The 56,170-nt window shown below is 60.4% G+C and carries 54 protein-coding genes, 1 tRNA gene and 1 pseudogene (2 of these 56 running past the window's edge); 31 read left to right on the top strand and 25 right to left on the bottom strand.

Annotated features, from left to right (window positions below; translation table 11 throughout):
• A protein-coding gene (gene ppx, locus AC1DUP_RS12500; RefSeq protein WP_113295274.1) for an exopolyphosphatase crosses the window boundary here: on the top strand, positions 1-1,164 show its 3' portion. 357 nt of this gene lie to the left of the window's left edge; 1,164 of the gene's 1,521 nt are visible here — the last part of the coding sequence; the start codon falls outside the window, past its left edge; it ends in the stop codon at positions 1,162-1,164.
• Positions 1,165-1,238: 74 nt separating this feature from the next.
• Here ppx and AC1DUP_RS12495 read toward each other — a convergent pair whose 3' ends face one another.
• From AC1DUP_RS12495 to AC1DUP_RS12480, 4 genes are all read right to left on the bottom strand, one after another.
• Entirely contained in the window at positions 1,239-2,594 is a 1,356-nt protein-coding gene (locus AC1DUP_RS12495; protein WP_477832797.1) for an esterase-like activity of phytase family protein, read from the bottom strand.
• 109 nt (positions 2,595-2,703) lie between these two features.
• Positions 2,704-3,765, bottom strand: coding sequence for an adenylate/guanylate cyclase domain-containing protein (locus AC1DUP_RS12490; RefSeq protein ID WP_113509110.1), 1,062 nt, complete (start codon positions 3,763-3,765; stop codon positions 2,704-2,706).
• A 72-nt stretch (positions 3,766-3,837) separates the two neighbouring features.
• Positions 3,838-4,989 carry a ribonuclease D gene (gene rnd, locus AC1DUP_RS12485; protein ID WP_113295277.1) on the bottom strand — a complete coding sequence of 384 codons (1,152 nt, stop codon included), beginning with the start codon at positions 4,987-4,989 and terminating at the stop codon, positions 3,838-3,840.
• 107 nt (positions 4,990-5,096) lie between these two features.
• The gene (locus AC1DUP_RS12480) at positions 5,097-6,488 is read right to left on the bottom strand and encodes a multicopper oxidase family protein (RefSeq protein WP_477832796.1); all 1,392 of its coding nucleotides are present in this window, start codon (positions 6,486-6,488) and stop codon (positions 5,097-5,099) included.
• A gap of 249 nt (positions 6,489-6,737) precedes the next feature.
• On the opposite strand from AC1DUP_RS12480, the gene aspS reads away from it, so the two are divergent.
• On the top strand, positions 6,738-8,528 hold the full coding sequence (gene aspS, locus AC1DUP_RS12475; protein ID WP_113295280.1) for an aspartate--tRNA ligase: 1,791 nt from the start codon (positions 6,738-6,740) through the stop codon (positions 8,526-8,528).
• Positions 8,529-8,594: 66 nt separating this feature from the next.
• On the opposite strand, the gene AC1DUP_RS12470 is transcribed toward aspS, so the two are convergent.
• On the bottom strand, positions 8,595-9,785 hold the full coding sequence (locus AC1DUP_RS12470) for a hypothetical protein (protein ID WP_477832795.1): 1,191 nt from the start codon (positions 9,783-9,785) through the stop codon (positions 8,595-8,597).
• A 225-nt stretch (positions 9,786-10,010) separates the two neighbouring features.
• Between AC1DUP_RS12470 and parC the strand changes: the two genes are divergently transcribed.
• On the top strand, positions 10,011-12,266 hold the full coding sequence (parC, locus tag AC1DUP_RS12465; protein ID WP_477832794.1) for a DNA topoisomerase IV subunit A: 2,256 nt from the start codon (positions 10,011-10,013) through the stop codon (positions 12,264-12,266).
• Positions 12,267-12,459: 193 nt separating this feature from the next.
• Entirely contained in the window at positions 12,460-12,957 is a 498-nt protein-coding gene (locus tag AC1DUP_RS12460; protein ID WP_477832793.1) for an SRPBCC family protein, read from the top strand.
• A gap of 9 nt (positions 12,958-12,966) precedes the next feature.
• On the opposite strand, the gene AC1DUP_RS12455 is transcribed toward AC1DUP_RS12460, so the two are convergent.
• From AC1DUP_RS12455 to hemB, 4 genes are all read right to left on the bottom strand, one after another.
• Positions 12,967-13,845, bottom strand: a complete 879-nt coding sequence (locus AC1DUP_RS12455; RefSeq protein ID WP_477832792.1) for a DMT family transporter — start codon at positions 13,843-13,845, stop codon at positions 12,967-12,969.
• On the bottom strand, positions 13,845-14,621 hold the full coding sequence (locus tag AC1DUP_RS12450; RefSeq protein ID WP_477832791.1) for an arginyltransferase: 777 nt from the start codon (positions 14,619-14,621) through the stop codon (positions 13,845-13,847). The genes AC1DUP_RS12455 and AC1DUP_RS12450 overlap by 1 nt, the downstream gene beginning before the upstream one ends.
• Positions 14,622-14,819: 198 nt before the next feature.
• Positions 14,820-15,278: an RDD family protein gene (locus AC1DUP_RS12445; protein ID WP_113295286.1), complete on the bottom strand. Its 459-nt coding sequence runs from the start codon at positions 15,276-15,278 to the stop codon at positions 14,820-14,822.
• A 73-nt stretch (positions 15,279-15,351) separates the two neighbouring features.
• The gene (hemB, locus tag AC1DUP_RS12440) at positions 15,352-16,365 is read right to left on the bottom strand and encodes a porphobilinogen synthase (protein WP_477832790.1); all 1,014 of its coding nucleotides are present in this window, start codon (positions 16,363-16,365) and stop codon (positions 15,352-15,354) included.
• A 135-nt stretch (positions 16,366-16,500) separates the two neighbouring features.
• Here hemB and AC1DUP_RS12435 point away from each other — a divergent pair, with 135 nt between their 5' ends.
• From AC1DUP_RS12435 to AC1DUP_RS12405, 7 genes are all read left to right on the top strand, one after another.
• On the top strand, positions 16,501-16,938 hold the full coding sequence (locus tag AC1DUP_RS12435; RefSeq protein ID WP_113308432.1) for a DUF6163 family protein: 438 nt from the start codon (positions 16,501-16,503) through the stop codon (positions 16,936-16,938).
• Between the two features lie 128 nt (positions 16,939-17,066).
• Positions 17,067-17,579: a transcriptional regulator LdtR gene (gene ldtR / locus AC1DUP_RS12430; RefSeq protein ID WP_113295289.1), complete on the top strand. Its 513-nt coding sequence runs from the start codon at positions 17,067-17,069 to the stop codon at positions 17,577-17,579.
• Positions 17,580-18,018: 439 nt separating this feature from the next.
• A complete protein-coding gene (locus AC1DUP_RS12425; protein WP_477832789.1) occupies positions 18,019-19,320 on the top strand; it encodes a L,D-transpeptidase family protein in 1,302 nt (433 codons plus the stop codon).
• A 180-nt stretch (positions 19,321-19,500) separates the two neighbouring features.
• Positions 19,501-20,799, top strand: coding sequence for a serine hydroxymethyltransferase (gene glyA, locus AC1DUP_RS12420; protein WP_113295293.1), 1,299 nt, complete (start codon positions 19,501-19,503; stop codon positions 20,797-20,799).
• A 110-nt stretch (positions 20,800-20,909) separates the two neighbouring features.
• Entirely contained in the window at positions 20,910-21,386 is a 477-nt protein-coding gene (gene nrdR, locus AC1DUP_RS12415) for a transcriptional regulator NrdR (RefSeq protein ID WP_113295294.1), read from the top strand.
• Positions 21,387-21,388: 2 nt separating this feature from the next.
• Positions 21,389-22,708 (top strand): bifunctional diaminohydroxyphosphoribosylaminopyrimidine deaminase/5-amino-6-(5-phosphoribosylamino)uracil reductase RibD, encoded by a 1,320-nt coding sequence (ribD, locus tag AC1DUP_RS12410; RefSeq protein ID WP_477832788.1) that lies wholly within the window; start codon positions 21,389-21,391, stop codon positions 22,706-22,708.
• A complete protein-coding gene (locus AC1DUP_RS12405) occupies positions 22,708-23,328 on the top strand; it encodes a riboflavin synthase (protein ID WP_477832787.1) in 621 nt (206 codons plus the stop codon). The genes ribD and AC1DUP_RS12405 overlap by 1 nt, the downstream gene beginning before the upstream one ends.
• On the opposite strand, the gene AC1DUP_RS12400 is transcribed toward AC1DUP_RS12405, so the two are convergent.
• The 3 genes from AC1DUP_RS12400 to AC1DUP_RS12390 form a co-directional block, all read right to left on the bottom strand.
• Positions 23,309-23,824 carry a GNAT family N-acetyltransferase gene (locus AC1DUP_RS12400; protein WP_113295297.1) on the bottom strand — a complete coding sequence of 172 codons (516 nt, stop codon included), beginning with the start codon at positions 23,822-23,824 and terminating at the stop codon, positions 23,309-23,311. The two genes, AC1DUP_RS12405 and AC1DUP_RS12400, sit on opposite strands and share 20 nt — an antisense overlap.
• Before the next feature lie 42 nt (positions 23,825-23,866).
• On the bottom strand, positions 23,867-24,361 hold the full coding sequence (locus tag AC1DUP_RS12395; RefSeq protein ID WP_113295298.1) for a cupin domain-containing protein: 495 nt from the start codon (positions 24,359-24,361) through the stop codon (positions 23,867-23,869).
• Positions 24,362-24,482: 121 nt separating this feature from the next.
• The gene (locus AC1DUP_RS12390) at positions 24,483-24,842 is read right to left on the bottom strand and encodes a hypothetical protein (RefSeq protein WP_113295299.1); all 360 of its coding nucleotides are present in this window, start codon (positions 24,840-24,842) and stop codon (positions 24,483-24,485) included.
• A 345-nt stretch (positions 24,843-25,187) separates the two neighbouring features.
• On the opposite strand from AC1DUP_RS12390, the gene ribH reads away from it, so the two are divergent.
• The 3 genes from ribH (at position 25,188) to AC1DUP_RS12375 (ending at position 28,463) form a co-directional block, all read left to right on the top strand.
• Positions 25,188-25,643, top strand: coding sequence for a 6,7-dimethyl-8-ribityllumazine synthase (gene ribH, locus AC1DUP_RS12385; RefSeq protein ID WP_113295300.1), 456 nt, complete (start codon positions 25,188-25,190; stop codon positions 25,641-25,643).
• Between the two features lie 3 nt (positions 25,644-25,646).
• The gene (gene nusB, locus AC1DUP_RS12380) at positions 25,647-26,129 is read left to right on the top strand and encodes a transcription antitermination factor NusB (RefSeq protein ID WP_113509124.1); all 483 of its coding nucleotides are present in this window, start codon (positions 25,647-25,649) and stop codon (positions 26,127-26,129) included.
• A gap of 195 nt (positions 26,130-26,324) precedes the next feature.
• A complete protein-coding gene (locus AC1DUP_RS12375) occupies positions 26,325-28,463 on the top strand; it encodes a sodium-translocating pyrophosphatase (protein WP_477832786.1) in 2,139 nt (712 codons plus the stop codon).
• A 73-nt stretch (positions 28,464-28,536) separates the two neighbouring features.
• Here the strand turns inward: AC1DUP_RS12375 and AC1DUP_RS12370 are convergent, their stop codons facing one another.
• Positions 28,537-29,070: an outer membrane protein assembly factor BamE gene (locus AC1DUP_RS12370; RefSeq protein ID WP_113295303.1), complete on the bottom strand. Its 534-nt coding sequence runs from the start codon at positions 29,068-29,070 to the stop codon at positions 28,537-28,539.
• 188 nt (positions 29,071-29,258) lie between these two features.
• Between AC1DUP_RS12370 and AC1DUP_RS12365 the strand changes: the two are divergent.
• The 6 genes and pseudogenes from AC1DUP_RS12365 (at position 29,259) to AC1DUP_RS12340 (ending at position 33,689) form a co-directional block, all read left to right on the top strand.
• Positions 29,259-29,850 (top strand): annotated as a pseudogene (locus AC1DUP_RS12365) (ubiquinol-cytochrome C chaperone family protein).
• An 11-nt stretch (positions 29,851-29,861) separates the two neighbouring features.
• Positions 29,862-30,416: a DUF177 domain-containing protein gene (locus tag AC1DUP_RS12360; protein WP_115035359.1), complete on the top strand. Its 555-nt coding sequence runs from the start codon at positions 29,862-29,864 to the stop codon at positions 30,414-30,416.
• Positions 30,417-30,517: 101 nt separating this feature from the next.
• Complete coding sequence (gene plsX, locus AC1DUP_RS12355) at positions 30,518-31,564, top strand: phosphate acyltransferase PlsX (protein ID WP_113295306.1); 1,047 nt, start codon at positions 30,518-30,520, stop codon at positions 31,562-31,564.
• A gap of 19 nt (positions 31,565-31,583) precedes the next feature.
• Complete coding sequence (locus AC1DUP_RS12350; RefSeq protein WP_477832785.1) at positions 31,584-32,555, top strand: beta-ketoacyl-ACP synthase III; 972 nt, start codon at positions 31,584-31,586, stop codon at positions 32,553-32,555.
• A gap of 106 nt (positions 32,556-32,661) precedes the next feature.
• Positions 32,662-33,000: an integration host factor subunit alpha gene (locus AC1DUP_RS12345; protein WP_007819963.1), complete on the top strand. Its 339-nt coding sequence runs from the start codon at positions 32,662-32,664 to the stop codon at positions 32,998-33,000.
• A gap of 146 nt (positions 33,001-33,146) precedes the next feature.
• Positions 33,147-33,689, top strand: a complete 543-nt coding sequence (locus AC1DUP_RS12340) for a MerR family transcriptional regulator (RefSeq protein WP_113295308.1) — start codon at positions 33,147-33,149, stop codon at positions 33,687-33,689.
• On the opposite strand, the gene AC1DUP_RS12335 is transcribed toward AC1DUP_RS12340, so the two are convergent.
• Positions 33,686-34,066 (bottom strand): response regulator, encoded by a 381-nt coding sequence (locus tag AC1DUP_RS12335; RefSeq protein ID WP_477832784.1) that lies wholly within the window; start codon positions 34,064-34,066, stop codon positions 33,686-33,688. The genes AC1DUP_RS12340 and AC1DUP_RS12335 overlap by 4 nt on opposite strands.
• A 193-nt stretch (positions 34,067-34,259) precedes the next feature.
• On the opposite strand from AC1DUP_RS12335, the gene AC1DUP_RS12330 reads away from it, so the two are divergent.
• Positions 34,260-35,897: a response regulator gene (locus AC1DUP_RS12330; protein WP_477832783.1), complete on the top strand. Its 1,638-nt coding sequence runs from the start codon at positions 34,260-34,262 to the stop codon at positions 35,895-35,897.
• A 33-nt stretch (positions 35,898-35,930) separates the two neighbouring features.
• Here the strand turns inward: AC1DUP_RS12330 and AC1DUP_RS12325 are convergent, their stop codons facing one another.
• The gene (locus AC1DUP_RS12325) at positions 35,931-36,251 is read right to left on the bottom strand and encodes a DUF1236 domain-containing protein (protein WP_113509128.1); all 321 of its coding nucleotides are present in this window, start codon (positions 36,249-36,251) and stop codon (positions 35,931-35,933) included.
• Between the two features lie 274 nt (positions 36,252-36,525).
• Between AC1DUP_RS12325 and bcsN the strand changes: the two genes are divergently transcribed.
• From bcsN to AC1DUP_RS12295, 6 genes are all read left to right on the top strand, one after another.
• Positions 36,526-37,509 carry a cellulose biosynthesis protein BcsN gene (bcsN, locus tag AC1DUP_RS12320; RefSeq protein ID WP_477832782.1) on the top strand — a complete coding sequence of 328 codons (984 nt, stop codon included), beginning with the start codon at positions 36,526-36,528 and terminating at the stop codon, positions 37,507-37,509.
• A 54-nt stretch (positions 37,510-37,563) separates the two neighbouring features.
• Positions 37,564-39,762, top strand: a complete 2,199-nt coding sequence (gene bcsA, locus AC1DUP_RS12315; protein ID WP_113295313.1) for a UDP-forming cellulose synthase catalytic subunit — start codon at positions 37,564-37,566, stop codon at positions 39,760-39,762.
• On the top strand, positions 39,759-42,179 hold the full coding sequence (locus AC1DUP_RS12310) for a cellulose biosynthesis cyclic di-GMP-binding regulatory protein BcsB (RefSeq protein WP_477832781.1): 2,421 nt from the start codon (positions 39,759-39,761) through the stop codon (positions 42,177-42,179). The genes bcsA and AC1DUP_RS12310 overlap by 4 nt, the downstream gene beginning before the upstream one ends.
• On the top strand, positions 42,176-43,222 hold the full coding sequence (locus tag AC1DUP_RS12305; protein ID WP_477832780.1) for a family 8 glycosyl hydrolase: 1,047 nt from the start codon (positions 42,176-42,178) through the stop codon (positions 43,220-43,222). The genes AC1DUP_RS12310 and AC1DUP_RS12305 overlap by 4 nt, the downstream gene beginning before the upstream one ends.
• Positions 43,219-45,585, top strand: a complete 2,367-nt coding sequence (locus AC1DUP_RS12300) for a cellulose synthase (protein WP_477832887.1) — start codon at positions 43,219-43,221, stop codon at positions 45,583-45,585. The genes AC1DUP_RS12305 and AC1DUP_RS12300 overlap by 4 nt, the downstream gene beginning before the upstream one ends.
• 175 nt (positions 45,586-45,760) lie before the next feature.
• Complete coding sequence (locus AC1DUP_RS12295; protein WP_477832779.1) at positions 45,761-46,429, top strand: HAD family hydrolase; 669 nt, start codon at positions 45,761-45,763, stop codon at positions 46,427-46,429.
• A gap of 35 nt (positions 46,430-46,464) precedes the next feature.
• Here AC1DUP_RS12295 and AC1DUP_RS12290 read toward each other — a convergent pair whose 3' ends face one another.
• Positions 46,465-47,109: an outer membrane protein gene (locus AC1DUP_RS12290; protein WP_477832778.1), complete on the bottom strand. Its 645-nt coding sequence runs from the start codon at positions 47,107-47,109 to the stop codon at positions 46,465-46,467.
• 215 nt (positions 47,110-47,324) lie between these two features.
• On the bottom strand, positions 47,325-47,636 hold the full coding sequence (locus AC1DUP_RS12285; protein WP_113295318.1) for a hypothetical protein: 312 nt from the start codon (positions 47,634-47,636) through the stop codon (positions 47,325-47,327).
• 46 nt (positions 47,637-47,682) lie between these two features.
• Here AC1DUP_RS12285 and AC1DUP_RS12280 point away from each other — a divergent pair, with 46 nt between their 5' ends.
• Positions 47,683-47,925, top strand: coding sequence for a hypothetical protein (locus AC1DUP_RS12280; protein ID WP_477832777.1), 243 nt, complete (start codon positions 47,683-47,685; stop codon positions 47,923-47,925).
• Between the two features lie 163 nt (positions 47,926-48,088).
• On the opposite strand, the gene AC1DUP_RS12275 is transcribed toward AC1DUP_RS12280, so the two are convergent.
• Positions 48,089-48,165, bottom strand: a tRNA-Pro gene (locus AC1DUP_RS12275).
• Positions 48,166-48,685: 520 nt separating this feature from the next.
• Here AC1DUP_RS12275 and AC1DUP_RS12270 point away from each other — a divergent pair.
• Positions 48,686-48,907: a hypothetical protein gene (locus AC1DUP_RS12270; protein ID WP_477832776.1), complete on the top strand. Its 222-nt coding sequence runs from the start codon at positions 48,686-48,688 to the stop codon at positions 48,905-48,907.
• Positions 48,908-48,935: 28 nt separating this feature from the next.
• Here AC1DUP_RS12270 and AC1DUP_RS12265 read toward each other — a convergent pair whose 3' ends face one another.
• Positions 48,936-49,169 (bottom strand): DUF982 domain-containing protein, encoded by a 234-nt coding sequence (locus tag AC1DUP_RS12265; RefSeq protein WP_477832775.1) that lies wholly within the window; start codon positions 49,167-49,169, stop codon positions 48,936-48,938.
• A gap of 182 nt (positions 49,170-49,351) precedes the next feature.
• Between AC1DUP_RS12265 and AC1DUP_RS12260 the strand changes: the two genes are divergently transcribed.
• Positions 49,352-49,564 (top strand): hypothetical protein, encoded by a 213-nt coding sequence (locus tag AC1DUP_RS12260; RefSeq protein ID WP_113301191.1) that lies wholly within the window; start codon positions 49,352-49,354, stop codon positions 49,562-49,564.
• A 3-nt stretch (positions 49,565-49,567) separates the two neighbouring features.
• Here the strand turns inward: AC1DUP_RS12260 and AC1DUP_RS12255 are convergent, their stop codons facing one another.
• The 6 genes from AC1DUP_RS12255 to AC1DUP_RS12230 all read right to left on the bottom strand — a co-directional run bounded on the left by AC1DUP_RS12255 (position 49,568) and on the right by AC1DUP_RS12230 (position 54,706).
• The gene (locus AC1DUP_RS12255) at positions 49,568-49,717 is read right to left on the bottom strand and encodes a hypothetical protein (protein ID WP_477832774.1); all 150 of its coding nucleotides are present in this window, start codon (positions 49,715-49,717) and stop codon (positions 49,568-49,570) included.
• Positions 49,718-49,778: 61 nt separating this feature from the next.
• Positions 49,779-50,072, bottom strand: a complete 294-nt coding sequence (locus AC1DUP_RS12250; protein ID WP_113301192.1) for a DNA-binding protein — start codon at positions 50,070-50,072, stop codon at positions 49,779-49,781.
• On the bottom strand, positions 50,069-51,343 hold the full coding sequence (locus tag AC1DUP_RS12245; protein ID WP_113301193.1) for an O-antigen ligase family protein: 1,275 nt from the start codon (positions 51,341-51,343) through the stop codon (positions 50,069-50,071). The genes AC1DUP_RS12250 and AC1DUP_RS12245 overlap by 4 nt, the downstream gene beginning before the upstream one ends.
• Complete coding sequence (locus AC1DUP_RS12240; protein WP_113301194.1) at positions 51,340-52,902, bottom strand: undecaprenyl-phosphate glucose phosphotransferase; 1,563 nt, start codon at positions 52,900-52,902, stop codon at positions 51,340-51,342. Before AC1DUP_RS12240 ends, AC1DUP_RS12245 begins: the two co-directional genes overlap by 4 nt.
• A 55-nt stretch (positions 52,903-52,957) precedes the next feature.
• Positions 52,958-54,127: a glycosyltransferase family 4 protein gene (locus tag AC1DUP_RS12235; RefSeq protein ID WP_113301195.1), complete on the bottom strand. Its 1,170-nt coding sequence runs from the start codon at positions 54,125-54,127 to the stop codon at positions 52,958-52,960.
• A gap of 3 nt (positions 54,128-54,130) precedes the next feature.
• On the bottom strand, positions 54,131-54,706 hold the full coding sequence (locus AC1DUP_RS12230) for a polysaccharide biosynthesis/export family protein (protein WP_113308452.1): 576 nt from the start codon (positions 54,704-54,706) through the stop codon (positions 54,131-54,133).
• A gap of 187 nt (positions 54,707-54,893) precedes the next feature.
• Between AC1DUP_RS12230 and AC1DUP_RS12225 the strand changes: the two genes are divergently transcribed.
• Positions 54,894-56,170, top strand: the 5' portion of a protein-coding gene (locus AC1DUP_RS12225) for an exopolysaccharide transport family protein (RefSeq protein WP_113335268.1). The gene runs 901 nt beyond the window's last position; only the first 1,277 of its 2,178 coding nucleotides appear in the window; it begins with the start codon at positions 54,894-54,896; its stop codon lies beyond the right edge, outside the window.

Raw genomic sequence — 56,170 nt, 5'->3', positions numbered from 1 at the left:
TCCGGCGAGGAAGAAGCACGTTTCGCTTCGCTCGGCATTATCAGCGGTTTCTACAAAGCCGATGGCATTGCTGGCGACCTCGGCGGCGGCTCTCTGGAACTGATCGATATCAGGGGCAAGGATGTCAGCGGCGGTATTACCCTGCCGCTTGGCGGCCTGCGCCTGTCCGAATATGCCGGTGGCTCGCTCGCCAAGGCGCGCGCTTTTGCCCGCAAGCAGGTCAAGACTGCCAAGCTTCTCTCCAAGGGGGAAGGGCGAACCTTCTATGCTGTCGGCGGCACCTGGCGAAATATCGCCAAGCTGCACATGGAGATTACCCGTTATCCACTGCACATGATGCAGGGCTACGAGGTCTCCCTCGAGGGCATGACGCAATTCCTGGATCAGGTCGTCATGGCCAAGGATTCCAAGGAACCGGCTCTGCAGGCCGTTTCCAAGCACCGCCGTTCGCTGCTGCCCTTCGGCGCCATCGCCATGAAGGAAGTGCTGAATGCCATGAAGCCTTCGGTGATCTCCTTCTCCGCGCAGGGTGTGCGCGAAGGTTATCTCTATTCGTTGCTGTCCGAATCCGAACGCCGCACCGATCCGCTGCTGGCCGCTGCCGGCGAGCTTGCCATCCTGCGCGCCCGCTCTCCGGAACATGCCCGCGAGCTGGCCGATTGGACCGGCCGTATGATGCCGTTCTTCGGCGTTCAGGAAACCGACGAGGAAAGCCGCTACCGTCAGGCAGCCTGCCTGCTTGCCGATATCAGCTGGCGCGCCCATCCCGACTATCGCGGCGCTCAGGCGCTCAACGTCATTGCCCACTCGTCCTTCGTCGGCATCAGCCACCCCGGCCGTGCCTTCATTGCCCTGACCAATTACTATCGCTTCGAAGGCCTGCACGATGATGGCTCCACGGCGCCGCTCGCTTCGATCGCCGGTCCGCAATTCGTCGACCGCGCCAAACTGCTCGGCGGCATACTGCGCGTCGTCTACCTGTTCTCGGCCTCCATGCCGGGCATCGTGCGCAACCTGACCTTCCGCAAGGCTTTGTCATCTGATCTCGATCTGGAATTCGTGGTGCCGCACGAGTACCACGACTTCGCCGGCGAGCGGCTGGATGGCCGCCTGCAGCAATTGTCGAAGCTGACCAACAAGCGGCTGGCGTTCCGGTTCGAATAGGCCTTCTCTGGCATCGGGAAACAAAAAAGGGCGGCGCTTTCGCACCACCCTCTCAATCTCACACCAAAACCGAATTACTTCGCGTTCAGGAACTCGCCAACTTCGAGGATGCTGAACTCGTTGTTGTCGGCCTTGTTGACAGCGCGGCCGGCCGAGAACGGCAGGTTGTTGTCGTTGCCGATGATGATGTGGGTGGCGTCGACGCGGTCGACGTTTTCGATCGTCACGAACGGCATGTTGTAAACGCCAGCGATATCGCCGGCCTTTTTCTTGTTGTCCGGATCCTGGATGTTCAGGAGGTCGATATAGCCGATCTTGCGGACTGCCTTGCCGACGTTGGCGTCGTTGAACTCGATCTTGTAGACGCGCTTCAGCTCGGCCGGAGCTTCGAAGCAATCCGGCTTCGGCTGCTTGGGATCGGCGCAAGCCTTGTCCTTCGTACCGGCGCCGTTGTCGCGCTCGATGACGAGAGCGGTGGATTCGTCGAGCATATTGAAGTCGCCGATCGAAGCACCCTTGTCTTCAAACGGATAGAGCCAGCTGCGGCCCGTCCACTTCTTGGAGGCGACGTCGAATTCGATGACGCGGATGGCAGTGTGGCCGTCAACCGATTCCACCTGACCATCAACGTAGATGGCGCCTTCGAGCAGGCCGTAGAGCTTGGAGCCGTCCTTCGACATGGCCAGGCCCTCGAAGCCGCCGGAGCGCTTCAGGTTGAAGACCGGGTTCTTGGCGGCCGGATTGCCCGGGAGCTGGATCAGCGGATTGTCGGGGGACAGGACCGGCTTGCCATCGAGCGTGGTGGGGATCACGTCGGTCAGGCGGCCTTCGGTATCGATCTTCAGCAAATAGGGACCGAATTCGTCGCCGAGCCAGAAGCCGTCGGCAACCGGCTGTACGGATTCGATGTCGAAGTCAGCGCCGGTGAGATAACGGGTGTCGGAGGCTTCCGTGACGATCGGGAACGGAGCGATCTTGTTTGGGTCGGACAGGAAGATGTTCTTGACGACGTCAACCTTGTTGGCGTTCCAGTCGAACTTCAGCTGATGCAGGAACAGCATGGAGTCGGAGGAAGTGAACTTCGAGCCGAAGCCGTTGTCGGAGAGCGTCCAGAAGGTGCCATCGGGCATGGTCTTGATGCCGGAAAAGCCCTGGATCGGCTGACCGTCGAGCGGCAGCTTGACGTCGGTGACGCGGGCGCCGTCCTTGCCGTCGACAGTGCCAAGCTTTTCGGTGCGCTTGCGGTCCGGAGTGGTGAACTTGCCGGAGGTCTTCAGGAAGGCCGGTGCATCGGCCGGAGCCGGGGTCAGCGTGTTGGCAGGCAGGATGGCCTGGCCGGCGAGCTTCGCCGGGAAAAGCTGCTGGTCGGCGGAGGCAGAGCCTGTGACGAGCATGAAAAGTGATACGGAAGCAAAAAGAACGTTCTTCATGATGTCCCCATAGAACGGAGTGCAAAAGCGCCATCCGCTTAGCAGGGCATTCATGTCGGCACATTGACGATTGGGTGAAGCTTTGGTGACGGGTGCATAAAGCCCCGGCTCAACCGCGCCTGAGGCTGGCAGGCTGCTTGAGAACGGTCACTGCGCGAGAGGAAAGTGCGACGACATCCAGCCCCTGGCCGCGGCCGCGCACGGCGTGATTGCCGAGGTTTTCGCCGACGATCTCCTCAGGCAGCGTCATGCGCTGGGCAAGCTCGGCGGAGATCAGCACCGGCCGGTTCAGCGTCCGGCAGAGCGACTCCAGCCGCGAGGTAGTGTTCACCGTATCGCCGAAGAAGCTGATCTTGTGATGATCGACGCCGACTTCGGCTGTAATGATGAAGCCGCCGTGAAGTGCCGCCCTCAGTTTGGGCACATGGCCATAGCTCTTCTTCCAGCTGGCCGCATTGGCTTCGATGTCGGCGAGAATATCGAAGAGGCAGCGTACGCAGCGCGCATCCTTGACGCCGCGCGCTAAAGGCCAGGTGATAATCGCGGCATCGCCGACATAGTCGTTGATCAGGCCCTTGTGACGCCGCACCGGCTCGGCGAAGGCGGCAAACAGCGAACTCAGAAGCTGCTGCGCGCGCAGGTCACCATACTTTTCCGCAAAGGCGGTGGACTCGGCGAGATCGATGAACAGGAAGACGCGTTCTTCCTTCACCGGTCTGCGGTAGCGGCTGATCAGCATGCTGACGAAGACTTCGCGCCCCAGCAATTCGCGCACCCTGAGCAGGAAGATCAGCGTGGCGCAGACGGCAAGTGCGTAGAGGAAAACATCGAACGGCATGATCAGCACGTCGATCATTTTCGGCGGCTTCAGCACGCCGAGCACTGCGAGGAGGAAACCGGCCGCCGCAAAGCCGATGCTCATCAGGATTTCGTAGATCACAAGCTCGGAGATGATGAAGAGAAGGGTCGGCAGCCTCTGAATGCGCCGATAGAGGCCGCGTAGAAACACCTTACGCTCGAAGGTGAGGATCGGCATGCCGATGAAAAGCGCGAAGATCGCTCCGATAACGGGTGTCTGCCCCGTAAAGAAGTACAAATCATAGACCACGCCGCTGAGTGCCAGGACGAGTGTAATCAGGATCCAGTTCTGCGCCGAGGATATCTCTCTCATTCCGCCCTTTCGCAGAAGCACTTCATTCGGCTATTGTTTCCGGCGCGGGGCGGTGGTCAAGAGATTTCGGATTCACTCCTGCAGAGCGACGGTCTCGACCTTGCGGCCGGCAAAGCGCAGGGCGATCTCGCCGCGGATGAGCTGCAGCGCCGGCTCGCCGAAAAGATCGCGCCGCCAACCGTTCATGGCCGCGACATCGGCCGTTTCGCCCTCAGCCGCAATCCTGTCCAGGTCGTCGCTGTTGGCGATCACCTTGGGCGCTACGCCGTGCTTTTCGGAAATCAGCTTGAGCAGCACCTTGAGAAGCTCGACGGCCGCCGCAGCGCCTTCCGGTGGCTGCGCCTGGCGCGGCACATGCGGCATTTCGGAGCGTGGCAGGGCAAGCGCGGTATTAACCGCTTCGAGCACCGCCCCTCCGGTAGCCGAACGCTCCCAGCCCTTCGGGATCGTGCGCAGGCGACCGAGCGCCTCGGTATCCTTCGGCTGCTGCTGGGCGATCTCGTAGATCGCATCGTCCTTCAGCACCCGCGAGCGCGGCACGTTGCGCGACCGCGCCTCGCGCTCCCTCCAGGCGGCGACATATTTGAGGATCGCCAGTTCCTGGGGCTTGCGCAGCCGCAGCTTCAGCCGCTGCCAGGCGTCGTCTGGATGGATGTCGTAGGTCTCGCGCGATTCCAGAACGTCCATTTCCTCGCGCAGCCAGGAAGCGCGGCCTTCGCGCTCCAGCTCCGCCTTGAGGTAGAGGTAGGCGTCGCGCAGATGGGTGACGTCGGCCAGCGCATATTCGAGCTGCTTGTCGGACAGCGGCCGGCGGCTCCAGTCGGTAAAGCGCGAGGACTTGTCGATATGGACGTTCTTGGTGCGGCTGATCAGCTGGTCGTAGGAAACGCTGTCGCCGAAACCGCAGACCATGGCGGCGACCTGCGTATCGAAGATCGGGTGAGGGATCAGGTTTCCGCGATTGAAGATGATTTCAATGTCCTGTCGCGCAGCATGAAATACCTTCAGCACATCAGGATTGGCCATCAGCTCGAAGAAGGGCGCAAGATCGATATCCTTCGCCAGCGGATCGACCAGCACCTCCACCGTCGGGCTCGCCATCTGGATCAGGCACAGCTCCGGCCAGAAGGTCGTCTCACGCAGGAATTCCGTATCGATGGTAATGAAATCGGACTTGGCCAGCTCTTTGCAGGCGGCCGCCAGATCGGCGGTGGTTTCGATCATATCAATTCATTCGCAAGGAAGAGGTCGGTTAGTCTTCCTTCCCCTTTCGAACGGAGATGTCAATACGGCGAGCGAGCTTAGCCTTCGTCAAGCTTGCTCATGCGGCGTCAAACTACTCGCACATAACTCGTCATGCCCGTCTTCTGGTGCTCGATGATATGGCAATGCAGCATCCAGTCGCCGGGATTGTCGGCGACGAAGGCAAGCTGCACCTTTTCGTCCGGCTGGATGAGGTAGGTGTCCGAAACGAGCGGCATCACCTCGCGCGTCGAGGATGAAATGACGGTGAAGCTCATGCCGTGCAGATGGATCGGGTGCGTGTGAGGTGTGACGTTTTCCAGGTTGAAGACGTAGCTCTTGCCGAGCTTCAATTCGGCGAGCGGCGCCGTCGGGTCGGGCGTATCGCCCGGCCACGGCACCTTGTTGATGGCCCAGAAACTGTAGCCGAGCGTGCCGCAGATACTTTCGACCGCCGCGTTCTCTGCGGTGGCGGACAGTACGAGCGGGATTGTTTCCGCAGAAGAGAGATCGGCCTTGGGCACCGGATTTTCCGTGAGCGCGCCGAGATCGCCGATATTGCGCTTCAACGATTGCCCGGTGGCACGGAGACGCGCGACCACTTTCGGCGTCGTGCCGCGAATGTCTTCCAGCGTTGCAACCGCGCCTTCGCTGTTCGGCATTCGAACGGCGAGGTCGAGCCGCTGCCCCGGTCCAATCTGCAGGAGATCCAGCGGGAAGCGCTTCGGCACCGGATTGCCGTCGATGGCGATGACTGTCGCATCGGCGCCTTCCATCTTCAGCTGGAGGATGCGGGTCACATCGGTGACGGCGATGCGCAGGCGGATCAGCCCGCCCGCAGGCGCATCATATTTCGGCTCCTGATGCCAGTTTGCCGTGCGCACCGTGCCATATGTGCCGGCCTTTGCCGCATCGCGTGGCCGGAAGGGAGCAATGAACTGCCCGTCACCGCCGAGCCGCCAGTCGCGCAGGTTGAGCACGACTTCCGCATCGAAGACGGGATCGGACGGATCTTCGACGACAAGCACACCCGTCATGCCGTGGCCCATCTGGGTCAGCGTGTTGCAGTGCGGGTGATACCAGAAGGTGCCGGCATCCGGTGGCGTGAAGAGATAGTCGAAGCTGTCATTGGTATAGACGTAGGGCTGCGTCATGAAGGGCACGCCGTCCATCTTGTTGTCGATGCGCAGCCCGTGCCAGTGGATTGTCGTCGGCTCATCGAGGCTGTTGGTCAACCGCGCCGCATAGGGCTTGCCGCGCGGCATGTGCAGCACCGGCGGCAGGCCGTCATCGCCCCATGTCATGATGTCCCGCGTTGGCGCGCCATCAATGATCTGCGCCTCGGTCTTCCGCGCCGTCAGCACACGCAGCTCCGGTGCTGCTTCCGCCAGTCCGAACCGCCCGGCAATCGCCATGCCCGCGCCATAGGCACCGGCGACGGCGGAAGCTTTGAGCAGATTGCGGCGTGTGAGGAGGGGCATCGGCAGGCTCCGTCTTGGATGATATCCCCTTTTAAAGTTGACTATCGTCTTCATCAATATGCCGCGTTCGGCCAAACTGCCGCAGCGGGAGCCCCCAACTCCTTCGGAAACGAGGGAGCAAACGGCCCGTAGGCTGCGCCAAGTCTTGACAAATCAGAGCGTCCATGCGCTTTTCCGCCCGATTTTCTTGTCGGCGCCGCAGGTCTCGGCCATGCCGCCGTCTTAAGCCAAATGCCAGGAATTGAGATCATGCACCGCTACCGCAGCCACACATGCGCCGCTCTTCGCAAGTCGGACGTCGGCTCGAATGTCCGTATTTCCGGCTGGGTCCATCGTGTTCGAGATCATGGCGGCTTGCTGTTCATCGACCTTCGCGACCACTACGGCACGACGCAGATCGTTGCCGACCCGGATTCGCCTGCCTTCAAACAGGCAGAGACCGTTCGCGGCGAATGGGTCATCCGCATCGACGGCCTGGTGAAGGCCCGCACAGAAGATACCGTCAACAAGAACATGCCGACCGGCGAAATCGAGCTATACGCGCAGGAGATCGAAGTCCTCTCCGCCGCCAAGGAACTGCCGCTGCCGGTCTTCGGCGAGCCGGACTATCCGGAAGACGTTCGCCTCAAGTACCGCTTCCTCGATCTTCGCCGCGAAACGCTGCACAAGAACATCGTCAAGCGCACGCAGGTGATTTCCGCCATGCGCCGCGAAATGGGCAATGTCGGCTTCACCGAATATACGACGCCGATCCTGACGGCGTCTTCGCCGGAAGGCGCGCGCGACTTCCTCGTGCCGAGCCGTATCCATCCCGGCACTTTCTACGCGCTGCCGCAGGCCCCGCAGCAGTACAAGCAGCTGCTGATGGTCGCCGGTTTCGACCGCTACTTCCAGATCGCGCCCTGCTTCCGCGACGAAGACCCGCGCGCAGACCGCCTGCCGGGCGAATTCTACCAGCTCGACCTGGAAATGAGCTTCGTAGAGCAGGAGGACGTCTGGGACACGATGGGTCCGCTGATGACCTCGATCTTTGAGGAATTCGCGGAAGGCAAGCCGGTCACCAAGGAATGGCCGCGTATCCCCTATGACGAAGCGATCCGCAAGTATGGCTCCGATAAGCCGGACCTGCGCAACCCGATCGTCATGCAGGCCGTGACCGAGCATTTCGCCGGCTCCGGCTTCAAGGTTTTCGCAGGTATGATCGCCTCCAACCCGAAGGTCGAGATCTGGGCTATTCCGGCCAAGACCGGCGGCTCCAGAGCCTTCTGCGACCGTATGAACGCCTGGGCGCAATCGACGGGCCAGCCAGGCCTCGGCTATATCTTCTGGCGCAAGGAAGGTGACAAGCTCGAGGGCGCAGGTCCGCTTGCCAAGAACATCGGCGAGGAGCGTACCGACGCGATCCGCACGCAGCTCGGCCTCGATGATGGCGACGCCTGCTTCTTCGTTGCCGGCGATCCCGCCAAATTCTACAAGTTTGCCGGTGAAGCACGCACCAAGGCTGGCGAGGAGCTTAACCTTGTCGACCGCGACCGCTTCGAACTGTGCTGGATTGTCGACTTCCCGTTCTTCGAATGGAGCGAGGAAGAGAAGAAGGTCGATTTCGCCCACAACCCGTTCTCGATGCCGCAGGGCGGCCTCGATGCGCTCACGAACCAGGATCCGTTGACGATCAAGGCGTTCCAGTACGATGCCGTCTGCAACGGTTTCGAAATCGCCTCGGGCTCGATCCGTAACCAGTCGCCGGAAACCATGGTTGCCGCCTTCGAAAAGGTCGGTCTCAGCCAGCAGGACGTCGAGGACCGTTTCGGTGGCCTCTACCGCGCCTTCCAGTATGGAGCGCCTCCGCATGGCGGTGCAGCCTTCGGTATCGACCGTATCGTCATGCTGCTCGTCGGCGCGAAGAACCTGCGCGAGATTTCGCTCTTCCCGATGAACCAGCAGGCTCAGGACCTCTTGATGGGCGCGCCGACCCCGGCAACGCCCGCTCAGCTGCGCGAACTGGCGATCCGCCCGATCCCGCCGCAGAAGAAAGACTGAAGCGGTCGCTCAACAAAAAAAGCCCGGCGATATTTCGCCGGGCTTTTTTGTTGGCTGGAACCGAATTTAGTCGTTCGCCGAAACTTTCACGCCGAGCATCTGCGGCACCGTGTTCGGTGCGCCCATGGCCGCGCCGACGATCATCGGGAAGGCGACTGGCTTGTCGGGTGTGGCCTTCACGGTCAGGCTCTTCGGATTGTCGAGGAAGCTGCTGACGGCAGCTGCGATCGCATTCTGCAGTTCCGGAATGTTGAGCTGCGCGAGCATGATCGGCGCCATGGCCTTCAGCGAATCCGCCATCTGCTGTCCGGAGACGTTCTGCTTCGAGCCGGCATAATCCAGCGCGCGCTTGGTAATCGATGCATCCTCGAAACGGATCTGGGCGGAATCGAAGGTTAGCTGCTGGGCAAGACCGAGCATTGCGAGGCCGAGCGCCTGCTGTGCTTCTTCCTTGTTCGGGTTGGCCTCGGACTGTGTAATTGCGTCTTGCATCGACTTCACGAACGCCATCGTATAACCGGAGATTTTGAAGCCAAAATTCAGCTTGCCGATATTGGTGAAGTCGAACGAAAGTTCGGAGAGATCGATCGTGCCGGGCTCGAGATCCCAGCCGCCCTTGATGGAGACGTCACCCTGGACATGCTGCAGGGCGAGCTTCTCGATAGCTTCCTTGCTCGCCGGATCATCGCCGGCCTGGCTGAGATCGGCCTTCAGGCTCTTGAACGCGCCGTCGAAATCGAAGCCGGATTCATCTTCTCGCAGAACAGCGTTCATGTCGCTTTCGAGCACGGAGAACACTTCTGTGCCATCCTTGACCACCTTGATCGCGCCGGTATGGCCGCTCTCGGCAAACAGCATCGAATCGATGGTATCGCCGGGCTGGGCGGGAACGGAAATGCCGCCAAGCGTCAGTTCCACGGCGCTCACCGTTACGCCGTCCTTGGACGAGTTGATGTCGGGGAATGCTGCCTCTTCGATATAGTAGCTGCCGTCATCCTGCTCTTCCACGCCTGACAGCGTGACCTCGCCGATGGAGACCGCTTCGCCGCCGGCCGGCTTGACGCTGAAGTTCTTGAGCGTGACGGTCGTGCCGTCGATATCGACGCCGTCTGCGGCGATGACCATCCCGCCCTGTTGGCTATAGGCAGCATTGATCTTCTTCAGGAGGTCGTCGCCGTCGAGCGCGAAAGCGGAGCTCGCGAATGAAAGGATGGCTGCGCTCGACAGCATCAGCCGCGTTGTGCGGTAAAAAGTCATGAGAAGGCCCCCTGATGGCGTGCGCCGTTGAATATTGCAATGAAGCTACTGCGTAACGGTCGGCTTATATTTGCAGACCCCTAAATTTCTGTTGAAAGGATCAGCAAACAAAGTCCAAATTCAGGCGATACTTTTGTTGCTTTTCATGTCAGCAGGACGACGTCATCCACAGCCGGAATGCCCGGATTCCTTGCCCCTCAAGGGTTTCTGAGCTAGTCAGGACCTATGGGACAAGAGATTTTACCGCCTTCTGGCGGAGACGGCGACAATATTCAACCAGTCGACCTGAAGGCGGCGCTCGAAGAGCGCTACCTTCGCTATGCGTTGTCGACTATCATGCATCGTGCGCTGCCGGACGTGCGTGACGGCCTGAAGCCGGTTCATCGCCGCATCGTCTATGCGATGCACGACATGGGTCTGCGGCCGAATGCGGCCTTCAGGAAATGCGCAAAGATCGTCGGCGAAGTGATGGGTAATTACCACCCGCACGGCGACCAGTCGATTTATGATGCGCTGGCACGCCTGGCGCAGGATTTTTCGCAGCGCTACACGCTGGTGAACGGGCAGGGCAACTTCGGCAATATCGACGGCGATAGTCCCGCCGCCATGCGATACACCGAATCGAAGATGACCGCGGTCTCCGAGTTGCTGCTCGAAGGTATCGACCAGGATGCCGTCGATTTCCGTGATACCTACGACGAATCCAATTCCGAGCCGATCGTTCTTCCCGGCGCCTTCCCGAACCTTCTGGCGAACGGTTCCTCGGGCATCGCAGTCGGCATGGCGACATCCATTCCCTCGCACAATGTGCATGAGATCTGCGATGCCGCACTGCACCTGATCAAGCATCCCGATGCCACGATCGAGAAGCTCGTCGAATTCATCCCCGGCCCGGATTTCCCGACGGGCGGCATCATCATCGATAATAAAGAAAGCATCATCGAGAGCTACCGCACCGGCCGCGGCGGTTTTCGCGTGCGTGCGAAATGGGAGACGGAAGATCTCGGCCGCGGTGGCTACCAGATCATCGTCACCGAAATTCCTTTCCAGGTGCAGAAGTCACGCCTGATCGAAAAGATCGCCGAGCTGTTGATCGCCCGCAAGCTGCCGCTGCTGGAAGATATCAGGGACGAATCGGCCGAGGATATCCGCGTCGTGCTGGTGCCGAAGAGCCGCACCGTCGATCCGACCATTCTCATGGAATCCATGTTCAAGCTGACGGAGCTTGAAAGCCGTTTCCCGCTGAACATGAACGTCCTGTCGATGGGCGTGATCCCGCGCGTCATGGCGCTGAACGAAGTGCTCAAGGAATGGCTGGCACACCGTCGCGACGTTCTGCAGCGCCGCTCGCGTTTCCGTCTTGCCGCCATCGACAGGCGCCTCGAAATCCTCGGTGGCTTGCTGGTTGCCTACCTCAACATCGATGAGGTGATCCGCATCATCCGCGAGGAGGATGAGCCCAAGCCGGTGATGATGGCCCGCTGGGACCTGACGGACAACCAGGTCGAGGCGATCCTCAACATGCGGCTGCGTGCCCTGCGCAAGCTCGAAGAATTCGAGATCCGCAAGGAACACGACGAACTCACCAGGGAAAAGACCGATATCGAAGCGCTGCTCGCCTCCGACGAGAAGCAGTGGCAGACGGTCGCCTGGGAAATCGGTGAGGTGAAGAAGAAATTCGCCAAGGCCACAGAGGTCGGCCGTCGCCGCACGCAGTTTGCCGAAGCCCCTGATGCTGACGAGGAAGCCATTCAGCACGCGATGATCGAGAAGGAACCGATCACCGTCGTCGTCTCGGACAAGGGCTGGATCCGCGCTCTGAAAGGCCACATCTCCGATACTTCGACCCTGACCTTCAAGGAAAGTGACGGCCTGAAGGTGGCCTTCCCGGCACAGACGACGGACAAGATCCTGATCGTCACGACCGGTGGCAAGGTCTTCACGCTCGGCGGCGACAAGCTGCCCGGCGGCCGCGGCCACGGCGAACCTTTGCGTATCATGATCGACATGGAAAACGATCAGGATGTTCTGACCGCCTTCGTCCACGATCAGACGCGCAAGATGCTGATCGTCTCCACGGAAGGAAATGGTTTCGTGGTTCCGGAAACGGAAATGGTCGCCAATACCCGCAAGGGCAAGCAGATCATGAACGTCTCGATGCCGCACGAGACCAAGCTTCTCGTTCCGGTGAGCGGCGATCATGTCGCGGTCGTCGGCGAAAACCGCAAGATGCTGGTCTTCCCGCTGAGCCAAGTGCCGGAAATGACGCGTGGCAAGGGCGTGCGCCTGCAGCGCTACAAGGACGGCGGCATTTCTGACGTTCGCTGCTTTGCCATCGCCGATGGCCTGAACTGGGAAGATAGCGCAGGCCGCACTTTCACGAAGAACAAGGACGAGCTTGCCGAATGGCTGGCCGACCGCGCCACCGCCGGCCGCACCGTGCCGAAGGGCTTCCCACGCAGCGGTAAATTCGCCGGCTGATCCCGGAATTTTGATGCTCCGCCCTTGGCAGGCGGAGCAATTCCGCTATCTCAGTCCTGTCACCAAAAAGAAGGGCCAACAAGAAGGGCAACGTCGTTCCGCGGGCGGGCGGGATGGCCATAGCCGTACGCTTGTGAGCGCGCGCGAACAATGGAGGCCCCGACAACGGAGGCCCACCACCGGAGGAACGCCGATGCCTGCCGCCAATACCATCAAACTGCACGTAGCCCACAGTTACAGGGCGCCGCCTGCCACGGTCTATGATGCCTGGCTCAATCCCGAAATCGCCCGCCGCTTTTTATTTGCGACCGATGACGGCCACGTCATTCGCGCCGATATCGATCCGCGCGTCGGCGGCCGGTTCTTCATCGTCGACCGCCGCCCGACCGGCGACGCCTTTCATCACGGCGTATTCCTGGAATTGAAGCGCCCCAGACACATCGTCTTCTGCTTTTCGGTCGAGGAGCACGACCACAATTGCGATCGCGTCGAAATCGATATCGAACCGCTCGGCAGCGGCAGTCGCCTGACCCTCACGCATGAAATGTGCGCCGAATGGGCGGAATATGAGGAAAAGACCCGCCAGGGCTGGACGCATATTGTCGAAGGGCTGGATCGAGAACTGGAGCTTTCCACTGGTCCGAAGCGATCGAACTCCGAGGCAGGTCAGTCCGCCGGTGCTATGGTGTGAGCGGGCCGATCAAGCGGACTGAACGCTCTTGCCTTTCGCCATCCAGACGGAATGGGCGGCAATCGCTGCAACCAGTATCGCGCCGCCGATGAGCGTCATGGTAGCGGGCGTTTCGGCGAAGATCATCCAGACCCAGATCGGCGCAAGCACTGTCTCCAAGAGATAAAACATGCCGACCTCGGGCGCGGAGAGGTAACGCGGTCCCGTCGCCAGGCACCAGAAGGCGACTGGCATCAGGATGGCACCATTGAAGAGGATCCAGCCGGGATGGGCGATTGACAGCCCGGATGGCAGGATCTGTGTTAGGCCGAGTGCTGCCGGCAGGATGGCGGCAAGCAGTGGCACGAAGCCCATCTCCCGGCGCGAGGCACGCCCAACTGTGATGGCTGCGGCGAGGATAAGCGCGCTGAGCAGCGCCATGGCGTCCCCGAAGACGTGGCCGCTCAAAAGTCCTTCGTTCACGATCAGTCCGACGCCGAAGATCATGAACAGCATGGCGATTAGCGTCGCCGGCTGTGGCCTCTCCTTTAGGAACAGCCAGGAAAGTAATGCCCCGAACATCGGGTTGAAAGCGACGATGAAGACAACATTGGCCGTGGCCGTATTGAAGACCGCCAGCACGAAGGTGAGGGAGGAGATGCCGTAGAGCAGACCGGCCACCACACCGGGCCGTCCCGGAATGAGCACCGGCCACTTGCCGGAGAAAAGGCGGATACCGATCAGGATGATGAGCGCGGCGAGAACCGTGGCCACGCTTCGCATGCCGAGGATCGACCATATATCGCCCTCGGCAAGACGGACGAGCGGAATGTCCATGGAAAGTGCCAGACCGCCGATTGCCGTCAGCAGCAGGCCTTTCCGGTGATCGGAAAGGTGGGCAAGGGGCATCAGTCCTGCGGATCGTCCTGGAGAGAAGAGGGATCGAATCGTTCCCAACCGCGCGGGGTCAGATGCTCCTGCGGCTGGAAGCGTGTCTTGTAATCCATCTTCCGCGACCCTTGAACCCAGTAGCCGAGATAGACATGCGGCAGGCCGAGCGCTCTCGTGCGGCGCACATGATCGAGGATCATGAAGGTTCCGAGCGAGCGCCGGTCGAGATCCGGATTGAAGTAGGAATAGACCATCGAAAGGCCGTCGCTCATCGTATCGGTCAGGGCGGCGGCGAGCAGTTCACCCTTCGGTCGCGTCTCCAGCCCTGAACCTTCCTCGCGTCGGCGATACTCGATGATCTTGGTGTTTACATGCGTGTCTTCCACCATGATCGCATARTCGAGCACGGTCATGTCGGACATGCCGCCCTGCTGGTGGCGAAAATCGAGATAACGGCGGAACAGGGAATATTGCTCGCTCGACGGCTGGGCCGGAAATTCCGTGGCGATTATATCGGAATTGCTCGTCAGTACCCGCTTCATTGATTTGGTGGGCTCGAATTCCTGCGCCAGGATGCGTACGGACACGCATGCGCGGCAAGCCTCGCAGGCGGGACGATAAGCGATGTTCTGCGAGCGGCGGAAACCGCCCTGGGTCAGGATATCGTTCATCTCCGCCGCACGGGGGCCGACGAGATGAGTGAAGACCTTGCGCTCCATCTCATGCGGCAGATACGGACAGGTAGCCGGAGCCGTCAGATAAAACTGAGGGGATGGCGTGGTCTGCGTATTCATCTCTCGCGGAGATTTCCTTTCGGGGCGCCTGTCGATGCGGACAGCATGACGCAAGAATAAAAAACGTCAACAGCACGGCATTCAGTGCCGCGCAATCGAATATTCGATTTCTTGGATATGGCGTCCTTTTATGGCCGGCAAAGGGCGGGCGGAGACTTTATTTCGTCCCCGCCGGGACTGAATCAGTTGGTACGGACATCAGTTGGTACGGACAGTCGCCGTGCCGACGAGGAAATCGTGCAGCAGGCGCGAGCGCTCCGTGAACAGGCCGACCAGCAGAATGAGAGGCGTCAGCACCGAGTTCAGGATCCAGAATAGCGCCAGGTGAACAATCGCCGTCAGGAAGTCCATCTGCCGCCCGTCGACGCGCACGATCGCGATGCCCATCGCGCGCATGCCGAGGGAGGCCTGTAACGGACCGCCGACACTCAGGCCGAAGTAGATGCCCGCGACGATGACGAACAGCGCCGGATAAAGAAAGAAGCCGAGCCCCAGTGTCACGATTCCCAGGAAGAACACCACGATCGCCGCCGGAATGCAGAGCAGGGCGACGATGACATAGTCGAGGATGAAAGCGAGGACGCGACGGCTCAGCACACCGCTATAGGCGCGCCAGTCCTCCGGTGCGGCATAAAGCGGGTTGGGATCGTAGCTCATCCATATCTCCCTTCGAAAAACGATGCCGCTGATATGGTATCGTCAGGGGGAAATACAATAATTCGCCCCAAAATCACCTTTTGGCGAGGATTTTCGCCACTTCCGGCGCAAAATAAGTGAGGATGCCGTCGCAGCCGGCGCGCTTGAAGGCGAGCAGCGTCTCCATCATGATCCGCTCGCCATCGATCCAGCCGTTCATCGCCGCGGCCTTGATCTGCGAATATTCGCCCGAGACCTGATAGGCGAAAGTCGGCAGGCCGAAGGCCTCCTTCACGCGCCAGCAGATGTCGATATAGGCGAGCCCTGGCTTGACCATCAGCATGTCGGCGCCTTCCTCGACATCGAGGGCGGCATCGCGGATCGCTTCGGTGCCGTTGGCTGGATTGATATAGTAGCTGTTCTTGTCGCCCTTCAGCAGACCCTTGGTGTTGATCGCCTCGCGATAGGGACCGTAGAAGCCGGAGGAGAACTTCGTCGCATAGGACATGATGCCGACGCTCTGATGCCCGGCGGCATCGAGCCCGCGGCGGATCGCGCCGATACGTCCGTCCATCATTTCCGAGGGAGCGATGATGTCGGCGCCGGCCTCGGCCTGCAGGATCGCGGCCCGGACGACCTGATCGACCGTCTCGTCATTGACGATCTCGCCGTCGCGCAGGATGCCGTCATGCCCGTGGCTGGTGAATGGGTCGAGCGCCACATCGGTAATAATGCCAATATTAGGCACCGCCTTTTTGATGGCCGCCGTCGTCTGATTGATGAGGTTATTGGCAACCAGGCTGTTGGAGCCCGTTTCGTCGCGCAATTCCATCTCGATATCAGGGAAGGTGGCAAGCGCCGGGATGCCGAGATCGGCCGCTTCCCTGGCCGCCTCGACCGCCTTGTCGACGCTCATGCGGTTGACACCGGGCATGGCAGCTATCGGATCGACGATGCCGGTTCCCGGAACGATGAAGATCGGCCAGATCAGATCGTCAACCGTCAGGCGGTTTTCCTGCACCAGCCGGCGCGTCCAGTCCGCCTTGCGGTTGCGCCGCATGCGGCGGTGACCGGTGATTTCATCGACGAGATGCGTCTTGTCCTGCATGATATCTGTCCCTGGGCCATTCCATTTATCGGAGCGGTCATTATCATGCGCCCCGGGAAATCCAAACCGGACGATTGGCCGCGGCGGATGAAACCCGAAAAATCGAAGCCGCGACTTGGAACGTGAGGTCTCGCCATGGAAACCGATTCTCCGACGATACCGAAACGGACGCTGACGGATATCCTCTTTATCTTCTTCCTGCGGCTCGTCGCCGTTTCCTGTTTCTGGTTCGGCCTGCAATATTGGGCGATGCTCGTCGGCTACTCGCTGGTCGGCGCCGGCCGCTTCGATCTGTTGAGCCTGCCATGGAAGGTCGCCAGCACCTGCCTTGCCGTTCTTTTCCCTGTCGCCTCGCTCGGCCTCTGGCTTACAGTTTCCTGGGGACCGGTGATCTGGGTGCTTGCCGCCGGCGGCCAGATCCTCATGTACGGCCTGCTTCCGCAGACCTTCGGGGCCAACCAGCTGATCATCCTGCTCCATGTGATCGTGGCGGTCATCTACTGGATTTTCAGGCTTTCCCTGTGGCTGGAGCGACGCCGCCAGCGTCGCCAGGTAAGCGTTGATTTACCCTGATACAGCAAGAGGTTTTCGTAAGCCTCTGTTAAGCCTGCGGTTTAAGTCGAATTTTATATGTATTCGATAGGGTCTCACTCAAGGCGGGAAGAAAACGACACCGCCAAACAAAACAGTGAGGCAGTCAAATGAACACGAAAATCAAGCCGCAGGCGGTATCGACTTTCCATGCACACGAACAGGGCATCCGTGATCTTTACATGGAATCCCTTCACCTTGTTGAACGTCTTCATCGTCGTCTTCTCGACGTGATCAAGGACGAGTTCGACCGTCAGGGCCGCAGTGACGTCAACGCCATCCAGGCGCTCCTGCTTTTCAACATCGGCAATTCCGAGCTGACCGCCGGCGAACTGCGTTCGCGCGGCTACTATCTCGGCTCGAACGTCTCCTACAACGTCAAGAAGCTGGTCGACCTCGGCTTCATCAACCACCAACGCTCGCGCATCGACCGCCGCTCGGTCCGCATCAGCCTGACCGAAACCGGCCAGGACATCGCCGAAACGGTCGCCAAACTCTACGAACGCCACATCGCCTCGATCGATAAGGTCGGCGGCATCGGCACGGATGAGTTTACCCAGATGAACAAGCTCCTGCAGCGGCTGGATCGCTTCTGGAACGATCAGATCCTGTATCGCCTCTGAGACCCGAGACCTCCTTTCAGGGTTGACGAAAACCGGATGCGTTCCCTGCGCGTCCGGTTTTGCCGTTCGCCTTTGCGTGGCATCTTTGCAACGCATGCCACCCAAGCGCAAAGCCCGGTATTCAAGCCGTTTTTTAGTCGTTATTAACCGGCACGGTTTACCCGTCATATGGTTCGTGGCATGCGGTTCCCGGCAACCGGCAGTCTGTCTTCCGGCCCGGCAACACGAATTGGCCATATTGATGTGACAGCGGAATATTCGATAGCCGGCGTCCTCGATGAACCATTGGCACCATCCAGGTTGCTCGCAATCTTGTGATGGGACTGGCGGAATTTCCTGCTGCGCCGGAAGAACGAACGGATAGGGATCTGCGTTAAAGCGCGGTGATATCGCAAATGGCTGCGGCTTCCTCCACCGCGGCATTGAGTGGTTGGGACGAATGTCTAAGAAGAACGGAATTGAAGCTCTCTCCCGCCGCGCCTTCCTGGCGTCGGCGGCAACGGTTGGTGCCAGCGCGCTTGCCGGACCCGCATTCGCGCAATCGGCGCTTGATGGGCTCCTGAATGCCCCCAAACGCGGTAACTGGGATGACCAGTTCGATGCCAAGGCCGCCTCGCGCACGGCGACTGCCGTTCTCTCCAATACTCCGATCCTCAGCCCGCAGTCGGTGCCGAGCACCCAGCAGGCGATCATGCAGTATCAGCAGATCGCTTCCGCCGGCGGCTGGCCTGAGGTCAATCCTGGCGATCAGCGCCTGCAGCTCGGCGTTAGCTCCCCCACCGTCCAGGCGCTGCGCCAGCGTCTCGCGATCACCGGCGATCTGCCGCGCGAAGCCGGCCTGTCCAACGCTTTCGATTCCTATGTCGACGGCGCCGTCAAGCGCTTCCAGGCCCGTCACGGCTTGCCCGCCGATGGTGTGCTCGGCGAATTCACGCTGAAGGCGATGAACATTCCCGCCGATGTGCGCCTGCAGCAGTTGAACACCAACCTCATTCGCCTGCAGACCTTCCCGGAAGACCTGGGCCGCCGCCACCTGATGGTCAACATTCCGGCTGCCTATGTGGAAGCCGTTGAAGACGGCAGTGTCGCGACGCGCCATACCGCGGTTGTCGGCCGTCTGAGCCGCCCGACGCATCTCGTCAACTCGAAGGTCTACGAGGTCATCCTCAACCCGTACTGGACCGCGCCGCGCTCGATCGTCGAGAAGGACATCGTGCCGCTGATGCGCAAGGATCCGACCTATCTCGAAAAGAACGCCATCCGCCTGATCGACGGCAAGGGCAACGAAGTTCCCCCCGAGACCGTCGACTGGAACGGCGAGGCGCCGAACCTGATGTTCCGTCAGGACCCCGGCAAGATCAACGCCATGGCGTCCACGAAAATCAACTTCTACAACAAGAACGGCGAGTACATGCACGACACGCCGCAGCAGGGCCTGTTCAACAAGCTCATGCGCTTTGAATCGTCGGGCTGCGTGCGCGTCCAGAACGTGCGCGACCTGTCGAACTGGCTGCTGCGTGAAACGCCCGGCTGGAACCGCCAGCAGATGGAGCAGGTGATCGCCAGCGGCACCAACACGCCGATCAAGCTCGCGACCGAAGTTCCTGTTTATTTCGTCTACATCTCGGCCTGGGGCATGCCCGACGGCGTCGTTCAGTTCCGCGACGACATCTACGAGATGGACGGCAATGCCGAACTGGCCCTCGACACCACCTCGGGCATGGAGCAGCCGGTACAGTAAGTCCGGACATCAAACGATCCTCGAAAGCCGCGCCATTTGCGCGGCTTTTTTGTTTCTGCGGCCCGCACTTCAATCAAAGTGATCGCCTCGCGCGCTTAGCCCAGCAAATGTCGTTCTTCGTATTGCCCTCGCATCGGCGGAAGGCTAATACCTTGCCGCATTCCACCGTAGGAGCCCGCCATGACCAATGCTTCCACCGAATCCTTCTTCAATCGCTCGCTTGCGGACGTCGATCCGGAAATCTTTGGCGCGATCGGAAAGGAACTCGGTCGTCAACGGCATGAGATCGAACTGATCGCATCCGAGAACATCGTTTCCCGCGCCGTTCTGGAAGCCCAGGGCTCCATCATGACCAACAAATATGCCGAGGGTTATCCGGGCAAGCGCTACTACGGTGGCTGCCAGTTCGTCGATATCGCCGAGGAATTGGCCATCGAGCGCGCGAAGAAGCTCTTCGGCGTCAATTTTGCCAACGTTCAGCCGAACTCCGGTTCGCAGATGAACCAGGCGGTATTCCTGGCGCTGCTGCAGCCGGGCGATACCTTCATGGGCCTCGACCTGAACTCCGGCGGTCACCTGACGCACGGATCGCCGGTCAACATGTCCGGCAAGTGGTTCAACGTCGTGTCTTACGGTGTGCGCGAAGGCGACAACCTGCTCGATATGGACGAAGTCGAGCGCAAGGCCAAGGAAACCAAGCCGAAGCTGATCATCGCCGGTGGCACCGCCTATTCGCGTATCTGGGACTGGAAGCGCTTCCGCGAGATCGCTGATTCTGTCGGCGCCTACCTGATGGTCGACATGGCCCACATCGCCGGTCTCGTTGCAGGCGGCGTACATCCGTCGCCGTTCCCGCACTGCCATGTTGCGACGACGACGACCCACAAGTCTCTGCGTGGTCCGCGCGGCGGCGTCATCCTGACGAATGACGAGGATTTGGCCAAGAAGTTCAACTCGGCGGTCTTCCCCGGTCTCCAGGGTGGCCCGCTGATGCACATCATCGCCGCCAAGGCTGTCGCATTCGGCGAAGCCCTGCAGCCGGAATTCAAGGATTATGCTGCGCAGATCGTCAAGAACGCCAAGGCGCTCGCCGAAACGCTCATCGCTGGCGGCCTCGATGTCGTCTCCGGCGGCACGGACAACCACCTGATGCTGGTTGACCTGCGCAAGAAGAACGCCACCGGCAAGCGCGCCGAAGCAGCGCTCGGCCGCGCCTACGTCACCTGCAACAAGAATGGGATTCCCTTCGATCCTGAAAAGCCCTTTGTCACCTCGGGTGTGCGCCTCGGCGCTCCGGCCGGCACGACGCGCGGCTTCAAGGAAGCGGAATTCCGCGAAATCGGTAACCTCATCGTCGAGGTTCTCGATGGCCTGAAGGTTGCTAATTCCGACGAGGGCAATGCCGCCGTCGAGGCTGCCGTCCGCGGCAAGGTGGTGAACCTGACCGATCGCTTCCCCATGTATGATTACATGGGCTAGAGCGCCGTGCGCCCGTTCGGGCGCACGAAGGACGCTCTAACTCTTTGAATCTACGCATCAGGCTTTCCGAAAATCGATTTCGATTTTCGGGCCGATGCTAAGGAGAAGGCATGCGCTGCCCCTATTGCGGTTCGGAAGACACTCAGGTCAAGGATTCACGCCCGGCGGAGGATAACACCTCCATCCGCCGGCGCCGCATCTGCCCGGATTGCGGCGGCCGCTTCACGACCTTCGAGCGCGTGCAGTTGCGCGAACTGATGGTCACCAAGAAGACCGGCAGGAAAGTTCCCTTCGACCGTGATAAGCTGGTCAGGTCCTTCGATGTGGCATTGCGCAAGCGTCCGGTCGATCGCGATCGCATCGAGCGCGCTGTCTCCGGCATCGTGCGCCGGCTGGAAAGCTCGGGCGAGACGGAAATCTCCTCCGAACAGATCGGCCTGCAGGTTCTCGAAGCCATGAAGAGCCTCGATGATGTCGGCTTCGTCCGCTACGCTTCGGTCTATCGCGATTTCTCGCATGCCGAGGATTTCGAAAAACTGATCGCCGAGATCAACGCCAAGATCGGCCGCGATCCGCTGGACGTCTGACCATGGGCGAGGGGATCGCGCAGCCTGAGGATGAACGCTTCATGGCAGCCGCGATCCGCCTGTCGCGCTGGCATACGGGGCAGACTTCCACGAACCCATCCGTCGGCTGCGTCATCGTTCGCGATGGCGTGATCGTCGGCCGTGCCGTGACCGCGCTCGGCGGCCGCCCGCATGCCGAGCCGCAGGCGCTGGCCGAAGCCGGCGAACTCGCCCGCGGTGCGACGGCCTATGTCACGCTTGAACCGTGCTCGCATCACGGCAAGACACCGCCCTGCGCCGAGGCCCTGATCGCCTATGGCGTCGGCCGCGTCGTCATCAGTGTCACCGATCCTGATGTCAGAGTGTCCGGCCGCGGCATTGCCATGCTGCGCGATGCCGGCATCGAGGTGACGTCGGGCGTGCTGGAGGAAGAGAGCAGGCAGTCCCTGTCAGGCTATCTCACCCGCCAGACGAAGAACCGCCCCTATGTGACTCTCAAACTTGCCGTTTCAGCCGATGGCATGATCGGCCGCGAGGGGGTAGGGCAGGTGGCGATCACTGGCCCGGAAGCCCGCGCCCAGGTGCAGGCGCTGCGCGCCGAAACCGATGCGATCCTCGTTGGCATCGGCACCGCGATTGCTGACGATCCGTTGCTGACGGTGCGTGCGCCCGGGCTTGAAACGCAATCGCCTGTTCGTATCGTGCTTGATCCCACTCTTTCGCTGCCGCTGACGAGCAAGCTTGTCGAGACGGCGCGGGAGGTGCCGGTCATCGTTGTGGCGAGTGAAGAGGTTTCACCGCTAGGGTCGGAGGCGGATGGGACACCTCCCTCTGTCCTGCCGGACATCTCCCCCACTAACGGGGAGATCGGCAAGGCGCTTGCTCCGAATTCCCAAGATGGTCGCTCGTCACCCGCAACGGAAAATGTGGGGCAGGGAGCCAGCCCCCAGCCAATCTCCCCCCTTGTGGGGGAGATGTCCGGCAGGATAGAGGGGGGTAACACACCCACCGACCCCACCGAGATGGACTCCCGCCGCGCAGCACTCGAAGCAGCCGGCGTCGAGATCCTCTACTGCAATCCCTATCACCCGGAAGTCCTGCTGCCGGCGCTTGCCACACGCGGCATCTCCTCGCTCTTGGTCGAAGGCGGCGCGAAAACCGCGAGGCTTTTCCTGGAAGCCGGTCTCGTCGATCGTATCCAGCTTTATCAGGCGCCTCTCGTCATCGGCGAGGGCGGTATTGAATCTCCGTTGCAGGCAACCGACATACCATCCGGCTTCGCCCACAGGGGCACTTATATATTCGGCGCGGATCGCCTGGACGAATACGAAAGAGAGAATTGATGTTCACCGGAATTGTTACCGATATCGGCACGATCGAATCCGTTTCGTCGTTGAAGGAAGGCATCAAGCTTCGCGTCGCGACGAATTACGATCCGGCGACCATCGATATGGGCGCTTCCATTTCCCATTCCGGCATCTGCCTTACGGTGACCGGCCTGCCGCAGGACGGCAGCAACGGCCGCTGGTTCGAGGTCGAAGCGTGGGAGGAGGCACTGCGGCTCACCACTGTTTCCACCTGGCAGGCGGGCAGCCATATCAATCTCGAACGTTCGCTGAAGATCGGCGACGAGCTGGGCGGCCACATCGTCTCCGGCCATGTCGATGGCAAGGCCGAGATCCTGTCGGTCACGGAGGAAGGCGATGCCACCCGCTTCCGTCTGCGCGCGCCTTTCCATCTCGCGAAATTCGTGGCACCCAAGGGTTCGATTGCGCTCGACGGCACGTCGCTAACCGTGAATGCCGTCGATGGTACGGATTTCGACGTGCTGTTGATCCGCCACACGCTTGAGGTCACCACCTGGGGCGAACGCAGGGCAGGCGACTTCGTCAACTTCGAGGTCGACACGATGGCGCGTTATGCCGCCCGTCTTGCCGAATTCCCTAGCGCAAAAACTGAATGACCGGACCGCTATAGTCCGTCCGCGCTGTTTCCCTGAAGCCGAGCTTCTCGGCTACTTTCAGGGAAGGGGAATTGTCCGGGCTGATGATGCAGCTCATCGGTCGTCCCGGAAACTGCTTCTCGCCCCAGCCGATGATTGCCTTCAGCGCTTCTGTGGCATAACCCTTGCCGTGCGCGGAAGGCAGCAACGCCCAACCCACCTCCATCGTGCCTTCGATCGACGGCTGCATGTCCCGTTTGGCTTCGAGAAAACCCGCTTCGCCGATGAAACGGCCGCTTTCTTTCGCCTCGATCGCGAAGAAGCCGAAGCCCATATAGTGCCACATGCCGGCAAGGCGCAGCATGCGCGACCAGCTCTGCTCGCGGGTGGAAGGAACGCCGCTGATGAAACGCACGACGTCCTCGTTTCGCCAAAGATCGTAATGAGCATCGAAATCATCGATGTGGTGAGGGCGTAACACGAGCCGCTCGGTCTCCAAGGTCGGAATATCGATCATGATGAGAATGCTTTGAACAAATTGTCGAGAGGTGGCCGAGGTTCAGAGGCCGGGTTCGCCGTCCCAGTAATCGAGCGCATTTTCTCCCCGGCCGATATGGTCGAAGGAGCTTCCTTCGCGGTTGGTCTTGGCGAGAAACTTGCCGGAATCGGGATATTCGCAGATCTCGGTCTTCGCCTTGGTCGACAGGCCGAAATAGATGAGCGGCGTTGATCCGGTATTGATTATCTGATGCGCCGTTTCCGGCCCGCCTGCGGGCGCGCCCAGCACGTCGCCCTTCTTGATCGCATAGCGCTGGTCGCCGAAACGATATTCGCCCGTGCCCTCGATGATATAGAAGAGCTCGTCCTCGACATGATGATTATGGAAGGGGCAACCGGATTTGCCGGGCGGCACTTCGCTGTAGCTGATGCCGAGATTGGTGAGACCCAGGTGTTTTCCGAACGAAGTGTCGCGGCTTTCGAAAAGCCGTCCTCTCGTCCAATGCTCAAGGGGTAGGTCGGCCGTATTGATGACCGGCTTTGCATTCGTCGCCATAGGGTCCTCCGCTTTGGCGAGAAGACAACCCTATCCGGCGGAAAATGCAACAGAGATTTCCGGAAAAGGCGGCATGGGCGGTGAGGAGATCAGCCGCCCATGCCCGCCTTCCGTGGCAGCCTCAGCGAACGTAGAACGTAATGCTGCCGTCGGCTGCCTGTTCGGCGTTCACGACATTGCGGATATTGACACCATCACTGTTCAGCCTGTGTGCTAGCGACCTATTGGCGTCGATGGAGGCCTGTATGGCGTGGACAGCACTCTGGGAGCGCTGGAGGACGGAGCGCGGACCGGTGCTTTCGTCGTCGAGGTTGTGCCAGTCGTAGACGGGCTGGATGTCGAAGTCGTTGCCCTGGAAGGTGCGAAGGGTCTGTTCGATACCTTGGGCAGTATTCATGCCGAGGCTTTCAGCCCGGCTGACGCCGGCAAATGCAAGGGAGGAGAAAGCGGCGGCAATAGCGATTTTAGCAACGCGGTTCATGATAGTATCCTTTCGTCAGCTGGGACGGTCGGCTGTCGTTGCAGGGGATCGTCGGTGTTACGACAGGGATTTGGCGCTGCAGCATCGGCGTTTCAATGGCCTAAGCCACTGAAAACCAATTACAAATTGTTCATGAAATCCGCCTTGGAATTGCCGTTATTGCGGCACCCGGCTAAGCATGTTTTTTGCGTCGTTGCGCCTGACAATGTCTGCCTCTGCTATCCCATTGCAGATATTTCGTCTTTCCTTTAGAGCGCCACCCGAATTTGCTTGCCATTCGGACGAAGGCATGTTTTGACCGCGGCCTGCCCGAGTGGAAAATGCCCCTCCAAACGAAGGTGAACCATGCCGAAAGAGACCGCTCCCCATATTTTGATCGTCGAAGCACGCTTCTATGACGACATGGCTGATGCTCTTCTGGAAGGCGCGACCTTCGCGCTGGAAGAGGCGGGCGCTACTTGCGACGTCGTCACCGTGCCCGGCGCGCTGGAAATTCCGGCGGCGATTGCCATGGCGCTCGATGGCGCGGATAATGACGGCACGCAGTATGATGGTTTCGTTGCCCTCGGCATGGTCATCCGCGGCGAGACCTATCATTTCGACATCGTGTCGAACGAGTCCTCGCGCGCTCTTATGGATCTCGCTGTCAGCGAGTCCCTTGCCATTGGCAACGGTATCCTGACCGTCGAGAATGATGAACAGGCCTGGGTGCGCGTGCGCCGCTCGGAAAAGGACAAGGGCGGTTTCGCTGCCCGTGCAGCTCTCACCATGATCGAGCTGAAGAAGAAGTTGGGTGCATAAAGAATGACTGACGAAAATACCGAACGACCGGTCAAGGCTGCCAATCAGCGGGGCGCTGCGCGTCTTGCGGCTGTGCAGGCGCTTTATCAGATGGATATCGGCGGCACCGGCGTTCTGGAAATCGTGGCGGAATACGAGGCCCACCGCCTTGGACAGGAAATCGACGGCGCAACCTATCTGAAGGCTGACGCCGGCTGGTTCCGCTCGATCGTTTCTGGCGTCGTGCGCGACCAGCTTCGTCTGGATCCGCTGATCGCCTCCGCCTTGCAGGACGACTGGGCGCTATCGCGTCTGGACAGCACCGTCCGCGCCATCCTGCGCGCCGGCGTCTTCGAACTCGTCGAGCGCAAGGACGTGCCCGTCGCCGTTATCGTTACCGAATATGTCGAGATCGCCCGGGCCTTCTTCGACGATGATGAGCCGAAGCTCGTCAATGCTGTTCTGGACCGCATCGCCAAGCAGGTGCGCGGCGACCAGAAGAAATAGGCACTTAGCCGCCAAACGATCCCTCCCTTTGTTTCTGCGGAACTGCAAGGCTTTTGAAGTTTTGCAGTCTTGACGCGACGTTATCGACCACGCAATCTCCGCTCGCCTGCTGGGCGTTTCTATGGAGAGGAGTCGATTCAGCAGCATTCGTCGCCGGAGAAGGAGTGAGCTCCGGCTTATGGGAGGAAAGAGCGAATGACCATTCTTTTATTGGTAATCGCATGTGGCCTGCTCTCGGTGGTCTATGCCATCTGGGCAACCCGGTCGGTACTTGCTGCCGACCAGGGCAACAGCCGCATGCAGGAGATCGCGGGCTATATCCGCGAGGGCGCACAGGCTTATCTGACGCGTCAGTATAGAACCATTGCCATCGTAGGCATTGTTGTTTTCATTGCAGCATGGCTGCTTCTTTCCGCCACGGCCGCGATCGGGTTCCTGATCGGCGCCGTCCTCTCGGGTGCTGCCGGCTTCATCGGCATGCACGTTTCCGTCCGCGCCAATGTGCGCACCGCCCAGGCAGCATCCGCGAGCCTCAAGGCTGGCCTGGACATTGCCTTCAAGTCGGGCGCGATCACCGGCATGCTGGTGGCCGGCCTCGCACTGCTCGGCGTCTCCATCTATTATTACGTGCTGACCATCGTACTCGGACACGAGGCTGGCTCGCGTGAGGTCATTGACTCCCTCGTGGCGCTCGGCTTCGGCGCATCGCTGATTTCGATCTTCGCCCGTCTCGGCGGCGGCATCTTCACCAAGGGTGCAGATGTCGGCGGCGACCTCGTCGGCAAGGTAGAGGCCGGCATTCCGGAAGACGATCCGCGCAACCCGGCAACCATTGCCGATAACGTCGGTGACAACGTCGGCGATTGCGCCGGCATGGCGGCCGACCTTTTCGAGACCTACGCGGTGTCCGTCGTCGCCACGATGGTTCTTGCGTCAATCTTCTTTGCCGGCGCACCTATCCTGCAGTCGGCTATGATCTATCCGCTGGCAATCTGCGGCGCCTGCATCATCACCTCGATCATCGGCACCTTCTTCGTCAAGCTCGGCCCCAACGGTTCGATCATGGGCGCCCTCTACAAGGGGCTCATCGTCACTGGCCTTCTGTCGATCATCGGTCTTGGCGCAGCAACCTCGCTGACGGTTGGTTGGGGGTCGCTCGGTCAGGTCGCCGGCTTCGATGTCACCGGCACGAAGCTGTTCTTCTGCGGTCTCGTTGGCCTCGTCGTTACAGCGCTGATCGTCGTAATCACCGAATATTATACCGGCACCGGCAAGCGCCCGGTCGTCTCGATCGCCCAGGCATCGGTCACCGGCCACGGCACCAACGTCATCCAGGGCCTTGCAGTATCCCTGGAATCGACGGCACTTCCGGCAATCGTCATCGTCGGCGGCATTCTTGCCACCTATCAGCTCGGCGGTCTGTTCGGTACCGGTATTGCGGTCACAGCCATGCTTGGCATCGCCGGCATGATCGTAGCACTCGACGCTTTCGGACCGGTCACGGACAATGCCGGCGGCATCGCCGAAATGGCCCATCTACCACCAGAGGTACGCAAGTCCACTGATGCGCTTGATGCTGTCGGCAACACGACAAAGGCTGTTACCAAGGGCTACGCCATCGGTTCTGCTGGTCTCGGTGCGTTGGTTCTCTTCGCGGCCTATTCCTATGACCTCAAATATTTTGCGGCGAATGGCGACAAGTTTCCTTATTTTGCCGGCATCGGCGAAATTTCCTTCGATCTTTCCAACCCCTATGTGGTGGCGGGATTGATCTTCGGAGGTCTCATTCCCTACCTCTTCGGCGGGATCGCAATGACTGCCGTCGGCCGTGCCGCCGGTGCGATCGTCGAAGAAGTGCGCCGGCAATTCAAAGAAAAGCCAGGCATCATGCAGGGCACGGAAAAGCCTGATTACGGCAAGGCCGTCGATCTTCTGACCAAGGCTGCGATCCGCGAAATGATCATTCCGTCGCTGCTGCCGGTGCTGGCGCCCGTCGTGGTCTATTTCGGCGTGCTCGTCATCTCCGGCTCCAAGGCGTCGGCCTTTGCRGCACTTGGCGCATCGCTGCTCGGCGTCATCATCAACGGTCTCTTCGTCGCGATCTCGATGACCTCGGGCGGCGGCGCATGGGACAATGCCAAGAAGAGCTTCGAAGACGGCTTCGTCGACAAGGATGGTGTGCGCCACATGAAGGGTTCTGACGCGCACAAGGCGTCGGTGACGGGCGATACCGTCGGCGATCCCTACAAGGATACGGCCGGTCCCGCCGTCAACCCGGCGATCAAGATCACCAACATCGTGGCGTTGCTGCTGCTGGCGATTCTTGCGCATTAAGGCGCGTAAGCCAACAAAACAAGAAACCCGCCGGAGCGATCCGGCGGGTTTTCCGTGTGAGAAACAGCTTGCCTTAACGCAGGCTGGACGGGTTCTGCGGCGTGCCGCCGGCACCGCCACCGAACAGGCTCTTGGCCGCATTCGCCGCGCTGCCGCCGGACAGCATCTGCTGCAGGAAGGTGAGTTCGCGGCCACCGGTCGGCGTGACGCGGGCAATCGTGTCGAATACCTTGCCGTCCTGCAGGGTATAGTTGGCGCGGCGGGTCACGACGCCGTCCTTGTCGAAATAGATGGCGAGAATGCTCTGCTCAGTGACGCGCAGCTTCTGGTAGGCCATCGAGCGCTGTCGGCGCTGCGAGATGTAATAGAAGACTTCGCCGTCGAAGGTTGCCGTCGTGGATGGCGTACCGAGCGACAGCAGCACCTGCTCGCGGCTAGAACCCTCGGGCACCAGCGCCAGCGACTGCTCATCGACGATATACCCCCCGTTCAGCACGGTGCTCGTCTGGCAGCTTGAGAGGGCGGTGGCGGAGGCGATTACGATGGCAATGGCCGCATTGCTGAAGAATTTCACGTCTGACTTGAAATACCGTTTCTTCAACGACATCTACTCCCTTGAGTATCGATAGCAGCCATTCCAAACACTGCGTGCTTCCTCCTGCAAAACCATTGTGGCCATTCCGGGGTCGAATTTTCCCGATCCGCCTCTTTGTCCACCGAAGCGCAGCTGTCCCGAAACCAGCCACGAACAGCATTGCAATTCGCGCCTGCTTCGGTAAACCAGCTTTCGAAATCATGCAACAAGGCCCGGTGCCGCTCGGCGCCAAGAATGCGGCATTTCCGGAAAAAACAAATGATCTTCGGGCTCTTCGGTAAGAGAAACAGCAACCAGGCCATCGTCGAGCGGCAATACGCGGCACTGACGGCCGCTGCCCGCATGCCGGAGCTCTATGAACGCCTTGACGTGCCCGATACCGTCATGGGCCGCTTCGAGATGCTGTCGATTGCCATGATCCTGTTTTTCCGCCGCACCCGCGCATCGGGGACGAGCGGCCAGGAGATCGCCCAGGAAATCGTCGATGCATTCTTTCAGGATATCGACTATTCGATTCGCGAACTCGGTATCGGCGACAATAGCGTGCCGAAGCGCATGAAGAAGCTCGCGGGCATGTTCTATGGCCGGCTTGAAGCCTATTCGAAGGCGATGGATGCCGGTGATGTGGCGGCTCTTTCCGCGGCACTCCAGCGCAATATCTATCCCGAAACCGCCGGGGCTGCCGACATGAGCGGGCTGGCGCATTGGATGATGGCGGCGGAAGCCCACCTGTCGGCCATTCCCGAAGAGGCGATCTCCACCGGCTCGGCGACGATTCCGCAGGTCGCCTGAGGAGCAAGACCATGAAGAACGATCACAACGAGATTCCTTTTTCCTATCCTGTAAAGGTCGGCCACATTTCCGCTAACCCGGTTGAGGTCCGCGTGAGCGCCGACAAGGACGAGCTGAAGGCCTTGGCCGAAAGCTGGAACGTCGTGTCGGTGGACGATCTCCACGCGGATCTGCAGATCAACAGGTGGAAGCGCGACGGCATACGCGTCAAGGGACGCGTGCAGGCGAAGATCGTTCAGTCCTGCATCGTTACCCTCGAGCCTGTCGAATCCAGGATCGATGAGACGTTTGAGCAGATCTTCGTTCCGGAAAATTCCAAGCTCGCGCGCCATCCGGCCAATGATGCCGGTGAAATGATACTGGATCCTGACGGTCCGGATCTTCCGCAGACCTTCGTCGGCGATACGATCGATGCCGGCGAGATCGTTGCGGAATTCGCCGCACTCGCCATCGATCCTTATCCGCGCAAGGAAGGCGTGGAGTTCGAGGGTCATATCGAGGACACCGGTGAAAATGACCGGAAGCCTTCCGCATTTGCCGCGCTTAAGGACTGGAAAAAGGACTGAAGCATCCCCGGCATTTGCCACAATTCAGTTGTAAGCGACGCCAAAACCGGTATTTTGGCCGAAATTTCGTCCTGGAGGCGAAAGAGAAGGATCAGGGACGCGTGATCAGAATATCTCTCGACCTCATGGGTGGCGACTTTGGTCCCCAGGTTGTCATCCCTGGCGCCGCCAAGGCGCTGGACAGGCACCCGGATATTTCCTTCGTCTTCTACGGTATCAAGGAACAGTGCGAGCCGGTTCTGGCGAAGTTTCCCAAGCTCAGGGAAAAGTCGACTTTTCATGATTGCGAACTTGCCGTCAGCATGGAGGAGAAGCCCAGCCAGGCGCTTCGCCGCGGCCGCTATATCTCCAGCATGTGGCGCACTATCGAAGCGGTGAAGTCGGGCGAGGCCGATGTCGCCGTTTCCGCCGGCAACACCGGCGCGCTCATGGCCATGGCAAAGTTTTGTCTTCGCACGATGGCCAATATAGAACGCCCGGCGATCGCCGCCATCTGGCCGACGATGAAGGGCGAAAGCATCGTGCTCGACGTTGGCGCCACGATCGGCGCCGATTCGCAGCAGTTGATGGATTTCGCGCTCATGGGCGGCGCGATGGCACGCGCGCTCTTCGAGTTGGAGCGCCCGACCGTCGGCCTGCTGAATGTCGGCGTCGAGGAAATCAAGGGCCAGGAAGAGGTCAAGGAGGCCGGTCGCCTGCTGCGCGAAGCCAATCTCGATTCGCTCGAATATTCCGGCTTCGTCGAAGGTGACGATCTTGGCAAGGGCACAGTCGACGTCGTGGTGGTGGAAGGCTTTTCGGGCAATATCGCGCTGAAGGCCGCCGAAGGCACAGCCCGGCAGATCGGCGCCTATCTGCGTGCTGCAATGTCGCGCACGCTGCTTGCTCGCATCGGCTATCTCTTCGCCAAGAGCGCTTTCGACATGCTGCGCGAGAAGCTTGATCCGAGCAAGGTCAACGGCGGCGTCTTCCTTGGCCTGAACGGTATCGTCATCAAGAGCCATGGCGGAGCGAATGCCGAAGGCATAGCCGCGGCCATCGAAGTCGGCTATGACATGGCCAAGAATGGCCTGACCCAGAAAATAGAAAACGATCTCAAAAAATATCATGCCAAGCGGCTGCCCCCTATGGGGCCGGAAGCCGCGTGAGCGACGGGGTTCAAGCAATATGATCCGATCAGTGGTTCGTGGCTTCGGAGCTGCACTGCCGAAACGCGTGATGACCAATCGCGAAATGGAAGGTGTCGTCGACACGTCGGACGAATGGATCGTCCAGCGTACCGGCATCCGGCAGCGTTACATTGCCGGCGATGACGAAACGACGGCGTCGCTCGGCGAGGCGGCAGCGCGTGCCGCGCTCGCAAATGGCGGGCTGACGCCTGGTGATATCGATATGATCATCTGTGCCACCTCGACGCCTGATAACACCTTCCCGGCGACATCAGTCAACATCCAGAATCGTCTCGGCATGGCGCATGGCTTTGCCTTCGACGTTCAGGCCGTCTGCACGGGTTTCGTCTATGCGGTGACGACGGCCGACGCCTATATCCGTGGCGGTCTTGCCAAGCGCGTACTCGTCATCGGTGCTGAGACCTTCTCCCGCATCCTCGACTGGAATGACCGCACGACATGCGTGCTTTTCGGAGACGGCGCAGGCGCGATCGTGCTGGAAGCAGCCGAAGGCGAGGGGACGACGGCAGACCGTGGCGTGCTGACCGCGCATCTGCGCTCCGACGGTTCGCATAAGGAAAAACTCTACGTCGATGGCGGTCCGTCCTCGACGGGTACGGTCGGCAAGCTGCGCATGGAGGGCCGCGAGGTCTTCAAATATGCCGTGGGCATGATTACCGACGTCATCAAGGCGGCCTTCGATTCGACCGGAACGACCTCTGATGATCTCGACTGGCTGGTCCCCCACCAAGCCAATCGCCGCATCATCGACGGTTCGGCGAAGAAGCTGAACATTGCCCCGGAAAAGGTTGTCATTACCGTCGATCTTCACGGCAATACGTCCGCTGCCTCCATTCCGCTGGCGCTTGCGACGGCTGCAGGCGACGGACGCATCAAGAAGGGCGACCTCGTGATGCTGGAAGCCATGGGCGGCGGCTTCACCTGGGGCGCCGTTTTGCTGCGCTGGTAGGCACAAATCCTAAAAAACTGGCGGCGAACAAGAGCTTGACCGTAAGGCGCAAGACAAATACTCTTTGCTCGCTTTCACAAAATAATTTCTATTGGGCGGGGAAACCATGACCGGAAAGACAGTGACGCGAGCAGACCTGGCGGAATCCGTTTTTCGCAAGGTCGGTCTCTCCCGGACAGAATCTGCTGAGCTGGTCGAAACGGTTATCGACGAGATTTGCAACGCCATCGTGCGCGGCGAAACCGTCAAACTTTCCTCCTTCGCGACCTTCCAGGTGCGTGACAAGAACGAGCGTATCGGGCGCAACCCGAAGACCGGCGAGGAAGTTCCGATTTCGCCCCGCCGCGTCATGACCTTCAAGGCTTCGAATGTGCTTAAGACGCGCATTCTCAAGTCCCATGTTGCCCGGAAGGGCAAAACCAAGCCGCAGAACCCGGCTGCCTGATCATTTTTCCCGCTGAACGGAACTTTTTTTGCCGCGTAGCTCCTCCTGCTGTGCGCAACGCGAAGACGTGACTTGAATTCTCGGCTCCAAACCGTTGAAATGTGATGAGTCGCCGTTTGGATCGATCCGCGAGGTCGCGTAGCAGTATGACGTTGGACAAGAGCCCGGATGCCTTTCGCACCATCAGCGAAGTTGCTGATGATCTCGACTTGCCGCAGCATGTGCTGCGCTTTTGGGAAACCCGCTTTCCACAGATAAAGCCGATGAAGCGTGGCGGTGGCCGGCGTTATTACCGGCCGGAGGATGTCGATCTTTTGAAAGGCATCCGCCATCTGCTCTACGATCACGGTTATACGATCAAGGGCGTACAGAAGCTCTTGAAGACCAACGGCAACAAGTTTGTCGTCGCGGTCGGTCACGGCGATCTTGCAAGCGTCGAATCACTCTCGGCCGGCGTGAACGATACCGCCGCAGGGGAACCGCGCATCGCCATGGCGGAAGAGGACCAGATCGTTGGCCGCGCCAAGCCGCCGATCACGCGCCGCTTCTTCAATTTCGTCAGCGGCGAGGACGATCAGCCGGAAATCTCGGTCGGCAAGTCGAGTGTCGGCAAGGAGGATCGTGCGCTTCTCCAGGAGGCGCTTTACGATCTTCTGGAATGCAAGCGTCTGCTCGATCAGGTGCGTTAGAGCCTTTCCTGGTCAGAATGCTTGAGGCTGGCTCTGGCAGCCGCTAGGCCTTTCAGCGCTTTTTCGAGATCGGAGAGCCGGAACGGTTTTTGCAGGACAGGCTGGCTTGAATTGCTGCCTTCGGGCGCGCTGCCATATCCCGTCGCAAAGACATAGGGCTTGCCGAGCGCCTCAAGCAGCTTTGCGATCGGTAGCGAGCTCTTTCCGGCCAACGAGACGTCGAGGATAGCCGCGTCGAATTCCTTGTTCTGGACCGCATCGAGCGCGTGCTCCAGATCCGGAACGCTGGCGCTGACGCTGTAGCCGAGATCCTCCAGCATCTCCTCAAGCAGCATGGCGATCAGCGCGTCGTCTTCGACGATGAATATGTCTTTCATGGTCCCGTCCACCCTTTACCCTTGCGTAGGCCCGTGTCAGGCCCCTTGCGGGGGATCACGGCTTATCTGTCCCGAGCCGGCTGCTCGTCAAGGCTGGGGAGCCAGCGATGCGAGAAACAGCGTATTGCCCGGCCGGATTCGATATGCAAAAGCTGGGGTACCGTTTTCGTAACGGATGGGAAGAGGCTGGAAAATGGATTTGTTGAGCGCCACGGACTGGCTGCGTCAAAGGCCGGGCTTGACCTATCCGCTCGCCGTCGCCGTTGTCGCGCTCACCTTTCTGACGCGTCTTGCCGCCGGCGATTATCTCTCAGGGTTTCCCTTTCTGAGCTTCCTGCCGGCCGTCCTGATCGCAAGCTTCATCGGCGGCGCCGGGCCAGGTGCGGTTGCTGCTGTCCTGGCGGGCTTCCTTGTCCAGCAGTTCTTCGTCGTGCCGCATAACGTCTTCTGGCCCGTCACCTTTGGCCAATGGATCGGTCTGTCGACCTTCATCGTCAACGCATTCATCATCGTCGGACTGATGCAGGCGATCATCGTCTCGCATGGCCGGCAGGGGCATCTGCGGGAAGCGCTCAACGATTTCAATACAAGGCTGGAAGAGACAGTCACTCAGCGCACCGCCGAACTCAAGCGCGAGATGGAGGAGCATGCCGCTGCCCAGGCGCAAGTGCGTCAGTTGCAGAAGATGGAAACTATCGGCCAGCTGACCGGCGGCGTTGCCCACGATTTCAACAACATGCTGGCGATCATCATCGGCAGCCTCGATCTTGCTCAGCGCCGGTTGAACGGCAAGGAGGATCCACGCCTCCTGAATTCGATCCAGAGTGCCAGGGACGGCGCGCAGCGGGCGGCGGTGTTGACCGCGCGCCTGCTCGCCTTTTCGCGCCGGCAGCCGCTGGCACCCGAGGTGACAGACGCCAATAAGCTGGTCGGTGGCATGTCGGAACTGCTGCGCCGGACGCTGGGCGAGCAGATCAGGATTGAGACGGTTCTAGCCGGTGGCCTCTGGCCGACATTTGCGGATTTGAGCCAGCTCGAAAACGCCATCCTCAATCTCTCGGTCAATGCCCGCGACGCCATGTCTGATGGCGGACATCTGACGATCGAAACGGCTAATACCGAACTGGACGACCGCTACGCCCGTACGCACCACGAGGTCGAGGCCGGCCAATATGTGATGATCAGCATCACCGATACCGGCACCGGCATGTCGCCCGAGGTTCTGGAACGCGCCTTCGATCCCTTCTACACCACGAAAGGTCCGGGAAAAGGGACTGGCCTCGGCCTCAGCCAAGTCTATGGCTACGTCAAGCAGAGCAAGGGACACATCAAGATCTATTCCGAGATCGACCGCGGCACGACGGTGAAGATCTATCTCCCGCGCTATGTCGGTTCCGGTGACGCACGTTTTGCGGCGACATCGATGGCGCCGATCCCGCAGGGAAGCGTCGAGGATACCGTCCTTGTCGTGGAGGATGACGAGAGCGTGCGGGAGATGACGGCCGAAAGCCTGCGCGAGCTCGGTTATAGCGTGCTGCAGGCTGCCGGCGGCCCCGAGGCGTTGGAGATTCTGGAGACCGAGCGCGTCGATCTCATCTTCACCGATATCGTGATGCCGCAGATGAACGGCCGCCAGCTTGCCGATACCGTCATGGAAAAGTGGCCGGATATCCGGATACTCTACACGACCGGCTATACCCGCAACGCCATTGTTCATAATGGTGTACTGGACCATGGCGTCTCGCTGCTTGCCAAACCCTTCAGCCTGGAGCAGCTCGCGCACAAGGTACGCGAGGTGCTGAACAGCAAGCCTCCCGCAGAACAGGCGTGAGGCCCGGGAAGAACCTCACGCCTTGCAGACAGCCTATTCCAGAACCTGAATGATACGGTGTGTCTGCGGCTCGACGATCACCCGGCGTTCATTGATGACGGTATAGCCATAGCCGTCGATATTCGGCACCGTATGGACTTCCACGGTATTGGGAAGCGTCGCGCCGACGGCTATATCGCCGTCATAGACGACGGAGGGAGCGCTCTGTTCCATCACATAGGTGCGTACTTCGCCCGGAAGAACGACGGTCGAACCGGTCGGCGCCGGATCGGTTACGATGACGGTGCTCTGCGCGAAGGCGGCAGAGCTTAGGGTCAGCATGAGGGCGGCCGCGGCCAGCATGGTTTTGCGCATGGATATTCTCCTTTTCCTACCCAGACATCGGAGAGAACGCCTGCCATGCTTCATGGTTCCGACCGCGAAACGCGGCGCAAGGTCGAAAGTTACGCTCGCAGAGGTAGAGTTTTTGTAAGCTCTACCCGATAAAACTGTTGGCGAGCTATTGACCATTTGTTAACCATAAGCATCGTTTATTCCTAATGAACGACATAGGGGTTGTTGATTCGCAAATTCGTCGCGCTTTGTCCCTTCAGACAAAGATTAAAAATACGATAGCAACGGCCAGGACATGCATTTTCCGAAGACGATATCGGTGGTGGCCATTGCGGCCATGATAGCCGGCTGCACGTCGACAGGTGGAGTGCGTCGGCCGGTCGGGCCTGAGGCCGTAGAGCCGGAAAAGGCACTTGTCCTGCCGCCTCCGGGCGGTCCGTCGATCGTCAGCGTCGTTGAGCGAAAGCGCGGAAATGGCGTGGAGCAGACGATATCGCTCTTCACCTCCTCGTCGGTTCAGGGCCAGAATTTCCTGAAAGCGCAGTTTCTCGGCGCGTCCGGCGCCAATCCCGGCGTCAGCAGCGATTCCTACCGGATGATCCGGGAGGGGGATATTGCCCGTGAGATGGCGCGCTCGGTTCCCGGCGTTCCGATGGCAACGTCAGCCACCTTCCTGCAGAACAGCTACGGTCCCTTCGGTTACGCCTCTGGTCAGAGTCGCGGCGGCGATACCTGCATTTACGCCTGGCAGCAGATCCGCTCCAGCCAGGCGGCGCACACGCAGGCACGCAACTTCGGCATGATCCAGCTCCGCCTGCGACTTTGTGATGCCCGCGCCACCGAGCGCCAGCTTCTCGCAATCGTCTACGGCTACACCGTTACCGGCACTTTCGATGGTGATATCTGGAATCCCTATGGCGCTCCGCCGCCGGCCAATCCGGCACTCGGTCAGACCGGCGCGCCGATCTATCCGGACGAGGGTGGTTATCGCCCGAACTCCATGCCGATCGGCTACGAGCCCGCTCCGGCCGCGATCCGCCAGCCACGAGCCGTAACCGTACGCCGCGTGCAGGGCCAGCCATCACATGCCGCCCCGGTTCTGCAGCCGCCCGTTGGTCCCCGCGTGCCGCTGCCGACTGACGACACGCAAACGAATGCGATAGAGCCGCCGGCAGAGGCGCCGGCACCGATCGAACAAACGGCAAGGCCGATCGGTGTGACCGTGCCTTCGCCTGATTGTATAGGCGATGCGGCCATGACGGTCGCCTGCCGGAAATAGCAACATGCCCGATGCGCCGATGCGCAGCGGTCGTGTCATTTCGAAGGAACGTCCATGCGTAAGGCTGGCAGTATTGTCATATGGGCTGTGGTGTCGCTTTGTGTGATCGCCTTGGTCACATTGCCCGTCAATCTGCAGACCCAGCTCATCGCCAGCATCACCGTCGTCACGGTCATGGCCCTCATCAAGGTGTTGAAGGGGGAGGGCACATGGCGCCTCGTGGCGCTTGCCTTCGGTACGTCCATCGTGCTGCGCTATGTCTACTGGCGCACGACCAATACGCTGCCGCCGGTCAACCAGCTCGCAAACTTCATTCCCGGTCTGCTGCTCTATCTCGCCGAAATGTACAGCGTGATGATGTTGGCGCTGTCGCTCTTCATTGTCGCGACCCCGCTGCCGTCGCGTCCCTCGCGCGCCGGCAAGCTCGAGCGCTTCCCCCATGTCGATGTCTTCGTACCGTCCTATAACGAGGATGCCGGCCTGCTTGCCAATACACTTGCCGCCGCCAAGGCGATGGATTATCCGGCCGATAAGCTGCACGTCTGGTTGCTGGACGACGGCGGCACATTGCAGAAGCGCAATTCCGGCAAGCTGATCGAAGCCCAGGCCGCTGCGGCCCGCCATTCCGAGCTCAAGCAGCTCTGCATCGATCTCGACGTCAATTACCTGACGCGCGACCGCAACGAACACGCCAAGGCCGGCAACCTCAACAACGGCATGCAGCATTCGAACGGCGAACTGATCGCCGTTTTCGACGCCGACCATGCGCCGGCGCGCGACTTCCTGCTGGAGACGGTCGGCTATTTCGACGACGACCCGAAGCTTTTCCTCGTCCAGACGCCGCACTTCTTCATCAATCCGGACCCGCTGGAACGCAATCTGCGCACCTTCGACAAGATGCCGAGCGAGAATGAGATGTTCTACGGCATCATCCAGCGCGGCCTCGACAAATGGAACGCCGCCTTCTTCTGCGGCTCGGCAGCGGTATTGAGCCGCCGCGCACTGCAATCCACCAACGGCTTCAGCGGCATCAGCATCACCGAGGATTGCGAAACAGCACTTGCCCTTCACGGCGCCGGCTGGAACAGCATCTATCTCGACAAGCCGCTGATCGCCGGCCTGCAGCCGGCAACCTTCGCAAGCTTCATCGGCCAGCGCAGCCGCTGGGCGCAGGGCATGATGCAGATCCTGCGCTTCCGCTTCCCGCTGCTCAAGCGCGGTCTCACCCTGCCGCAGCGCTTCTGCTACATGTCCTCGTCGCTGTTCTGGCTCTTCCCGTTCCCGCGCACGATCTTCCTCTTCGCGCCGCTCTTCTATCTCTTCTTCGACCTGGAAATCTTCACGGCCTCCGGTGGCGAGTTCCTGGCCTATACGCTCGCTTACATGATCGTGAACCTGATGATGCAGAACTATCTCTATGGATCGTTCCGCTGGCCGTGGATTTCCGAACTCTACGAATATGTGCAGACGGTGCACCTGTTGCCGGCCGTCGTCTCGGTCATGCTCAATCCGCGCAAGCCGACCTTCAAGGTTACCGCCAAGGACGAATCCATCGCCGTCAGCCGCCTGTCGGAAATCAGCAGGCCCTTCTTCGTCATCTTTGCAGTGCAGATCATCGCTGTCGCGATCACCATCTACAAGATCTATGCCGAGCCCTATAAGGCGGACGTCACCCTCGTCGTCGGCGGCTGGAACATCATCAACCTCATCCTTGCCGGCTGCGCGCTCGGTGTGGTCTCGGAGCGCGGGGAGAGGGCATCTTCCCGCCGCGTGCGCGTCAATCGCCGCTGCGAATTCGGCGTCAACGACCAGTGGTACCCGGCCTCCATCGAGGACGTCTCTGTCCATGGCGCGCGCCTGCACATCTTCAACAAGCATTTCGATGCGGTGCAGGTCGGTGCGCTTGGCGAGATCCGCTTCCGGCCCTATAGCGGTGCCGACCTCGAAACCCTGCCGCTCATCGTGCGCAACATCGAACCGTCGGGCGATATCACCAATCTCGGCTGTCAGTACCAGCCGAAGAGCGCGCTGGATCACCGCCTGATCGCAGACCTGATCTTCGCCAACTCCGATCAGTGGACGCAGTTCCAGGCTTCTCGCCGTCGCAATCCCGGCCTCATCAGGGGCACCATCTGGTTCCTCGGCCTCTCGCTCTACCAGACGAGCCGTGGTCTGGTTTATTTCTTCCGAAGCATGCGGCCGGAGCGTGAAGAGCATCGACAGCAGCAGGCGGCAAAGGTGAACGCCGGATGAGAAAGCTCCTTGCTGCTTCCTTTCTTCTGGTCGGCACGTCGGTTCTCGCCTATGCGCAGACCGCGCCCTTCGATATGTCCGGCGAGCGTCCGGCGGGCACGGCGCCGGTCGTTCCGCGCCTGACCCTGCCTGCTCATCCTGTTCAACCGGCGCCGCCTCCCGCGCAGATCCAGGCACCCGCGCCGGCAACGCCTTCCGTCCCGGCGCAGGCCCAGCCGCAACCCTCCACGCCGCCTGCCGTCCGTCCCGTCGCAGCGGCTCCGCAGACCAGCGATTTCAAGCGCTATATCGTGCCCTTCTCCGAACTCGGCCTGAGTGGGGAATACGACCGCAGATCGTGGTCGATCTATCTGACGACGGAGGAGGCGGCGGCGAAAGCGCGGTTCACCTTCACCTATCAGAATGCCATCGTCGTCGCTCCCGAGGCGTCGCAGCTGACCGTGTTCATCAATAATCGTGCCATCGGCCAGCAGCAGGTTGGTTCGCCCGATAGCCCGTCGGCCGTCAGCTTCGAGGTTCCTGCGGACCTGCTGCAGCCCGGCGCCAACCTTATCACCTTCGAGGCCAACCAGCGCCACCGCACGGATTGCAGCGTCGATTCCACCTATGAACTCTGGTCGAACATCGATCCGGCCGGCACCTATCTGAGCTTTGCCGGCCGCGATGCCAGCCAGCTTTCCGGCACCGATGCTATCCGCGCCATCGGCGTCGATGGCACCGGGAAGACGCAATTCGATCTGGTGGTTCCGGCGATGGAACAGCCCGGTACCACCAAACCGCTTCTGCGTCTGGCGCAGGGCCTGTCGCTTCTGAGCGGAATGCCGAATCAGATCTTTGCCTTCAGCGCCGGCTCGCTGCCGGCAGGCGGCCCCGGCAAAATGTCGGTGCTCGTGGGCACCGCGGCGGAGCTGCGGCCGATCTTCCCCGGCCTTCCCCAGAGCGCTGAAAGCGCGCCATTTGCCGCCTTTGTGACCGACCCGGGCAGTGGTTCGCCTGTCCTGCTGATCAGCGGTCCATCCTGGCAGGCGGTTTCGACAGCGATCGATACCATCGTTTCTCCAACCGACCGTGCCCCTGAAATACGCCGCGACGTGCTGACCACGCAGCGCTGGACGGCGCCCGACGCGCCGCTGCTCTTTGCCGACACGCGCATTCCGCTTTCGCAGCTTGGAATACGCACCGTCGACTTTTCCGGCCGCCGCTTCCGCACCGGCTTCAATATCGCCGTACCGGCCGATTTCTATGCCAATGCCTATGGCGAGGCGAAAATCCTGCTCGATGCCGCCTATTCCAGCAAAGTGCTCCCCGGCAGCCATATCGACATCTATGTGAACGGCAACATCGCCTCCACCGTGCCGATTGCCACGACCAACGGCGGCATTTTCCGCCAGCTTCCGATCCGCGTGACCATGCGGCACTTCAAGCCTGGCCTGAATTCGATCGCCATCGAGGCAGTTTTGATGACCGAGGACGATGCGGCCTGCGTCCCCGGGGCGACGGCCTCGCAGGCGCCGCGCTTTGCACTTTTTGACACGTCCGAATTTCATATGCCGGATTTCGCCCGCGTCGGGCAGCGTCCGAATCTGGCGGCCATGACAGGCACCTCCTATCCCTACGGGCGCAATCCCGATCCGACGCCACTGTTTATCGACCGTACCGATGCCGACACGCTCTCGGCCGCGGCGACCCTGCTTGGTCAGCTCGCCATCATGGCCGGCCACCCGATCGCAATCGAAACCGTCGCCTCGCCGAGCGTAATCGGCGATCGCAATGCCATTTTCATCGGCTCGATTTCGCAGATGCCGGCAACGGCGCTCACGCAGGTCAATGTCGCAACGGCCAGCCAGGCTTCGTGGCGGCCGGTCACCGACCCGCAGCCGACCGAAATCGATAACGGCACGGCGCTGGAGGAATGGCGCTCACGCATCACCGGCGGCGCGCTGCAGGGCCACATAGAGGCGTTCCGCGAATGGCTGCGCCGCAACTTCGACATCACTGGCAGCTCACTGCAATTCATCCCAAATGCCGAACAGGTATTCACGCCGTCGGATGCGGCTACCTTGATGATCGCCCAGGGCAAGAGCCCGGACGGCGGCGGCGCCTGGACCGTCGTCACGGCGCCCTCGGCCAAAGATCTGCGCGAGGGGCTGAATGCGCTCACCGCCCAGATAAACTGGCCGCAGATATCGGGCCATATCACCACCTATTCCAGCCGAACCGGGAAGATCGAGAGCGTGCCGGTCACGCGCTTCGATTTCGTACCCACTGGGGGTTTGTCGATCGCCAACTATCGCCTGATCGCTGCCAACTGGTTGTCGACGAACATTCTTTCCTATTCCTTCCTGCTGGTGGTCCTGTCGCTTCTGATCGGCCTGGTCACATCAAGAATGCTCTTCAGGCTCGGCAGGTCGAAATGAGGGGCTGGGTCGTCACATTGCTGGCAGGTACGATGATGCTGGCGCTCGCCGGTGAGCGGGCCTTTGCCCAGCAGCCGCGGATCAGCGGTGAGGCGTGGGCCGCCTACAAGGCGAAGTTCCTCGATCCGAGCGGCCGCATCGTCGATAACGGCAACGGCAATATCAGCCATAGTGAAGGGCAGGGCTACGGCCTGCTGCTTGCCTATCTGGCCGCTAGCCCCGCCGATTTCGAGCAGATCTGGTACTTCACCCGTACCGAGCTGCTGCTGCGCGATGACGGCCTTGCCGTGTGGAAATGGGATCCGTCCGCCACGCCGCACGTGACAGACACCAACAATGCTTCTGATGGCGACATATTGATCGCCTATGCGCTTGCGCTGGCGGGTTCGGCCTGGAACCGGAGCGATTATATCGCTGCCGCCACCCGTATGGCACAATCGACGCTATCAGAAACCGTGGTCGATTTTGCCGGTCGCACGCTGCTGATGCCCGGTGCGGAAGGCTTCTCCGGCGCGGATCGCGACGACGGCCCCGTCATCAATCCGTCCTATTGGGTCTATGAAGCACTTCCCGTCATGGCAGCGCTTGCGCCGTCCGATCAATGGCAGAAACTCGCGGATGATGGCCTCTCGCTGCTCAAGTCCATGCAGTTTGGCCCGCGCAAGCTGCCCGCCGAATGGGTGAGCCTGAAGCGCCAGCCGCAGCCGGCCGAAGGTTTCGACGCCGATTTCGGCTACAACGCGATCCGTATCCCGCTCTATCTGGCACGAGGCGGCGTGACGGACAGGGCGCTGCTGACGCGCCTCAAAGAAGGCATTGCCGTAAACGGTGTGCCCGCCACTATCGACCTGACCACCGGGCGGCCGAAGACGTCGCTCTCTGATCCTGGTTATGAAATTGTTAACCACGTTGTGGCCTGTGTATTAGACGGAACGAAACTTCCTGCCGAAGCGCTGCAGTTTGCGCCCGCCTATTATTATCCATCAACGCTTCAGCTTCTGGGGCTGGCCTATGTCGGGGAGAAGCATCCAGAGTGTCTGTGAAATCTTCTCTCGTAGCGATCACGGCAGCAGCTTTGGTAGCGACACTGATCGCGGGGCTGAAAGACCGCGAAGCATTGCAGGAGCGTTTCGGCTTCGGTGGCAAAACCCCCGAACTCATGATGATGGGTCGCATCAAAGGGCCGGATACCCCTTCCAATCCGCCGATCGACGTACAGACCGTGGCGGAGCGAATCCAGGCCGCGACACAGGATAATTCCGCCGATCAGCCCCAGAGCTCATCCCAGACAAACTTGGCCCAAACGGCTCCGTCGCAGACAGCCCCGGCCCAGCAGCCGGCTCCGGTTCCGGTCGTCCCGCAGACCGCACCACCCGCAGCCCCTGCCAGTGCCACACCGGCCAATCCGCCGCCGACAGGCACGGCAGCAGGCCAGCAGCCGGTCGTCGATGAAAGCGCCCTTCGTTATTTTGCAAGCCGCGGCGACAAGGTTCGCCTGCAGGCGGAAATCTCCCGCCTTCAGGCGCTCTATCCGAACTGGGTGCCGCCCGCCGATCCGCTCGCCATTCCGCAAAATGGCGACCGGCAGCTCGAAAACATGTGGCAGCTCTATTCGGAAGGCCGCTACGCCGAGCTGCGCAGAGCGATTGCCGATCGTCAGACCACCGAAAGTGGCTGGCAGCCGCCCGCCGACCTGCTTGACCGCCTCGATGTCGCCGAATCCCGCGCCCGGCTGGTCAATGCCTCCGATCTCAAACAATATGCGACGGTCATCGATATCGCTGCCCAAACGCCGAGCCTGCTGACCTGCGCCGAGATAGACATGCTCTGGCGCGTTGCCGAAGCGTTCGTTGAGACAAACAGGCAGCAGCGTGGGCAGGATGCCTATACCTACATCCTGAAGAACTGCACCGACCCGGCCGAACGTGTGGCGACTGTCCAGAAGGCTGCCGCTCTTTTGCCATACGGTTCGATGCAGGCGCTGCTTTCCCTCGAAAAACCTGCGGATGCCAATGGTATCCGTGAATTCGACAGCCTGCGTGACGATCTTGCCCGCCGCTTTGTTGCCGATGGCAACGACGATGCCAAGCTGGAAGTCGCTGCCGATTATGTCTCCCGCGTCGAGAAGCTTGCCGGGCAACAATGGCTGGCCTCGGACGCACTGCTGCTCGGCTGGTATCACCTTCGCCGTAACAATGAGGCGGATGCCGAAAAATGGTTCCGCATGGCCCATGATAAACAGGATTCGGCCGTCGCTTCGCAGGGTCTGGCGCTGGCGCTTATCGCCCGCAAGTCACCGCAGGAAGCCGAGGACGTCATGTACAAATGGCGTGACGATTCCAAGGATGCGACCGCCACTTATCTTGCCGCAACCGCCAACCTGATGGCTTTGCAGCCGCCGGCCGATCTGAGCGAGGACGTGCTCGGCCGTATCGCTGCTGCGATCATCGAGCAGAAATATGTGCCGACGGCACAGCAGTTCGGCTGGTATGCCCGCTCTCTGAACCAGTTCCAGACGGCCGCTCGCTGGTTCGAGACGGGGCTGCGCTGGAAGCCGGATGACGAACCCTCAGCCTACGGCCTTGCCGTTACCCGCCAGCAGTTGAACGATCGTGCCGGGGTTGCCGAGATCCAGCGTCTCTGGGCCGGTCGTTCGACCCGTATCGCCACGCTCAACGATACGTCTGACGTCCCCCGTAGCAACGCTCCGTTACCGGCTCCTGGCTCTGCGACCGAGCCGGCGCCTGCAGTTCTGCCTGCTGCACCGCAGGTCCAGTCCGCGCCGACCGAACGCAACATGGCCCTCCAGCCGCAGACCGTTGCGCCAGCAAGGTCGACGCGAGTCATGCAGACGGTAGCGGTTGAGCGTGGTCCTCGCCAGCTACGCGGTTGCTCCACGACCATTGATCCGACCCGCCTCAGCCCCGGCGACGCGCTGACACGCGGCTGGTGTCTGATGGACATCAACAGGCCGATGGAAGCGGTGAAGGCTTTCGAAGCGGCGCTGGCAAGCCCTGTGCGCAAGGAGCGTGAGGATGCCGCCTACGGCCAGAGCCTTGCCTATCTGCGCGCCGGCCTTTCCAACAGTGCTGCAGTCGCGGCGACCAAGGCGCCGCAGAACCGCGACCGCGCTTCCGAACTGCAGGTGGCGATCCTTGCCGACCGCGCGCTTGCCGCCTTCGAAGGCCGCCGCTATCGCGAAGCGCTTATTTTTCTCGATCAGCGCGCCCAGTTGCAGCAGGAGCGCGTCGATCTCATGGTACTGCGTGGCTACAGCTACATGAACCTGAAGATGTATGGTGACGCCACGCGGATTTTCGAGGCTGCGGCTGCCACCGGTAATCGCGATGCCACACGCGGCCTTGCGGATGTGAGGAGCATTACCCATCCCGAAGTCAACGACTAAGGCGCGTCACGACCTTTTTCGATTCGCTTGCCCCGCTTTACGTCCTTGTTTTCCGCATGTCGTTGTCGCAAAACCGCTGCATACTTTTGCGCGGCATGCTTTAGGTTGACGCCGCTCCTGCGCTCGGCTAGTCGCGGGGCAACCGACGGCTTTCCGCATTGCAAGGAAACTTCCTTTGTCCACTTCCCATCGCGTTCTCGACAAGACCTACGATGCCTTCCTCTTCGATATGGACGGCACGGTGCTGAACTCCATCGCGGTCGTCGAGCGCGTCTGGAGCGAGTGGGCTCTCCGCCACGGCTTTGAGCCCGAAGTCCTCCTCAAGACCATCCACGGTGTTCGGGCATCCGACGCCATCCGCCAGCTCGGCCTTCCCGGTGTCGATCCTGTTGCTGAGGCCAAGCAGCTTCTGAAGGAGGAGATGGAGGATTTCGGGGGCATCGTCGAGATCCCGGGCTCCATCCGTTTCCTGAATGCACTGCCTGGGGATCGTTGGGGGATCGTCACCTCGGCGCCGATCGAACTCGCTCGCCGCCGCATGGCAGCTGCAGGCATTCCCATGCCGAAAATGATCGTCAGCGGCGAGGAAGTCTCGTCAGGCAAGCCGAGCCCGGAATGCTATCTGCTCGGCGCAAGCCGCCTCGGCGTCGATCCCGCCCGCTGCCTGGTATTTGAGGATGCCGTGGCAGGCATTCTCGCCGGCGAGGGCGCCGGAGCCGATGTCACCGTTATCACCGAAACCCATGCGACGCCCTTCGAGACACCGCACCTCACCATCGCCAACTATGCCGCGTGGCAGCCGCGTGTGACGGCGGACGACAAGCTCGCGCTCTCGGCCATATAGTCTTGCAGTCTGAATAGTCTTGAAGGCAGAGGGCTTCAGAATTTGTAGCCCACGCCGATCATCACGACATGCTGGTCGATGTCGCCGTCGAGTCCGAGAAGATCGGTGCTACCGTAGTCATTGTAGCGATATTCCAGCCGGCCGAAGACATTGTTGGTGAAGGCGTAGTCGACACCGGCGCCGATCGTCCAGCCTGACAGCGTAGTGCTGTCGTCGCCTGCAGGACCGTCGATATGGGCCTGCGCGCCCGTCCAGCCAGCAGCGCCATAGATCAGCGCACGATCGATTGCATAGCCGAGCCGGGCGCGGACGGAGCCGGCGGTCTCGAGGCCGACTTCAAACGGACCGACATCGGCCTTGTCCCAGTTGTAGGAAACGTCACCTTCGATACCGAAGACGAAATTATTGTCGAGCTGCCAGTTGTAGCCGACGAAGCCGGTGATCAGGCCGCCATTCATGTCTTCGGAAAAGACGTCAAAATCGCCATTGGCCCAGGTCGGCCCGCCGCCGAGACCGGCATAGAAGCCCGTCCATGTGAAGACCGGAGCGATCTCGGCTGCAGGTGCAGCCGGAACCTCATCGATGGCGTCAGCCGCAAGGGCTGGGCCGGTGACAAGGCCGGCAACAAGGAAGGCAACAAGGAAGGTGGGGGCTCTGGCGGATACGAAACGAAGTTTCATGACTTCCCTTTGCCGAAAAGCCCGGCCAAAGCTCGTTTAAGATCCGACTGCTTCGGACTGAAACCGCATCGGCACACAGCACATCGCGGCTGCGGGCGAGCGACCCACAAATCACGCTTTTCTAACGCCGCTTCGGGGGGAAGGTTCCGTGGGGAGAAATCGCAGCCAGACCGGATGGAATCCGGCCGCCCGGTAGGACCAGAGGCAGGCGAGGCTCAGAGCCTGATGCGATTGCCCTTGTTGTCGATCATCTGCAGCACATCGCCATCCGTCTTGATCGAGATGCAGTCCGTCTGCTTGTTGGGGAAAAGAACGCAGATCTGGCCGTCTGAAATCTTGTAGCCGTTCTGATTGCCCTTACGGTATTCGTAACCATTCGGGGCCTTCCGCAAATCGCCGGCGCCCTTCAGAAGCTGCCGGATTTCTTTTTCCTTGGCGTTCCGGAACTGGACGTTTTCTGCCAATGCGATATGCGAGGAGGCCAGCGTCACGATCACGCCGATGAGAAGTGAGCGGCTTGGCAGCATGTGATAAACTCCAGGCAATGGTCTGCAGGAAAATGAAGAGAGTGAAATGATCAGGATCGTTCTTGCCTTAGCTTTAGCAATGCTTGCCGGTAATGCAATGGCTGTCGATCCGAGAAATCCGCGCGTCGACCGGCAAACCTACCAGGATTGCCGCCGCTTTCCCGAGCGTTGCGCCGGCGACGACCGCAACCGCAATCGCCGCGACTATTACCGCGACAATACCCGCCAGGGCTCGGGCCAGTACATCTACCGCGGCCAGCGTCGCATATGGACGGATGAATCGCGCTAGAGCGCCGTGCGTGCATTCGGACGCACAAAGGACGCTCTAACTCTTTGAATCTACGCATCAGGCTTGCCGAAAATCGATTCCGATTTTCGCTCCGATGCTGTAGGCGCGCGCCGCGCCTTCACTCTCGCGAGATGCGGAAAGACTGAGATTTCAAGGGATTAAATGGTCGGGGCGACTGGACTCGAACCAGCGACCCCTTGACCCCCAGTCAAGTGCGCTACCGGGCTGCGCTACGCCCCGACCTGCCGAAACGGCTTGCATCTGTTAGACTTTTCGGTTTTTGGACGCAAGGGAAAAATGCCGCCACGATCATAAAACGGAACTTGTCCAAGGGAATGTCTGCCGGGGAGCTTCTGGCCTGCCTCTTCCGCACCGCCTGGAGGCCTCTCAACCTGCCGATGAATGCCGAAAAAAGTCTGCGCAAAGCAGCAAAAATCCTTGCGTATGCCGGTGTGGCATGGAAATCCTCTCGCCCGTGAGCAATATCGTACCAAGCTGGTCCGGGACTTTATCGAAATAATATACAGTTTCGGTTGTATTTTTTTGGCACTAAATTTTCGGTAAAATATTTCATCAATATTTCTGTCAATATCCCCGCTTAGGAGATGTAATTTATTTTGCGTTCAGCTGAATATGCCTGTGATCGAAGCTGATATGTGCGCTCTTTCCAATTTTTGATTGTTTGAAATTGAAATTTATTCGCAATTTTGCTGCTAAGCGTGTAAAGAAGAGAAATCGTGGAAAAGCATAGTTTGGGCTTATGACGATCGACAATAACAGGCAGGATTGCCGGCAGACCCTTGCCGCCGCATTTAAGGCCCTTTCCGATGACGCTGTGAAAGCCGGCTGGTCGGAGTGCGACGTTGCCCTTGCGCTTGCGGAGCTTGCCGAAGCGCACGTGGCCGAGGTCGGCGCCAAGGTGATCGTCGAAGGCTTTACCCAGTCGCAGCTTTATGCAGCGAGCGCCCGGCTGAAATTCTGAGACTGAAAGTCTGACTGGCCCTCAATCCTCATATCAACAGCCCGGCTGTCCTGGCAGCCATTACGAAAGATGCCTGCGCTGCGCGCGGGCTTCTCAGCCCATCCATTGCGTCAAGGCAGTGCTGGAGCGCGACACGGTATTCGCGTCCGGGTTTCGCCGGCCAGCGTTTGAGATATTCGACGGCTTCCCAGGCGGTTGCGACAATGAAGCTGCTGCTTGGGGACTTGACCCTTACAGACGAGGGGAAGCGTTTTTCGCTCACGGCTCTCTCATTCCAACGTTCCAAACGGCCCCGTAACGCACGAGACACGAGATTGTTCCCGAGATTTTGATTGCACGGTTGCTAAAATTTTGGGCTACGCGCATAATGCGAATAAAGCTGGCAGGGAGGGCGTCGGCTGCGCAGCGATGATGCGTTGTGCCCTCTAAGGGAAATGTGGCGCGATGTTGAAATCGTCAGTTCACCCCCAGGATTTACCGCTCTTTTCGGAAGATATCGACTTGTTGTCGCAGGTTCTGAGCCAGGTTTGCGATGACAGCGGCATCGCTCCCCGCACGCCGGAGGCAGACCGCATCGGGGCGGCCCTCATCCAGCTTTACAGGCAGGGCGTGAAGGACAGCGGCAAGCTGACCGTTCTCGCAAAGACCTATCTCTGAAACTCAGTTCTGCTCTATCGAGACACCATTCTTGCCGATGCTCATCTCGATGCCTTCGGGTTTGCTTTCCTCATGGAATACATAAGCGCCGAGGCCGATGATCACGACGACAAGCGCACCGATGACAAGATAAAGACTGCTGTTTCGATTCAAGACAGGCCACCCCAACACGTTGACAGGACAGCCGAAACGCCTGGGGCGACGCTTGGTTCCGTCAATCGTCGTTGGCGGCGTTGAGGTTTTCCGGCCTGATGCCGTCATCGCTGGAACTGCGTGCGCGCAAGCGTATGCCAGGGCCGCCTTCATCCTGATTGCCGCTGGCGATGAAGATGATGCCGTGGGCTTCCAGCGTGTTGCGCACGTCGATCGTGGCTCGCGTCTCGCCTGCCCATTCACCGTTTTCCAGCGCCTGGACTGTTTCGATGGAAAGCCCTGCATGAGCGGCGAGGTCCTCGATGCTCATGCCGATCATGGCGCGCGCGCCGCGTATCTGTGTCCCTGTAATCATGCCGGAAATCTAACGCTTTTGTCGAACTTCTCAAGTGTTTGTGAGCGGACTGAACGCTTGTGGCGAACTTCAAGCGCCGCGCAGCCCCAGACGATGCCGAATAACAGGTAAACGTGCCGCCAATGGTCGATGTCGATCACGTTGCCGATCGCTGCATGGCCGAGAATGGAGATCCAGGCGACCATGAGGAAAGGCTGCCATGGCCGGTCGAGCAGCATGCTTCGGAAACCTAGATAGATTGTCCAGCACAGCATGCCGACATAACTGATGAAGCCCAGCCAGCCGTAGGTGGTCAGCGATTTCAGCCAGATATTGTGCTCGTCTTCCGGAAACATCGTGCCGAAGACCAGCGGCCCTATGCCGAGCGGCCTTTCCATCATCATCTGGAAGCCGATGCGATGGCGGTCGAAACGGCCGAGATGCTCGCCGTCATATTGTTGCACGAGCTGGGCGCGGGCGGAAAAGAGCTGGCTGACCTTGGGAACCTGCAGCGCGACCAGCAGCGAGGCCGCCATCAGGATGATCGCGCCCAGCGAGAGGATCAGCACCCGCAGCCGGAAGGCGCCGCTGCGTTCCTTCAGCAGCATGACGAAGATCAACACCGCCACGGCAAAGGCGAAGAGACCCCAAGCCGCGCGCGAGAAGGAGAGGAAGACGCCGAGCGCCAGGATGAGCAGCGCTCCCGCCTTGATCGGCGAGCTTCTGAGATTCCCGGCGAGAATGCCGTGGACGAGGTAAAGCGCCGGCGGCACGAGGAAGGGGCCGAAAACGTTCGGATCCTGGAAGGCGCCCTTGGCGCGGTCGTAAAGCGTGAAGACTTCAGAGCCCGGAAAGGCATGGAAATAGCCGAGAATGCCGAGCAGGGACGTGATAACAGCCGCAAAGCTCCAGGCATTGAAGATCAGCGGCAGCCGCTTGTGGCTGTCTTCGATGATCGCGGCATAGAAGATGGAGGTCAGCGCCAGGAAAGTGGAGACGGCAACATACATTGGGCCGGTCGCCAGATCCCGCATCTGGGTGAGCGACAGCATGCCGCCGATGTTGAAGGTCAGGAGCAGCGCCATCAGCGGCGCGGTGGTGCGGGATATTTTCAGGCCGAGGATGAACCAGAGGCCGATCAGCCCTGCCATCCACAATTCATAAGGCGCAGGCTCGTCGATGACGAAGCCGGAGAGAAAGACCCCGAATGCGACCGCCGCCGAGCCGATGAGGCGCAGCGTCAGCCGTTGCGGCTGGGCCACGCGCACACGGGTGGCGTCGATCGCGCTCAATAGGCGTTTTCCGTGTTGAGCAGCCGGACCGGCGTCAGGAACAGGATCTTGAGGTCGAACCAGAGCGACCAGTTCTCGATGTAATAGAGGTCGTAGGCCGTGCGGAATTTGATCTTCTCATCATTGTCCACTTCGCCGCGCCAGCCATTGATCTGCGCCCATCCGGTGACGCCGGGCTTGACGCGGTGGCGTGCGAAATAGCCATCGACAATATCGGCGAAAGCGCGGTCGTGCGCCTGGGCAAGCACGGCGTGCGGACGCGGGCCGACCAGCGAAAGCTCGCCCTTCAGCACGTTGAAGAGCTGTGGCAACTCGTCGATCGAGGTCTTGCGGATGAAGCGGCCGACACGGGTGACGCGCGGATCGCCCTTGGTGACGGCTGCCTTTGCCGTCGGATCACTCATGTTGGTGTACATGGAGCGGAACTTGAAGACATTGATGACTTCATTGTTGAAGCCGTGACGCTTCTGCTTGAAGAAGACCGGTCCTTCCGAAGTCGCCTTCACGGCAATCGCTGTCGCCACCATGACAGGCCAGAGCAGGCAGAGCGCGACGATGGTGAAGAAGATATCGAACACGCGCTTGGCGACGGAATCCCAGTCGCGGATCGGCTTCTTGAAGATGTCGAGCATCGGTACCGAGCCGACATGCGAATAGGCACGCGGGCGGAAGCGCAGGCGATTGGCGTGTGCGGCAAGCCGAATATCGACCGGAAGCACCCAGAGCTTCTTCAAAAGCGCGAAGATGCGCGCCTCCGCGGACAGTGGCAGTGCGATGATCAGCATATCGATGCGCGTCATGCGCACGAATTCAACGAGTTCGCTCACCGTGCCGAGCTTCGGATAGCCGGCGACCATGATCGGCGAGCGCTTCTCGCCACGGTCGTCGAAGATGCCGCATATACGGATGTCGTTATCCGCCTGCTGCTCCAGCATCCGGATCAGTTCCTTGGCCGGCTCGCCGCCGCCGACGATGACGGCGCGGCGCTCCATGATGCCGTTGCGTGCCCAGTTCCGCACGCCCTGCGCCACGAGGAAACGCTCGATGACCAGGAAGAGCGCGCCCGCAATAAACCAGATGCCGTAGGATTCCGTGGTCTCGGCGCTCAGACCGCGCAAGAGTGAGCAAGCGCCTGTTATCAGCACGAAGACGATGGCGAATGCTGCGAAGGCGCGCGGCAAATACCGCACGCGGGCTCTAAGAGCCGGAATGGAATAGGTATCAGCCACCTGAAGCGCTACCACGGTCAATGCCGAAATGATCGCCGCCATGACAGCCCGCATCAGGATACTGTCGCTGCCGTCGCCGGGTGCGAAATAAAAGGCGACAAGGCCGATGACGAACTGTGTCAGGAATTCCAGCAGCCGCAACTGGCCGATGATGATGACAGGCGAAGAGGTTCCATCACGGAATTGCTCTGCGATCTGACGGGCATAGGAATTGATGGGCGGCGTCTCGCCGTCCGCATGCGTAGAGGCGTCGCCGCGCGTCTCCGTATCAGAGACCTGCTTGCGCAGGGCTTCCACGTCGAACTGTCCGCTCTTTTCCAGCTTGTTCATGGGGCTTCATCGCTCGTTGATGTGAGCGGGATAACAGAAAGCCCCTAAGAAACTTTTACGAGGCGGCCTGAATTGCCTGTCCCGCAGCGGGATTGACGAGCTCGCTATAGAGTTTCAGCACCTCATGGGCCATGACCGGTGCGGAAAAGACGGACTTGACCGTGTCGGGAGAAGGCATGACCTTGTCGTGCCAGTCGGGCACTGTCAGTGCTTCCGCCATCACCCGCGCCAGATCGTCGGAATCTCCGGGTGTAACGAGTGCGGGACTATCTGCGCCAAGCACCTCTGGAATGCCGCCGACGCGCGAGGCGATGACCGTCTTGCCGGCGCCGAGACCTTCCAGAACGATGTAGGGCATGGCTTCGGCGCGGGAGGGAACGACGAGATTCTGCGCCATGGAGAAGGCATCCTTGACGCGCATCGCCGGCAGCATGCCGATGCGCTTGCCGAGGCCACGCTCCACCATCATCTCGCGGTAGCGGTCGCGCTCCGGCCCGTCGCCGATCATCAGCGCCGAAAGCGGCCGCCCGAGCAGGCGCTCGGTCTTGGCGAAGGCATCGATGAAGAGATCCGGGCCTTTGAGGTCGCGCAGCATGCCGACATAGATGAAGTGAACCGCATCGGAGCGGGTCGGAATGTCGGAAAAATCCCGCACGCCGATGCCGTTATAGATCAGCCGGTTCTTGACTCTCGGCCGACCCACCTTGCTCGCATAGGTCTGCCGCTCGTATTCGCAGATGAAGACCAGCGCATCGGTGAAATATTCCTGCAGCCGCTCCATGCGCAGCACGAACTGGCCGAGCAGGGAGGCGCGGGAATAATGCAGGCTTCCGCCATGCGCGGTATAGAGGCGGGCTACGCGATACCTGTTGACCCGCAGGGCTGAGCCGGCAAGCCGCGCGAGCACACCGCCCTTGGCGCCGTGCCCGTGCAGCACATCCGGCCGCAAGCTCCTGATTTCCTTGAATGTGTTCCAGAGCACCATGGCATCGGACGGGCTGATGGAGCGCCGTATCGGAACGCGCGTCAGACCGAGCGAAAGATAAGGACGGATATCGTCGAAGAGACGGTCCTCATATTCGCCGCCGGTCGAGCTGTCGCAGATGATGCCGATTTCGTGACCCGCCCGGCTATGTTCCTCCACGAGATCGCGGACATGACGGAAAATTCCGCCGACCGGCGATCTGAAGCAATGGAGGATACGGAGAGGCCTCTGCTCTGCCATCGATTAGAAGAGCCGTTCGCGGACATAGATCGTGTCGCCAGCGATGATCGGGCCTGAAATATTGACGCGACCCGTCAGCACCTGCCCGTTGATCTTGCGCGTAACGTCGACCATGCTCTGGTTGGCGCGGTTGGTAAAGCCGCCGGCGACTGCGATGGCGTTCTGCACGGTCATGCCGGGCACATAGGCATACTGGCCGGGCTGGCCGACTTCGCCCATGATGAAGACGGAGCGATAGCGGTCGACATCGATGGTGACATCAGGGTCGCGAAGATAGCCCTGCTGCAGCTTCTGCGCGATCTGGCCGGAGAGCTGTTGCAGGGTGCGGCCGCGGGCAGGGACCTGGCCGATAAGGGGGAATGCGATATAGCCGGCCTGATCAACCGTATAGGTATTGGTCAGGGTTGCCTGATCGAAGACGGTGATGCGCAACCGGTCGCCGCTGTCGAGCGAATAGGGCTGGATCGTCGCCTGGTTGAAGGCCTTTGGCGCCGGCCGATAGGTGGTGCAGCCCGCCAACGCAGCCATCACGGCGGCGAGGCTCATAGCCATCAAGGTCTTGGGCTGGACGAAGGGCATCCGCTCGCTCACAGGAAGATAATTCGGTCGAGCCGTTATCGATCTATTAGGGTTAATGCCCGGTAAAAAAACCGCCGATTTCCGCAATTCCTTTGTCAGGAGCGTGTTGTTTGCGCGGGAATTGCCATTAACCGTTGAGTTACCATGGTCGTTTACGCTTGGGGCAGTTCGTATTGGAGTAATGAGTATGTCCCGCGTAGCGAGTGATCAGGATGTGGACATCGACCTCGGCCAGCTTGTGCGCGCGGTCTGGGCCCGTCGTCTGAGAATATTGACGATCACCGCATTGGGTGCGGCTGTCGCTTTTGCCGGCGCCAAGATGGTTTCGCCGCAATATCGCAGCGAGACGCGCGTCCTCATCGAACCTCGCGCTCCGGCCTTTGCCAGCACCCAGACGAATGACGCCAGTGCCGGGCCGCTGCTCGACGAGCTGAATATCGCCAGCCAGGTGCAGATCCTGCAGTCGGCGGATCTCATCAAACAGGTCATCAACAATCTGAAGCTCTACAATCTGCCGGAATTCGATGCAGCCGCGAACGGCTCCGCGCTCACCGATATTCTGGTGTCGCTGCATCTGAAGAAGAATCCGCTGGAAAATCCGCCGGAAGAGCGTGTCATCGACGCCTTCACCCAGCGCCTGCAGGTTTACCAGGTGCCGGGCTCGCGCGTTATCGGCATTACCTTTACCTCCAAGGATCCGAAGCTCGCTGCCAGCATTCCAAACGCCATGGCGCAGGTCTATCTGGCGATCCAGAGCGGCGCCAAGCTCGACTCCAACACGGAAGCCACGCGCTGGCTTGAGCCGGAGATCGACAGCCTGCGCGAGAAGGTGAGCGAGGCCGAGAGGAAGGTCGCCGATTACCGCACCACCCATGGCCTGCTGCAGACCAACGGCACGACGACCTTCACTGCGCAGCAACTCAACGACATCTCCGTCGAGCTGACCCGCGTGCGCACCGACAAGGCGAATGCCGAGGCGAGAGCGCAGGCCGTGCGCAACGCGCTCTCTTCCGGCGAAGCCTCCGACACGCTGAGCGATATTATGTCGTCGCAGTCGATCCAGCGGCTGAAGGCGACGGAGTCCGGCCTCCAATCGCAGATATCAGACCTGCAGACGAGCCTGCTCAACAACCATCCGCGGCTGAAGAGCCTGCGCGCTCAGCTTGCCGATATCCGCACGCAAATCCGCCAGGAAACGCAGAAGATTCTCGCCAGCATCGAGAACGAGACGAAGGTTGCCGATCTGCGCGAACAGGAATTGGAACAGCAGTCCGATACGCTGCAGGCCAACAGTGCGAAGGCCGGCGAGGACGGAGTGGGTCTCAATGCACTGGAGCGGGAGGCGAACGCTCAACGCCAGCTTCTGGAGACTTACCTCGTTCGCTACCGCGAAGCCGCTTCCCGTGCCGACCGGAATTCGAGCCCCGCGGATGCCCGCATTGTTTCTAAAGCGATCGAGCAAGT

The organism is Rhizobium sp. 01L419 (genome assembly GCF_056400025.1).
Note: the sequence above shows the minus strand (reverse complement) of the source record. Positions and strands in the feature narration are given on the sequence as shown.

What these genes read in the sequence shown, in the direction of transcription:
- AC1DUP_RS12280 (WP_477832777.1), top strand. Translation starts at nt 47,683, where the DNA reads ATGATCAGGATCGTTCTTGCCTTAGCTTTAGCAATGCTTGCCGGTAAT.
- AC1DUP_RS12400 (WP_113295297.1), bottom strand. Translation starts at nt 23,824, where the DNA reads ATGATCGATATTCCGACCTTGGAGACCGAGCGGCTCGTGTTACGCCCT.
- AC1DUP_RS12330 (WP_477832783.1), top strand. Translation starts at nt 34,260, where the DNA reads ATGGATTTGTTGAGCGCCACGGACTGGCTGCGTCAAAGGCCGGGCTTG.
- nrdR (WP_113295294.1), top strand. Translation starts at nt 20,910, where the DNA reads ATGCGCTGCCCCTATTGCGGTTCGGAAGACACTCAGGTCAAGGATTCA.
- AC1DUP_RS12390 (WP_113295299.1), bottom strand. Translation starts at nt 24,842, where the DNA reads ATGAACCGCGTTGCTAAAATCGCTATTGCCGCCGCTTTCTCCTCCCTT.
- AC1DUP_RS12260 (WP_113301191.1), top strand. Translation starts at nt 49,352, where the DNA reads ATGTTGAAATCGTCAGTTCACCCCCAGGATTTACCGCTCTTTTCGGAA.
- AC1DUP_RS12230 (WP_113308452.1), bottom strand. Translation starts at nt 54,706, where the DNA reads ATGCCCTTCGTCCAGCCCAAGACCTTGATGGCTATGAGCCTCGCCGCC.
- AC1DUP_RS12305 (WP_477832780.1), top strand. Translation starts at nt 42,176, where the DNA reads ATGAGGGGCTGGGTCGTCACATTGCTGGCAGGTACGATGATGCTGGCG.
- AC1DUP_RS12490 (WP_113509110.1), bottom strand. Translation starts at nt 3,765, where the DNA reads ATGAGAGAGATATCCTCGGCGCAGAACTGGATCCTGATTACACTCGTC.
- AC1DUP_RS12335 (WP_477832784.1), bottom strand. Translation starts at nt 34,066, where the DNA reads ATGAAAGACATATTCATCGTCGAAGACGACGCGCTGATCGCCATGCTG.
- AC1DUP_RS12240 (WP_113301194.1), bottom strand. Translation starts at nt 52,902, where the DNA reads ATGAACAAGCTGGAAAAGAGCGGACAGTTCGACGTGGAAGCCCTGCGC.
- AC1DUP_RS12370 (WP_113295303.1), bottom strand. Translation starts at nt 29,070, where the DNA reads ATGTCGTTGAAGAAACGGTATTTCAAGTCAGACGTGAAATTCTTCAGC.
- hemB (WP_477832790.1), bottom strand. Translation starts at nt 16,365, where the DNA reads ATGCAGGACAAGACGCATCTCGTCGATGAAATCACCGGTCACCGCCGC.
- AC1DUP_RS12310 (WP_477832781.1), top strand. Translation starts at nt 39,759, where the DNA reads ATGAGAAAGCTCCTTGCTGCTTCCTTTCTTCTGGTCGGCACGTCGGTT.
- ldtR (WP_113295289.1), top strand. Translation starts at nt 17,067, where the DNA reads ATGAACACGAAAATCAAGCCGCAGGCGGTATCGACTTTCCATGCACAC.
- rnd (WP_113295277.1), bottom strand. Translation starts at nt 4,989, where the DNA reads ATGATCGAAACCACCGCCGATCTGGCGGCCGCCTGCAAAGAGCTGGCC.
- aspS (WP_113295280.1), top strand. Translation starts at nt 6,738, where the DNA reads ATGCACCGCTACCGCAGCCACACATGCGCCGCTCTTCGCAAGTCGGAC.
- AC1DUP_RS12460 (WP_477832793.1), top strand. Translation starts at nt 12,460, where the DNA reads ATGCCTGCCGCCAATACCATCAAACTGCACGTAGCCCACAGTTACAGG.
- AC1DUP_RS12285 (WP_113295318.1), bottom strand. Translation starts at nt 47,636, where the DNA reads ATGCTGCCAAGCCGCTCACTTCTCATCGGCGTGATCGTGACGCTGGCC.
- AC1DUP_RS12270 (WP_477832776.1), top strand. Translation starts at nt 48,686, where the DNA reads ATGACGATCGACAATAACAGGCAGGATTGCCGGCAGACCCTTGCCGCC.
- AC1DUP_RS12290 (WP_477832778.1), bottom strand. Translation starts at nt 47,109, where the DNA reads ATGAAACTTCGTTTCGTATCCGCCAGAGCCCCCACCTTCCTTGTTGCC.
- AC1DUP_RS12250 (WP_113301192.1), bottom strand. Translation starts at nt 50,072, where the DNA reads ATGATTACAGGGACACAGATACGCGGCGCGCGCGCCATGATCGGCATG.
- AC1DUP_RS12425 (WP_477832789.1), top strand. Translation starts at nt 18,019, where the DNA reads ATGTCTAAGAAGAACGGAATTGAAGCTCTCTCCCGCCGCGCCTTCCTG.
- AC1DUP_RS12495 (WP_477832797.1), bottom strand. Translation starts at nt 2,594, where the DNA reads ATGAAGAACGTTCTTTTTGCTTCCGTATCACTTTTCATGCTCGTCACA.
- AC1DUP_RS12350 (WP_477832785.1), top strand. Translation starts at nt 31,584, where the DNA reads ATGATCCGATCAGTGGTTCGTGGCTTCGGAGCTGCACTGCCGAAACGC.
- bcsN (WP_477832782.1), top strand. Translation starts at nt 36,526, where the DNA reads ATGCATTTTCCGAAGACGATATCGGTGGTGGCCATTGCGGCCATGATA.
- glyA (WP_113295293.1), top strand. Translation starts at nt 19,501, where the DNA reads ATGACCAATGCTTCCACCGAATCCTTCTTCAATCGCTCGCTTGCGGAC.
- AC1DUP_RS12445 (WP_113295286.1), bottom strand. Translation starts at nt 15,278, where the DNA reads ATGAGCTACGATCCCAACCCGCTTTATGCCGCACCGGAGGACTGGCGC.
- AC1DUP_RS12455 (WP_477832792.1), bottom strand. Translation starts at nt 13,845, where the DNA reads ATGCCCCTTGCCCACCTTTCCGATCACCGGAAAGGCCTGCTGCTGACG.
- parC (WP_477832794.1), top strand. Translation starts at nt 10,011, where the DNA reads ATGGGACAAGAGATTTTACCGCCTTCTGGCGGAGACGGCGACAATATT.
- AC1DUP_RS12340 (WP_113295308.1), top strand. Translation starts at nt 33,147, where the DNA reads ATGACGTTGGACAAGAGCCCGGATGCCTTTCGCACCATCAGCGAAGTT.
- AC1DUP_RS12435 (WP_113308432.1), top strand. Translation starts at nt 16,501, where the DNA reads ATGGAAACCGATTCTCCGACGATACCGAAACGGACGCTGACGGATATC.
- bcsA (WP_113295313.1), top strand. Translation starts at nt 37,564, where the DNA reads ATGCGTAAGGCTGGCAGTATTGTCATATGGGCTGTGGTGTCGCTTTGT.
- ribH (WP_113295300.1), top strand. Translation starts at nt 25,188, where the DNA reads ATGCCGAAAGAGACCGCTCCCCATATTTTGATCGTCGAAGCACGCTTC.
- AC1DUP_RS12480 (WP_477832796.1), bottom strand. Translation starts at nt 6,488, where the DNA reads ATGCCCCTCCTCACACGCCGCAATCTGCTCAAAGCTTCCGCCGTCGCC.
- ribD (WP_477832788.1), top strand. Translation starts at nt 21,389, where the DNA reads ATGGGCGAGGGGATCGCGCAGCCTGAGGATGAACGCTTCATGGCAGCC.
- AC1DUP_RS12360 (WP_115035359.1), top strand. Translation starts at nt 29,862, where the DNA reads ATGAAGAACGATCACAACGAGATTCCTTTTTCCTATCCTGTAAAGGTC.
- AC1DUP_RS12325 (WP_113509128.1), bottom strand. Translation starts at nt 36,251, where the DNA reads ATGCGCAAAACCATGCTGGCCGCGGCCGCCCTCATGCTGACCCTAAGC.
- AC1DUP_RS12405 (WP_477832787.1), top strand. Translation starts at nt 22,708, where the DNA reads ATGTTCACCGGAATTGTTACCGATATCGGCACGATCGAATCCGTTTCG.
- AC1DUP_RS12395 (WP_113295298.1), bottom strand. Translation starts at nt 24,361, where the DNA reads ATGGCGACGAATGCAAAGCCGGTCATCAATACGGCCGACCTACCCCTT.
- AC1DUP_RS12235 (WP_113301195.1), bottom strand. Translation starts at nt 54,127, where the DNA reads ATGGCAGAGCAGAGGCCTCTCCGTATCCTCCATTGCTTCAGATCGCCG.
- AC1DUP_RS12470 (WP_477832795.1), bottom strand. Translation starts at nt 9,785, where the DNA reads ATGACTTTTTACCGCACAACGCGGCTGATGCTGTCGAGCGCAGCCATC.
- AC1DUP_RS12345 (WP_007819963.1), top strand. Translation starts at nt 32,662, where the DNA reads ATGACCGGAAAGACAGTGACGCGAGCAGACCTGGCGGAATCCGTTTTT.
- nusB (WP_113509124.1), top strand. Translation starts at nt 25,647, where the DNA reads ATGACTGACGAAAATACCGAACGACCGGTCAAGGCTGCCAATCAGCGG.